The sequence below is a fragment of the Salinibacter sp. 10B genome (genome assembly GCF_002954405.1).
Classification (GTDB): Bacteria; Bacteroidota; Rhodothermia; order Rhodothermales; family Salinibacteraceae; genus Salinibacter.
In genome coordinates, this window is sequence record NZ_MQWC01000004.1 from 3603828 (window position 1) to 3661498 (window position 57671).

The following is a 57671-nucleotide window of genomic DNA, read 5'->3' on the forward strand; positions in this document are numbered from 1 at the left end:
GAGGTGGCCGCCGAGTTTACCGGGGCCAAGCCCGAGCACGCCATTCGCACGTGGCTGGACGAGAACATGCCGAGCGAGGAGAAGGCGCGCATTGAGAAGGCCAAGGAGGCGCTCGACGACGGGGATCGGGAAGAAGCCGAGCAGCAGTTGTGGCCTGTTCTTGAGGAGAATCCCGATCATAACGAGGCACAGGTGCTCATGGCGCGGGCGCTGGCGTTCAAGGATCCCACTCGAGCACAGGCCCTCGCCGAGGCTTCAGATGTAGCCGATCCGACGCTCCGACAGGTGCGCGATGCTGTGCAGACGCTTGCGCGCCTTCTGGAACTCGCGGACGAATCCGACGGGCTTCCGGACGGGGACGGACACGACGAGTACGCTGCCGCTATCGAGGCCCTGGCCGACCATGATTACGACGCAGCGCTCGATCACTTCATCGACGTTGTACGGGTCAATCGCGACTACGACGACGACGGTGCTCGGAAAGCCTGCATCGCGCTCTTTACGCTTCTCGGGGAGCAGCATCCGGTCACGCAAGAGCATCGCCGCACGTTCGACATGGCGCTCTACTAACACGACGGTGCTATTGAAAATGTCTCTATGCGACGGAGAAAGACACGTTCGTCGCTCTGAGCTTGACTCAGAGCCCATCTATTGATTGTGGAGACCTCTACTTTTCGGCTGAATGGGCTCCAAATCAAGTTTGGACATCTAGATGTCCAGGAGCGACGATGGAGCTCACTTCTCACGTTTGGAGAATGGTTCCACGCCAATTCAATAGCACCACCCGTACGAACTGCGAAGTTCGGAGTGCGGAATTTGGAATGAGAAACGTGAAGAATTGACCCGCCCACCTCCCCACGCACTCACATCGGCACCCATGTCAGCAAAACCGGATGACCTTCCCGACGCCGCCCAGCACGTTCACACTGCCACCGTCCCTGTGCGCTGGGGGGATCTCGACGCAGCGGGACACGTCAACAACAGTTGCTTCTTTACCTACTTCGAGGAGGCGCGGGTGAACTGGCTCGGGACGGTGCTCGACGGGCCGCTCTTTACGGAGTCGGGGCCGGTGCTTGCCAATGCGACCTGCGATTTCAAGCAGCCCCTGACCCATCCGGCCACGCTCATCATTGAGGTGTACGCGACTCCGCCGGGGCGTTCGAGCATGAAGACTGCCTACAAGGCAATGCTCGAGTCGTCCGGGACAGTGGTGGCGACGGGTACGGCTGTGCTCGTGTGGGTCAGCGTGGCGACGGGCGAACCGGTGCCGGTGCCCGATCTGGGACTGCGGTAGCACGGGCAGACGCCAGGTACTCCGACTGAATTCCAGGTTGCGTGGTCGGACTGTGGATCTGCGGGAGTGTCTGAGAGTCGAGAGGGATGTCCACGTAGCGCCGTTGGAGTCCAACGGCACTACGCGAGCGACCCTGTTCATTTGATTTCATTCATCCCAGGAGCGGCGGCCCAGCAAGCGCTCCCCCAGATCGGTCAGCTCCGCGCGATCATAATGTTTCTTTTCCCATTCGCGCGGGTCTCCGGGAAACGCGACGCCCTTCGGGTGCTCCTGGTTTTTCCACGAGTGAATCCGACGCTCACGGGCCTCTTCATTCCCTTCGGCCGCGGGGTACATCGATACGTACTGCGCCATGCGGATCTTCTCGTCGGAGGTGTTGGGTCGGATGCCGTGGGGGAGGAGCGAGTTGAAGATCACGAGGTCGCCCGCTTCCATTGGCACATGCGTGGGCTCTAAGTCGCCCAGGTCCGGGTGGAACGGATCCCGGTTCTCCGGTTGTGAGTCGATCCAGTCGTCGAGGTTGTGGAAGATCTCCGGCACGCACTGAAAGCCGCCGACCTCGGGACCGGCGTCGGTGAGTGCAAGGACGCCCTGGACGTTGATGGGGAGCGGATCATCTGACGTGTCGACGTCCCAGTGGATAAAGCCGTCGGATGGGTCGGCTTCCGGGTCTGGCGTGTTGAGGTTGGCCCGGTCGATCGACACCCAGAGCTCTTCCCGGTCCCAGATGTCGACGAAGGCGTTGTAAATGCGGGGCGTCTGTCGGGTGTCCCAGAGATACTGGTGATTGTAGATCTCGACCATTCCGTTTCCGGAGAGCTCTTCCATCTCGTGCGCTCTGCGGTCCCCGATATTCCACGTCGAGGGATCGTCCGGGTCCATGTCCTGAAACTCCCAGAGAAGGGCCTTCAGCCGTTCGACGTGGGCGGCCGGAATGGCATTGGGGATGACCACGTAGCCCCAGTTCGTCCACTGCTTCCAATCTTCCGCCGAGAGCACGCGGCGTGGAAGGGTTTTCTCGATGTCCCTCAGTTGCGTGTCGAGGACCTCGGACTGATTGCCCTCGTGGTCGGGGGTTGCGTTATTCTCCTCTTGCTCAGCGGTTGCGGCGGTATTTTTCATGGTCTCAGGCCTCTGTTGGTGATTCGAGGGGATCAACGTGCTCCCAACATAACATTCCGCCGACCGCCAGAATTTGCGTATTATGCTCATTGATAATACTATTCTGCTGTTTCAAAAGGTGAAATGGCCACACTGGGACCATGAAACCCCTTTTTGAGAATGTCACCGTTCCTCAGGAGTCGTCCTGGGCGCTGCTCAATCGGAAGCTTCCTGAGGGCATTCCCTTCGAGTGGCATTATCACCCGGAGTTTGAGCTGACGCTCACGATGAACAGTCGGGGGCAGCGGTTTATCGGGGATCACATTGGGGACTACAAGGATGGCGATCTGGTGCTCGTCGGCCCCAACCTTCCGCACACGTGGGAGTCGCAGGAGCAGGACGATCCCACGGAGCCCCACGTGGCCATCGTGATGTGGTTTTCGCGCGAGTGGGTGTCCACGATGAGCCAGTCGTTTCCTGAACTCAGACCAGTGGCCCGCCTCCTTCGCTCGGCTGGGCGAGGGCTTTCCTTTGGAGAGGACACCGCAGCCGAGATCCGGCCGCGGGCGACGTCGCTTCCGGAGCTTGATCGGATGGAGCGCCTTCCGGTCTTCCTTTCCATTCTCGTACAGCTTACCCAGGCCGCGAACCCCGAGCCGCTGGCCTCGGTCGCGCCGACGGAGGAGATGCATCACCCCGATCAGGAGCGGGTGCGGCATGTGCTCGATCACATCCATGAGCACTACACGGAGGAGATTCCAATCGCCCGGCTTGCGGAGATTGCCTGCCTCAGCCGGTCGGCGTTCTCGCGCATGTTCAAGCGGACCCTGGGCGTCACGGTCACCGAGTACATTAAGAAGCTCCGGATCGGCCGCGCCTGCGCCCTGCTCATCAAGGATCAGCGACTGATTTCGGAAATTGCGGGAGCGGTCGGGTACAACAACCTCTCGAACTTTAACCGGCAATTTCAGGACGTGAAGGACGAGACGCCGAGCAGTTTTCGAGAGACGTATCGGGAGCGATTCCAGCCGGATCAATGATTCCCTGTCGGGAGAGAGTCTATGCGGAGTTCGAAAGCATTCGGTGAGCGAAGCGTGCGCGCCGCTTTGGAAAGGGCCTCCTGCACCGCTGGGTGGCCCGGGGGGAGACCAGCGTAAACGTAGCCGTCCTGAAACGGCCCTACGGCCCGCACCAGAATTTCGGCACCAAAGTGAACGGCGGCATCTCGCTTTTCCTGGTCCGTCCAAAGCGTCGAGTCCGCCTCCCCGAGTGCATCGCGGTACGCTGTGAGAAAAGCATCCCACAGGGACGCCATGGCGTCGGCGACGGCCGCGGAGGGGGCCTGATGGGCCTGCATCCAGAGGTGCGCGCGCAAGTGCGCTACGTCCTGCAGGGGGCGGCCGTAGTGGGCCAGCTCCCAGTCAATCAGACGCAGTCCTTTTTCCTGTACGAGGACGGACGAGGGCCACAGGTCGCCCATCGTGAGGCACTCTCCGGTCTCCAGCAAGGCGTCGCCCAGGGCCTCTGCTCGTGCACCAAGAGCCTCCGCATCGTCCACGCCGCCCATTTTTAGCATTTCCGCAACGCCCCGGTACTGTACCGCGAGGCGTGTCTCTTGCATGGGGCGGTTATCGAAGGTCTCCGCATATTCGGGGCAATTGTGCGTTGTGGCATGGAGGCGGCCAATGAAGGTGCCGAGGTGCTGTCCAAGAATCGGGGCCGTCGCTTCCACTGAACACGCGTCACTGCCTCGAAGCCAGCGGTCCAGCGTGGGGAGGTCTCCGAGGTCCTCCATGAGGATCACGTGCGGGTCCTGCGTGGCGGCGAGGAGGCGGGGTGTACGCACGTGGGCAGACGTGAGAGTGGCAAGTTGGCCGCTGTCCAACGCGTTCAAGCACCGGGCCTCGATGTCGAGCCGAGACGGATCGAGCGGAGTATCTGGATCTGCGGCGATGTAGGGGGGGGCGTATTTCACGATCACGGGCCGATCGGTTCCCGGCACGCGCCAGACGATGTTGAGGTTGCCGTCCGGCAGTTGCGCCGGATCTCCTGTCGGCGTAAAGTCCGGCAGGTGCGCCTGAAGGTAGGGCAGTACGTCGTCGTCAGTCACGGGCAGACAAGAAAAAGTGGATCTGGACGAAGAAAACCACAACCGGCTCACGCACCACGAACTACGCAATACGGAATCCGCAACGCTCACGCATCACGAATCACTCATCATCCCCGAACCGGTAGATCGTGTTCGGAAACTCGACGGGCTCTCCCTCCTGCAGAAACGCCGTTACGATGCGCTCTTGCTCCTCGCGGGATCGGTCGAGGGTTGTTGACAAGGCGTCTTGCTCGGGCGGGGCCCGATCCGGAATCGAGTACTTGTGCCCCACCACGAGTCCCGCACAAGGAATCTCCAGTTCATTTGCCAGCACGACCTCTGGCCCTAGGGTCATGGAGTTGACCTGTGCGCCGAGCGGCGGCAACATGCGATTTTCGGCTGCCGTCTTGGAGCGCGGTCCCTGCACGTACGCGAACACGACGTCGTTGGCCACCGACGCGCGCACCTGGGCAGCCCAATCGCGCACCTGTTCGGTGAGGTCGGTTGCGAATAGGCTGTCGTTGATGACGAGGTGGCCGTGGTCATCCGACGGTTCGGTGAACATGGTGCAGGCGCTGCCGTCCGGGAGGCGGTTCTCGGGCATGAGGAGATCCTCGACCAGCAGCGGGCGGTAGAGGGGGACGTCGGCATCCAGTACGCCCACCGAGCTGGTGACGAGCAGCGCCTTGCAGTCTACGGCATGGAGGGCCGCCGCCTGTGCTCGGTAGTTGATCTGATTGGGAAGAAGGCGATGCGGCACCTCGTGGCGGAAGAGCACGTACGCAGGCCGCTCCGTATCTAGTACCCGGTACAGCGTCTGCGAGCCCCAGTCGGTCTCAATTTGTTCGGGCTTCAGGTCGAGCTCGTCTGGGAGTGAGTCGGAAAAGGCACTCCCCAGAATGGCGGCAACTGCACTCATGTCTTAGTATGTAAGTGGGAAAGGATCTAGGGATGAAGGTAGAGCAATCCCCCCCACACATGCACACGTCCATCCCTTCACACTTAGAATTCGTACCGCAGCCCGAACTGAAATTGCCGCGGCGGTCCAGCGTTCTTTTCTCGAATGTTTGAGCCGGGCGGGCCCACCTGAATCTGGTTGCTCTGCGTGGCGTTATTGGCGTAGCCGCTCAGGTTTTTCGTGTTGAGCACGTTGAACACGTCGGCCCGAGCCACGACCCGACCGCCGCGCGTCGGCCACACGTATTGCAGGCTAAGATCGAACCGATACGACCACGGCAGGCGTCCACTGTTGCGCGAGGCCCCCGGCCAACGGTCGCTGTTGCCCACGTAGGCCGCGCCGTACTCGCGCCCGTCCCCGTTCAGGTCGCGCGTACCGAAGACGTCGGCGTCCGGCACCCAGTTGATGGGCTGGCCGCTTTGGAGCAGGCTCGCAAGCGTGACCCGCAGCCGGTCGTATGGGTACACCGTCCCATTGGCGGTAATCACGTGTCGCCGGTCGTTTACGGAGGGGCCCCATTCGTCCTCGTACTGATTGGCGGTTTCGGCCTGAAAGTTAATGTCGTCGGTGTTGTTGCGGAGGCGGGAGAGTGTGTAGCTGAGACGGCCGGAGTACCAGTCGTCGCCTCGGTCCTTTACGAGGTTGAGATTGGCTGCCCAGTAGCGGGCTTCGCCTTTCGTTTCCGTCATGGTAATGCTTCGACCTCCCGGAATCGGGCGCGTCGCGTCGGCCTCCGCGGGCGTTCGCACGAGGTCCGCCGGATTGCGATCCGGATCCTGACGGGCCGCCGCCAGTTCCTCCGCAGAGATGTCATAGGGCGTCGGGGCATTGAGCTCTCGAATGCGGAAGAGATCGTAGGAGCGCGTGTGAATGAGGTCCACGTAGGCGAGCCATTCCCCGCCGAACTGTCGCTGCACGCCCACGGAGAACTGATGCGTCTGCGGGTTCTCGTAGCCGTTTGGGTTGAGAATTCGGCGACTCCCACTGGTTGGGCGTACGTCGGAGGGCTGCCGCAGGTATTCCGTCGTATCGCGCTGGGCCGTCTGTGTGCCGTTGAAGGTGACCTCTCCCACGTCCGTATCGCCCGGCAGAACGCCGTCGTTCACGAGGGCCCGAACCTCTTGTCGAAAGGCGAGAGCGTCGGAATTGCGCTCCAGGGCATCGCTGACAACCGAGTACACAATCTTGTCGTAGAAGATGCCGTAGCCGCCGCGCAGCGTCGTGCGCTCGTCAATCGCATAGTTGAGGCTCAGGCGCGGGGCGAGGTTGTTATAATCGGCTTCGTCGCTGCCTCCACCTCCCTTCGAGAGGCTGTCGTAATCGTAGCGGAGGCCCGCCGTCACCGTGAGGTCGGAAAGCGGCGAGAACTGGTCTTCCACATAGAGCCCGACCAAGTCCTGCCGCCGACCAAACGTCGAGGGTCGGAGCTCCACCGCGTAGTTTTCTACACTGAACTGGTCCTCAATGGGCCGGAGATCGGTCGGCATGAGGTTGGGCCCGAAGCCGTTGAGGCTCTGAAAGGCGCTGACGGCCGCATCGTTCGTAAGCCGCACGGTGTAATTTCCGTTCGGGTTTCCTCCCCCCGCAAGGGTGTGGTCGGACGAGAGAAGATCGAGCCCCGCCTTCAGGGTATGGCTGCCGAGCTGGTACGTAAGCTTCTGTTGGAACTGCAACGTGTTTTCGACACTGTCGAATTGATAGCCCGGGTGGCCCAGAATGGCGATGCTCGTGCCCGACGGATCCTGCACAACTACTTGCGGCGTGTTCGGATTGGCTGGATTGGCGTAGTCCCAGTTGAACCAGCTGTACTGCAGGTTGCTCTCGTAGACGAGGCCGTCGGCCGCGTAGGTCGTCTGCACCGCCGCATGGATGCCGTCCCGCCGCTGCGTATTGGCCGCACTGGCAAACTGAATGCCGCCGGTGAGGCCACCGCCCTGCCGGTCGATGCGCACGCGGTTGGCGTTGAGGCGCACTGTCGATCGCCACTGGTCAGTCCAGCGGTGATCGAGCCGAGCGGACAGGTAGGTGAGCTGATTCTGGCCCTGGATCGTTTCGTCGACATTCAGGTCTCCAACGCGCAGGACGTTGTCTTTCCAGTCGGTCGTGTGCTCCAGGTTGACGAAGAAGAAGGTTTGGTCTTGCACGACCGGGCCGCCCAGAGCGAAGCCGGCCTGGTGGCGCTGGAAGCCGCTTTTCACCGAATTGCCCGAGAGGTCGCGTTGCGTGGGCGTCTCCTCCCCGAATTTGCCGTCGATGGAGGGGCCGGGCCGTGTGAGGTAAAAGCCCTCGCCGGTCCACTCGTTGCTTCCGGACTTCGTGGTGACGTTGAAAATCCCGTTCCCGGTGCGCCCGTACTCCGCAGAGTAGGTGCTGGTGAGGACCGTCACGTCCTTCACCATGCCGGTGGGGACTTCAAACTGCGGCCCGCCCAGGAACTGCTCGTTATTGTCCATCCCGTCGATCAGGTAGTTCGTGTAGAGGCCGTTGGCGCCGTTGATGCTCACGTTGGGGGCCTCGGCGAAGAAGCCGGTCGCGGGCGTCACGTTGGGCAGGCGGTAGAGCGACTGCGTGAAGTTGCGACCTTCAACGGGGAGGTCTTCGAGAGACTGGCCCGAGAGGCTCGACGACACCTCGGCATTCACACGGTTGACCTCGGCGATGCCCTGATTGCCCTCGACCACCACCTCCTGCATTCGAACCTCGGCGATCGGGGTGAGCAGCAGGGTCACGCTTCGTGTAAAGTTGGAGCGGAGTTCCAGCCCGGAGACCCGAGCGGCATAGAAGCGGTCACTTTCCTCGACGAAGACGGCGTAGCTGCCGGACGTGGAGAGCCCTCGCCACTCGACGCGACCCCGCGCATCGGTTCGTTTTTGGGCCGTGAGGCCGATGCCCTCGTTCACGAGGTGGACGGTGGCGTTGGGGACGGCCTGGTTGGCCTCGACGTTCACGACGTGGATGTCGAGAGCGGCTTGGCCGTAGGCGGTCGGGGAGAGGCCCCCGGTTGCGACGCTTAGAAAAAAGAACGCAAGAAGAGAGAAAACGCGAAAAGGGGGGGCGGGAAGTACATCCTTCATAGTGGACGGGGGTTGGGCATCCCGGAGAACGGTACGCACGCACGGATCCCATATCGGTCGGGGATGAGGGCCTCAGACGGGGCCGTCATTGCGTGCGAGGACCCACGGGAGTGAGACAGAGGGAACGTTCGGGGAACCGATTGTTCATGGAGCCGGACGGAGGGCAACACGGAGGAGGCCTCACGTCCGCGACAATCGCTCCACAGAAGCGACCAGGTCCCGTGGGGGAGCCCGAGAGCGACGGCACGATACCCGTCGTGCCGCCGTGGCTTCTTCGAGATGCCGTCCGCGCCCATTTCTGCCCAGTACGCGACGGAGTTGGGCGGCGAGAATGGGGGGCAGCGGTGTAGAGCCGCGCAGGAGGGAGAGAAGCTCCTGATGTCCGTTTACGTCGTTCCGGGCGGAGAGCCTGGCCGGCGGTGTGCCTGCACGTTCGGTCAAATGTTGGGTGAGGTCCGAAAGCAGGGTGGACGACTGCCACGGCAGCGTCTCGAAGGACTCCTGGTCGAAGTGCTCGCGCCGCAGTCCGATCAGATAGGTCCCTTCATCGTCGGCCGTCGGACCCAGAACGGGTGTCCCCGTGGCCAGTTGTTCGGCTACGGCTGTCCAGTGTACTTCGTGGAGGGTAGGGCAGTCGCTTCCCACCACAATGACCTGCTCGTATCCCTCTTCGAACGCGTCGGCGACAGCATTCGAGAGACGAGAACCGAAATCCTCTCCCCGCTGATGAGCGTCAGTGGCCTCCAAGACGGGGAGGTCGCTGCTCATCACGGCGCGCCGCGCGTGCTGGTAGAACGTCGTTGCCACTTCCCGGTGCTTCGCGAGGTCCTGCCGCACGAACCGTTTGTTCTGCCACTCGCGCTCGGGGCGGTGGCTGAAGAACAGGAGGGCGGTATGAGCGGGAGGAGATTCGATGGTGCGCGGTGGGGTAGGCAAAGAATACTGCGCAGGAACAACACGAGTTAGAGGCATCACTGCCCGGAACGTTACGACCAAAGTTTGAGCATCGCGTTAACCCTGCATCCATGTAGGGCTCATGGGTCTGTTGGGAGGGGGTTCTCTGTCGATCGAAACACAATGTCGCCGTAATACGCCGTCGCTTTTCCGTTCGTGTTGTCGGTGTCCGTCATGATGGCGACGCCGTTGACCGGCGGTGGGTCGCCGCCGAACGCGGCTCGGTAGTCCTCCAGTACGTTGCGGCGCTCGGTTTGCCACTCTCCGGCGTGCTCGTTGCCGCTCTGTACGGGGACCATCATCACCCAGTCGGTGAACGCATTCGCAAGCATTGTGTCGCGGGGGATGCGATTGGCCCAGACGTAGTTGAGGGCGCGCGTTGGGAGCTGGTCGTACCCCAGCGCGCGAAGGGCCGTGAGCTTCACCCGGTCCGTAAAGCCGAGGTCCTTGTAATCGAACGTCACGTAGAGACGGGCCGCATAGTCGTCGCCGTCTTTCGTACGGGCGTTGCCGTCCTTGACGATACTGTTTACCTTCCAGCGCCACTCCAGCACCGGATATTCAGTGAGGTCAACGTGCTGCTCTGTGGCAAGGCCTGCGGCCCCCCCGTTGCTTCGGGCGCGAACGACCGTCCCACGGTCGGTCTTCACGAGGTCGTACTGCGTCTTCGCGTCGATCTTTGCGAAGGAGATGGGCTGCCAATCGTCCGGTCGCGACTGCGATGGATCCTGCTCCGAAAAGGAGCCTACTTCCAGGATGTCGGGAGTCCCCGTTGCGGCAATTTCGAGGACGGCGAGGACGAGGAGACCGGACAGCCAGGCAGTGGGACACTGCGGCATGTCAACCTCCATTCTTTTGAGAAGAGAGTGTGCAGGCCTCCTTACGAGATTTTCCCCGATTGGACTCCTTTGTTGGTAGGCCTCTCCAGATTGTTACACCAGGGGGCAATGCACGGCAATCGCCCCGTGCCTCAGGGACGAGCCTCTATCCTCGTTCTATGCACACTGCCGACTCGCAAACGCCCTCACATTCGAGATGGAAAGAAGAGACATGCGGCAGGCGGGCCGCCGTTATTCGAATCAAAAGGGGAGGGGCGATCGCTTGTCAGTGCACGATATTTCGGCTACGGAGAACCCGGGTCACAGGGTGAATGAGGAGAGGGCGGATGCGGTATCGGGTTTCGTACTCGATCGAGGCAAACTGAAAGACACCCGGGCCCTCCACCCGCTCGGCGGGAGCAATGACGAGTGCATTGCCCAACGTTTCAAGGAGGGAGCGTCCGGTGGCGGGCGAGACGCCGAGCACGCTGGACAATTCCTCGACTGTAAGCGTGCCGTGCTCCAGCAGGGCCTTGAGGGCGAAGGCGTGAGGAAGAGGAAGCGTGTCGAGCACATCGAACGATACAGGCTGCAGGGGGCGCACACGGAGAGTGGCGGCGTCCACGTCCAGCGTCACAGATCGAAACCAGTAGAAAAGGGCGAGCATGACGTTTTGCCCACAGACATCGTGCAGGCGGTCAAAGAACTCGGTTCGCAGGAGGGCTTGGCGGCGGTCCTGATCGTCGATGGCGCGCAGGCGACGGCTCAGAATGGGGGAGTTTGTCTCGTCCGGCATCTCGAAGGAGAGGCCGAGCCCGCTACGCTGGTGGCGCGTCATGATAAGTTCTTCCAGTTCCGTCCGGTCCAGCGGGTCGAGGCGGTGGCGAGCCACGAGGCGAGCCGCGGCCGGTTCACTTGCCTCGATGAATTGCCACGCTGCGTCCGTGGTGGTGGCAATCCAGAGCACTCGTGTGTCCGTCTGCGAGAGAAAATCGAGAATGCGGGTGCCAAGTGCCGTACCACCCACCTTGCGATGAAAGACGTGCTCGAACTGCTCAATGAAGCACACGCGCAAACGGTCGGGGACGGGTTGGGACTGGAGGTGGTTGGCTACGGCCTCGAGGGTGAAGTCTGAATCGAAGGAGAGGCCCAGTGCCCGCACGACAGCCTCAGCAAAGTGGGCCTCACTCGTCACCCGTTCCGTGAGCTCGATCGTGTGGCGCTGTGCCGTGCGGAAGGTGGTCTTGCGCAGAACATTGAGAAGGCTGGTGCGGCCGCTGCCCGCCGGTCCCGTGAGGACGAGGGCATTCGTGAGGCCCCGTTTCCAATGCTCTACGTGTTGCTCCACGGCGGCACGGTCGGTCGCACGGGCGACGAGCAGGGTTGGGTCTTGGATGGGCCGGAAAGAGAAGAGGCGTCGGTACACGAGCGGAAGATCCGCTAGCACCGCGTCCACCGTCGAGAGAGCATCTACGGTTTGACGCAGGGCAGCCTCGTCCACCGGCTGCGTACCAACGGCCGCATGACCGAGACGGACGAGGCGCTGGGTCTGTCGCTGGGCGCGGTGAAGAACGCGTTGTAGCTGAGTGGTGGTCGCCCGAACGTGTCGTGTGGTTTCTGTTGCCAACCAGCGCGCGCCCCGTACCAACTGGCCTTGGAGGTGGAGCACGTGCGCCCGGGCCTGTCCGGCCGCACGCATCCGATCGTGTAGGTCTGTCCAGGTGTCTGTGGTGGCCCGCCACGTATCGTGTACGACAGTTCCCGCAGCCGGCCCGGTGGTCGCGTCGTTGGTTTCAAGAAGCGAAATCGCCCGGTCGAGTCCATCGAGCGCAAGCTCCCGCGCATGCTCGACGTACGCGTCGTCCGGCTGGTCGTGGCGGCGGGCCTCCCGGAGGTCCTGCAATTCCTGCAGGGCGGCTCCGAGGTGGAACTGCACGACAGCCTGCACCTCCGTGGCGCGCTCCGTAGTGGTCTCGACCGCGTCGAGTACGGGGACGAGGGCCGAACGCCACGCATCGAAGAGAACCTCGTCGAGGACTGCCCGGCACCCCTCCTGCCACGCCAGCGAGTAGGCCTCCGTTGGCTCGACGGTCGTCGTATCGGGAGGGGAAAGCGAATGGATGACGAAGCCTTCCGGTTGTTCGTCGAGCAGGGCGGCGATGGCCGACCGGTGCGACTCGACAACCGCCTGGGTGGTCCGGCGGGGTGTGCACTCGCGAAGGGGATGGAGAAGCTCCCGATCGAGAACGTCAAATCCGGTCTCGGCCTGATGGTCAAAGGCTTGCAAGAGATCCAACTCTTTGCCCGGATCTGGAGGGGAGAGCAGCGCATCGATGTCGTTGCGAAGGGTGCGAAGTTGCTCCACGGTGGTCTCTGCTGCGGAGCGAGCGGGGGTGAGGCCGGCTTCGAGGAGGTCTGCGACGAGGGTGTCGTGCTGATCGGTCAGGTCGTCGTGGAGCGTGGCGAGGGCATCGAGGAAGGTGAACCGATGGATGACCTCGTCGAACCAGTCGGGCCATTGGTTGAGACGATCTCGTCGTTCCGTATTTTTTCGCTTCAAAGCGCGAGGGGCACGCGACGACCGCCGGTCCGCCATGAACGAATCCGCCCGATTGGCAGCGTCCCGGAGGCGATCCAGGAAGAGCGTGACGCCCTCCGAGAGTTGTGTCTCTACGTCGTCGAGCTGAAGGGCTCGACCGTCTTGGAGGCACTGGTGGAGGGACTGAGCCCGATCGGTAATGTCGGCGTATAGGGCCGAACGGTCGGCATCCATGACCCCAGAGGTGGGATCGGGACTTGGAGGGGGCGTTGTGACCTCAGTGTCGGGGGCATGATGCTCGGGGCGGTCCAGGAGGCGCTCAATCTCCAGGAGTCGATGCGTCCAGGCGACGGCCTCGCGTTCGAGCCGGGCCGTCCACTGCACGATTCGTTGCTCGGCGGCGTCGAGGGCGTCAGCGTGCGTTTGGGAAAGCGTCCGGGCGGCATGGCGCGCCACCAGTGCCGACATTGGAACGGTCTGGGTTTGGGGAGACGTCTTTCCCCACAGAAGGCGGACACGACGCCATCCCCGCACGATCGCCTTGCGGGTTCGAGTCCATCCATCGTCCGACGGATCGTGGGTATAGAGAGAGTCCGGCTCTGGGCGGGAGATTTCCTCCGGCACGTCCGCGGCCAGTGAGGTACGTCCCTCCCGCACGGCCCGGCACTCGTCGCGGAGGAGAGTGCCGAGGTCCAGGTCGGCGAGGTGGGTACGGAGCGGACGCCACACGGCCGTCATCGTCTCCCGTCGGTATTGGCGAACCGCCTGCCAAAGGGGGCGTCGCCGGGGCGTTTCCATGTGCAGTGGTGTTCGGGCGTCGTCGTGAGCCTCAAGGACACGGTCGAGCATGGCCTGCAGCGGGACGAGGCCGTCCGTCCGGAGCGAACTGAGGTAGGTGGCGTGATGCGTACGGAGCGTCGCGGCGACACCGTCGAGTACGGTTTCGACGGTGGGCGACGAGGCGGACGAGGAGGGAGGGCAAGACATGACGCAGGGACGAGAGGCCGGCAGGCAAGGACGAGACGCTCAGCAGAGGAGACGGCGTGCTACGACGCCGGAGGCGGTCCGGTAGGGGTAGGCGACGAGGGAGAAGAGCCGAAGTGTGAGTGCGACATAGGGGGAAGAAGATCTTCCGCCCGGTATGCGCGGCGTGCCCGCTCGGTAATGTCGCTTGCCAGCAGCGCCTCGTACCGCGTGTCGATGACGTATGCCTTTACCTTCAGGTGGACGAGGTGACCTTCGTCGTACTCATCCTTTACCAGCACGACCACCGGTTTTTCGAGGTAAACGTAGGGGGAACTCACTGCGGACTGGTAGGCGATGTCCTTGGCACGCCCCTCGTCCACCCATCCTGGTAGATAGAGGTCTGTGCCTACCTGGCAATTCAGCTCTCCCGCATTGGCGTTCGAGACCTGCCCGTCGGCCACCTGTGCGTTTGGAACCGTCACGAGGTTGTCGTCCGGGGTCACGATGCGAGTGGAGCGGAGGCCGATGGACGTGACTTCCCCGTAGGTTCCCCCTACCAGAATTTTGTCGCCTACCTGGAACGATTGATCGAAGAGGATGACGAGGCCGCCGAAGATATTTTTGAGGAGGTCCTGCGCCGCAAAGCCGATGGCGACACCAATGGCCGCGGCCGCCGCGAAGAGCCCCTGCGCGTCGACGTCGAAGATGCCGCGGAGCACGACGTAGAGGGCGATGCCCCACAGAAGGACGCGGAAGATGGGGACGAGGCGTTTGTAGAGGAGGCGCCGCTCGGCGTTGCGCTCAGCCAGCGTCTCCAGGATGAACGCCACTCCGTTGATCACGAAGAACGTGAGCACGAGCACGAGCACGGCGCCCAGGGCTCGGAGGCCGAAGCTTCGGGCCGTCTCGCCGACTTCGCGCAGGGTGGGATCCTGCGCACCGAGAGGAGCGGCGGTGGTGGTCGCCGTGTCTGAGGAGGCGGCGTCCAGGGTTGCGGCGTTCGGGGACGGCTGCTGGGGGCTTGGAGGCTGTTCCTGTGCAGAGGCGGGGCCAACAAGTAGAAGCCCGGCCAGGAGGCCCGAGTATAGAAGTCGTGCTAGAACCATTCGTTGAGCTCGATCGCCGTGCGGTGCATGAGCGTTCTAGAAGGTAGGGAAGCGAGACGGGGCCTGCAATACGAGTCGGGTTCGCAGGGAGGGACTGCGGATCGGAGGGCCTTGAGGCCCCTGATTCGGAGTTGGGGAGCGCCCCGAGTGCCTGTCTGGACGGAGCGTCACGACGCCCGGGGGGCGTGCAGCACCAGCACGGCGCCGATCGCCACGAGCAGAGCGATCCCTGCGGCAGCATAGAAGAGCGCACTGAGGCCGCCAAGGGCCAGCATGCTTCCGAGCAGCAGCGGGCCCACCGCCTGGCCGAGTCGCAAGACCATGCCGTTCAGCGACAGGATGATGCCGCGGGACGCATCGGAGGCCAGTTCGGTAAGGCGCGTCTGGAGGGCCGGTTGGTTGAGGCCCTGGGCCACGCCCGAGAGGAGGGACGCTGCCCCCACGCCCCATGGGGCTGGGGCCCACGGCATGAGGACGAGGGCCACCGCATTGATGAGGAGCGATCCTTGGATCAGGCGTTCTTTCGGAATGGTCATGCTGAGGCGGCCGAGCTGGGTGGCCACAAGGCCACTGGACACCGAGGCGAGGGCCAGGATGAGGCCGGCCACGATGGGCGGAGAGCCAAACCGTGCGTCCAGGAACTCCGGCACGTACGTGAGGAAGGCGCCGAAGAGAAGCACGTACACCCCAAAGTTGATCGCGAGGACGCCCAGAATCTGTGGGTCGGTGAGCCGGGCGCGAGCCACCGAAACGTATTTCGACAAGGACTGTGCGCGATCGACAGGTGGGGGCTCTAACTTCCACGCCACGGCCGCCCCCACGGGCAGGGCCAGCAGGGGCAGTGCAAACGGCCAAAACCACGCTATTGCCGCGAGGGTGCCGCCAAGCGCCGGGTAAATGGCCGTGCCCACGTTCAGGGCCGAGGCGTTGTACCCGATGGCTGCAGTGCGGGCCGTGCCCTGGTAGCGGTCGCCGATGAGTGTGACGGCGAGGCCCACAAGGGGAGCAGCGGCCATGCCCTGCAGGGCGCGCAGTGTGAGAAGCACTGGAAACGAGCGGGCCAAGGCACAGGCCCCGCCTGCAAGGCCGAATACGAAGAGCGTCGGGACGAGCACCCGCTTGCGCCCCAGCCGGTCGGCCATTGCGCCGGCGAGCGGCGCGCTTACAATGCCCGGCAGCGAGTAGGCCGTCACGATCCATCCCACCTGCACCCGTGAGATGTCGAATACGTCGACGACCGTTGGGAAGGCAGGGGCGACACTCGACACATTGCCCACGGCCACCAGCGTTACACAAAAGAGCAGCCACAGCTCCGAGTCGCGGTACGGGGGGCTCGATACGGAGGAGGGATCGGCCGGAGCGGCGGCGTCAGCGGGCGAACCGTCGGGAGGCATGAGAGCCGAGAGTTCAGGGAAGAAGCGGAGGGGCGAAGCGACACCGGCCCGGGTTGAGTAGACTGGACTGGAGGGTCAAGGGATACTCATTTTTATGATGAGTGGACCCGCTAAATAAAGTGGAGAGGAAAAATCCAATGATCATGTCTCGACGTATCCGTTCGTTCAACTATTCGCCGCGTCGAATCAGTCGCTCCTCAGTCAACACGAGACGCCGTACAGAACGATATTCGAGAGTTTTCGAGTCCCGCGTCCGATCGGGGACTGCAATTGGATCGTGGGCCAGAATCGTTCACGCCGGTTGATATGCCGAGGCTTCACGACACGATCTCTTTTGCTACCGCCGAAACCGAATGTCCTGCACGCGCCGTCCGATCGCGACCACGAAGCCGACAGTCATCACGATAATCCCGATCCAGAGCAGGCTGATGAGCGGTTTGGTGTAGGCCTGTACCACCACCCAGTTTTCCGGCATCACGTCCACGCCTTCCACGGCGAACGTTGCCTTGCCGTTATTTGCGTTCATCTCCGTAAATGCCATCCGCAGATCCCAGTCCCCAACGCGATTTTCGATGTACTGCTGACTGTTGTCGTTCATCACCAGGTAGATTGGCATCAGCGACCGGGTCTCCTGCGTTTCGAAATTCGTTACCCGGAGGTTTGCTCCCACGGCCATTTGGGCATCGTCCGGCACCCGTTCCGGAATGGACACGTCTGATTCCGCCATGCCCTGCGGGCCCTTCAGCACCGTGAACCCGTCGAATGCTACGGCAAACTGCCGGTCGCCCAGCGTCGTCGAGTCACCACGGGACAGCTGGAACTCCCCGCCCGGCTTGCCCTCCTTCGACCCCATGCCGGTCGCCTCCTTCGGGGTCACGGACAGGAAAATGTCCTTTTCGAGGAAGGCCTTTACGTCCGGGTGCATGAACCACTGGTCGCCGCTTCCCTGATAGGCGACCGGTTTCATGGTATAGGAGCGGCCCTTCGGGTCCGTTACGTCAATGATGTACTGCCCGCGCCCCCGCTCCGTGGTGGACTTACCGGTGTAGGTAACCCGGTATCCGTTGACGAGGCGCGTTTGTCCCTTGGCCACCACGAAGTTTTCGCGCGGCATCTGGTCTTCATTGGCCGAGGGCGTCGTGCCGAGACGCGGCAGGGCACGATCAAAGCCACTCGACGCGATAATGCCGAGAATCGTAATTGCCAATCCGACGTGGGCAATTGCGCCACCCGCCATGCGCGGGTTGCCGCGCAGCACGCGCCAGAGCACCATGCCGTTGCCGAAGAGAGCGAAGAAGCCCACAAACAAGAGCATCAGCATCTGAAGCGCCTGGCCGTACATCGCCCAGAACTGGGAGAGGCCGCTAAAGAGCCCGGCGGATGCCGTTTGAGACGGTCCCACGGAGCCAGCGGGGAGGAGAACCGTCTGTTCGGCAAACGGGGTGAAGATGAGAATCGCGATTGTGCAGGTCGTTGCGAATGCCACCGGCTTCAAGAGCACGCGGTTCAGGCTTTCCACGTCCATCTTGTTCCACCAGAAGAGCTGTCCCAGTCCCGCAAGAAAGACAAAGCCCAGCGCCAGCGGGAGCGTCCATTCGTTGTAGAACTCGGTGGGCACGGCCGAGGGATTGTCGCGGAAGATGCGACCGAAGATGGGGGCGCTGGTGCCGAGGATAATCACGGCCGCGGTGGTGCAAAGGAGCACAGCGCCAGAGAGGATCATGAACTCGCGCGAGAGAATGCGCGGCTCCTTATCGGGCGTCGGCAGTTCGCGGTAGCGGTACACGAAGAGCCCGATGCCGACCGTGCCGATCATGGCGATCCAAATCAAGAGCTGGTTGTAGAGGCCGAGGTCGACGAACGAGTGTACGGAGACGTCTCCCAGGATGCCGCTACGGGTGAGAAACGTGGAGTAGATGACCAGCACGTAGGCCGCGATCGAAAGGAGAAGGGAGGCCTTCTGCCCTGTCCCGCTCTTCTTCTGCACGAGCATAGTGTGGAAGGCCGCCACCCCTACAATCCAGGGCACGAGCGATGAGTTTTCGACGGGATCCCATGCCCAGTAGCCGCCGAAGGAAAGCGTCACGTACGCCCAGTATCCGCCCATCGTGATGGCCACGCCCAGGATGGCGACGGCGAAGAGTGTCCACGGCAGGGCCGGGCGCACCCACTGCGTGTACTTCTTGCGCCAGAGCGCCGCAATCGCAAACGCGAAGGGTACCACCATCGACGAGAAGCCGATGAAGAGGAACGGCGGGTGAATCGTCATCCACGGGTTCTGGAGAAGGTCATTCAATCCCTGCCCGTCCGCCGGGACGAAGTTCGGGTTCTGTTGGAAGATGGGGGCGTCAGTGAACTTCTCCGCGAGTGTCATGAACGGAGACGCCCCGATTTCGAGCGGGCCGAATTGCAGGCCCACGACCATCGACAGCAGGAAGAACTGGCAGAAAGCCACCACCGCCATTACGTGCCGCTCGTAGTCGCGCTGCACGTAGGCGATGAGGGCTGCACCCACTCCACACATCATGAGAATCCAGAACAGGAATGATCCTTCCTGCCCCGCCCAGAAGGTGGAAAACAGGTAGTGTCCGGGGAGGTCGTTCGAGGAATTCTGGTAGACGTAGGCGTACTGGTACTGGTGGTTGAGGATCAGATACCAGAGCACGACGGAGGTCGAAACGACGGCCGCACTCATTACGCCCCAGGCCCAGCGCCCGGCCCGTTTCCAGGAGCGGGCCTGTGCGGAGGCATCGTCCGATTGGGCGGACCAGAAGAACGCTATGGCCGATCCGCCGCACGCGATAAACGCGACGAGCAGAAGGACTTCGCCGATGGTGCCGAGCATGAAGCAGCAGGGAGGCAGTCTGGAAGATGGTGGGAGTGGATGGTAATCGAAGCCCGTTTCCCAGTTCCGGGTCCCGATTCGAAGGGGCGCCTGGATTCACGGGGAATTGGGGGCGTTCGTACCGAGCAGGGGCCCGCCGAGTCAGGAGTTCGGGGCTTGCCGCTCCAGTAGGTCGCGCTGCAGCCGCACGGCGGTGGCCAGCAGATAGGCGGAGTACACGCCCAGTGCCACCCAGCCGTAGCGGGCCAGCCAGATCGGCTCAATGCTCGGGTGCAGCCACGCTGCGTATTGTTGGGGCGGCAGGTACCAGGCCTGACACACCGGGGTCACATCCGACCACACGCAAGGCAGGAGAGGGAGCATGTAGGCCAGGCCGACGAGGTTGTAGGGGATGGCCGCCGCGCGCCAGTACCGGAAGACTGTGGCCCGCCAGTCGGGCGATGTGGGGATCGGCTGGTCCCGGAGCACCGTTAGGGCATCCCCGCGCCACAGCGCCAGGGGAATGAGGGCCCGTGCGGCAAAGCCCGTCGCAAAGCCCATGGGCGTTTCCCCAATCCACAGATACACCGTGATGCCGAGCAACGCCGACGTGCGCCAGTAGACCAGCAGCCGCTTGCGTACGGACGGCAGCGTGACCGACACCCCCAGCAAGCACAGGGGCACCACTACCAACAGCACCACGGCGAGGATAAAGTCGACGTAGACGAGCGTATCGTATAGATTCATGGACGAGAGGAACTAAGGGGAGAGCCGTCGACGGAGAAAATGCACTTTTTAGGCATCTTTTAGGACGAACGGGCGTTCACATACCGTTGTACAATTGTTGTCATCGTTCCGGTTCTTCACTTCCACTCTCGTATGTCTCGTTCCCGTTCCCCAAAGAAGGTTCGCCTTTTCCGCCACCGTCCACTGTGCTTTGCGCTCGTAGGCCTCGGCTTTTTCGCCATGATCACGGCCTGTATGGCCAGTGGGCAGTCGCACAGTCATCTTCTTGACGATCCGCGGGGAGAGGCCAGCTATTACGGACACCGATTTGCCGGGGAGACCACGGCCAATGGAGAAACCTTCGACCCCGATGACATGACGGCCGCCCATCCGAGCCTGCCATTCAACACCGTCGTGCGCGTTACCCGGGTTGGGGGGGAGCAGCGGCGAGCGGTCACCGTCCGCGTCAACGATCGGGGACCGTATGCCGGCGATCGTATTATCGATCTTTCGAGAGCCGCGGCTGAAGAGATCGGTATGATCGAGGAGGGGGTCGTTGACGTGCGCATTGAGGTCTTGGAATTGCCGGGAGACACGCAGACGGCATCGAGCCGATCCAGCACAGGGGGGTGGTGACGGTTAATACCAGTGGGGGGCCAGGATCTCCAAAACCTGCGTGCTGGTTTGTTGATTTTTTTCCCGGACATCGGGGCGGCGCGAAAGGTTGAAGGACGGTTCCGGGTCGTGAAGGGTGGAGGTGAGGGACGCGTCCAGTTGATCCTGCCATTGCGTGCGCCAGTCGGCGGGAATCGTGTCGGGCAGGTCGAGGTCCTGCATAAGAAGAGCAAGCAGCGTCCACACGCGCACCACGGCATCGAGGTGGTAGCCCCCACCGAATGTGCAGAGTATTCGTCCGTTCGTGTGTTCGTCGGCGAGGGAAAGGAGGTCTCGGAACAGATCCTCGTACGTTTGAGAAGTCAGGAGGAGGTCGGCCAGCGGGTCTTGGAAGTGAGCATCGGCCCCACACTGCGCGACGATTACGTCCGGGGCGAACTTGTCGAGAGCGTACGGCACCACTCGTTCAAACGCGTCGCGATAGCTCTCAGGCTCGGTGTGTGGCATCAGGGGAACGTTGACCGCGGAGCCCTCGCCGGCCTCTTCGCCAATTTCGTCCACGCCTCCACTACCGGGAAAAAGATACTGTCCCGACTCGTGTAGGCTAATTGTGAGCACACCGGGGTCGTCGTAGTGCAGAAACTGGACACCATCGCCATGGTGCACGTCAATGTCGACGTACGCGACGCGCAGGTTCTGCTCGCGTAGCGTGTTGATGGCAACCGAAAGATCGTTGTAGACGCAGAAGCCGGAGGCCCGGTCGCGATGGGCATGGTGCAACCCGCCGCCCATCTGCAGGACGCGGGACGCTTTCTCCTCCGCAATTAGACGGGCTCCGTGTAGGGTCCCGCCGACGAGGCCACGGGTGGCTGCGTCCATATTTTCGAAGACCGGTACGTCGCCAGTGTTAATGCCGTAGTCCCACGCTTCGGGGGGCGGACGCCCGTCGGAGGCCGCCTCCACCTTTTTCACAAGCGACTCGCTGTGGACCCGACGCACTTCCGCGCGGGAAGCCACCGGGGGAGATATCGGGTCGATTGGTTGCCCGAGCGCGTCGAGCAGGCTCACCACCATCTCCTGCCGAATGGGGCTGAACGGGTGGTCGGGGCCAAAGTCGTAGTCGAGGTAGCGGTCGTCGAAAAGGAGGGTAGCCACGGATCGGAGACCGGTCCTGCGAGGGGGGCGAGGGACAAAAGGAGTCTTCATAAAAGGTAAGCGTCCACGCACCGATCCGCCAACGGAAATTTGGGAAAAGAACAGAGAGGGAGGACGGGGGAGAGGGGATTGGTCGGATACAATTCCCAAAATCTGCTAAACCAAACCAACTCGTTCCACTCAAGACGCCGTCACACTCGCTCGTTTCCTCTCTCTTTAGCCAAAATCATCGTGCCATTGTAGACGTAGACGTTCGTGGCCACGACGGATTCGAAGAGCTTTCCTCTTGTTGACAATCAATTCGAAATCCAGCGCCCGTTTGTTGATCTGAACGACACGCAAGAGCAGAACCTCGGTGGGGACGCCGGTTACACCGAGGGCGACGATGTCTTTGGGTATACGGCCTGCGTCTCGCACCGCACGATTGACGGAGGTCAGGCCCCGATCGTGAGCAACAATGTTGTGCGGGCCGACGGCGCCGACGATCAGGACAGCACCGCGTTTCGGACGCACGGGCTTTTGGGGAGCACAACGGCTCAGGTGCCTCCACGGTCCAGTGGGTAGGATACGTCGAGGGACACGCCCCCCCACCGCTACTGCTTCGAAGTTGAGGAGATGCCCGTGCGCGAGCGACCGTCTCCGAGACGACGATTCGCAAGGTCGGACTACAGACCCCCCCCCTCGTGAAGTCCGTGATTCCCAATCCCGTCTGGCACCGGGGCACGCTGGAATTCGCCGTAACGGAGGCGACGTCCGTGACGGTTCCGCTGTACAATACGCTCGGGCGGCGAGGGCAAATGCTGTATCAGGGAACGCCCGCCCCGAATACGTTCACCGCGGTGCCGATGTGGACGGTGGACTTGGCGAATGGGGGGACTTTGTTCGGGGGCGGGGAGACGACTTCGTCGAAACGAGGCGCCAGTCGGTCGTAGAGTGAAGAGTCGACAGAGGCCGTCAGTCTGCAAAGGCCAGTTCGAAGGCGTCGGTTACGGCGTCAGGGGCGGGGATGGGCCGCCGCCGCTCTGCGTTCATGAAGCAGAGTGTGGTGTGTCCAGTGGCCAATACATCGTCCTCGTCTTCTGGGTGTACCGAGTAGTCAATCGGCACGCGCACCGAGGGCGGCTCTGCAAAGGTCACGTTCACCACAATCACGTCGTCGTAGTGGGCAGGACGCTTATACTGGACGTCGGCTTCGACAACCGGCATGATAATGCCATCGGCTTCGAGGTCCCGGTAGCGGACCCCAAGGTCACGCAGGGCCTCCGTGCGGGCAGCCTCGAAGTAGTCGAGGTAGTGGGTATGATAGACCACGCCCATCGGGTCGCACTCGCGGTAGCGGACACGGTGGCGGTGAGAGTATACGTACGACACGAATCGGAGGGAAGAGGGGAGAGACTATCGATGGGCAGCGGGGGCCATCGGTTCGCCCGTTTCGTAGGCCCCGAGGGCGTCGAACTTCTCCAGCCGTCGGTCGAGAAGCGTAGACGTGTCGATGTCCTCTAGGGACTGAAGGGCATTTCCAATGGCTTGTCCAACTGTAGCATACGTCGTGTCGGGATCGCGGTGTGCACCTCCCACCGGCTCAGACACAATCTCATCGATGACGTCGACCTCCACCAGATCCGGTGCTGTAAGCTTCAGGGCACGGGCAGCGTCCTCTTTGTGGTCCCAGGAGCGCCATAGGATTTGCGAACAACTCTCAGGCGCAATGACAGAGTACCACGAATTTTCGAGCATGAGAATGCGGTCGCCGAGGCCGATGCCGATGGCGCCGCCGGAGGCCCCTTCTCCGATCACAACCACCACAATGGGGACCGGCAGGCGTGCCATCTCGAACAGGTTGCGCGCAATGGCTTCTGCTTGGCCCCGCTCCTCGGCCCCCATTCCTGGATAGGCTCCGGGGGTGTCAAGCAGTGTAACGATCGGTTTATTGAACTTCGCCGCCATCTTCATGAGGCGCTCAGCTTTGCGATAGCCTTCCGGATTGGGCATCCCGAAGCGACGGTACTTGCGCTCCTTCGTATCGCGGCCTTTCTGGTGGCCGAGCACCATAACGGTACGGTCGCGGTAGCCATAGCGCTCCCCGTTAAATTCAGCGAGCCCTCCCACGATCGACCGGTCGTCACTAAAGCGACGGTCGCCGTGCAGCTCCACAAAATCGTCGGTTAGGGCCTCGATGTAGTCGAGCGTGTAGGGCCGCTGTGGGTGGCGCGCAATCTGGACCCGTTGCCAGCGCGTAAGGTTGCGGTAGATCGAGGTCCGCAGCTTCTCGACCCGCTCTTCCAACGCATTAATTTCGTTGGAGAGGTCATCCTGCGTTTCTTCGTTGAGTTCCCGCATTTCCGCAAGCTTTTCCTCCAGCTCCACGAGCGGTTTTTCGAAGTCCAGCAAATGCTGATTGCTGTCGTCGGCCATGGCCAAAAGACAAGTGAGGCAGTACGCGATACGAACGCAAAACTCGGACCGGTAGGGGTACACACCGGCTGGCCGGGCGTCCACTGTGCCGCTGAGGCGCGCGGACGCACGGCAAGAGAGTAACGGTTCCACCCGTACAGTATGTGTCCTAACGAGGGCAATGGCAATTCTGTGGGCACCAGCGCTCAGCATTCATTTTGCCTGGACACGCGAGAAGGGGCGACTGGCGGATGGCCCGTGTCTTGACGAAGGCCTAAGATAACCCTTATCCTAAGGGCATCCGTCGTGGAACGAGCGGAGAACACCACTCGACTTGGGGATGTCCGGAGGCGGGAGGGGCGTCTCGGTTCGATGAGAGAAGCCGATTGTTCAGTCGGCGGAGCCACGTGATCGTCTCGTGCCATTGGGGGAAGAAGGGAGCACGGCGGGGCCGCGCTTTCTTTCGAGACCTGCTATGCGACATGTCACAGGCGCAGCGCGGCTTTCACCATTCGGGTCCATCGTATTCACACCGCAGTCCCTCACGTTTTATGCCGATAAAGCTGCAAGTTGTTAAGGAGGACGCCGCCGGGGAGCCGGCCGACTATCTGTTCGAGCAAGACCGGATTACGATTGGACGCGGAAGCGGCAATGATCTCACTCTGCCGGATCAGAAGGTAAGTACCGAGCATGCCGAGATTCGGAGCAAGGATGGGGATTATCTTCTCATTGATCGGGATAGCAAGAACAAGACGTATGTGGATGGGCAACGCGTGGGGGAGACGCAGCCCTACCGGCTCAACAGTGGGGATGTCTTTCGAGTGGGCGACTTCAACATCGAGTTTGCGCCCCTCTTCATGCCATCGTCCGAGCAGACTGCTTTCGCGGAGGAGGATGAGGCGGCCAATCCATTCGAGAAGCACGCGAAGCAGCTGGCATCTGCCCTTGAGGGACTAGCCGAGACCTACAAGTTTGCCCCGGCCGAGGACCGAGAGGAAAATTTTGCGGCCGCCGTGCAGGACCACCTCGACGCGGAGATCGCCGACGACGAGGCGGTGCAACGCGTCCTGTCGCAACTGGGAGCAGACGCATCGTCCACCGAAGCAGCGGAGAACGATACGTTTTCTCAACAACCAACGGCGGACGACGAGGCGGTCGATGAGGTGCTTGGCACATTGCTGGAAGGGGTGGCCCGAATGATTAGTATTCCGAACCACTTCTGGCGGGAGTTTACCGGCGAAACGCTCGAGCACCCGGAGGAAAAAGACTTTCTGTACGGAGCGGACCTTGACGACCTTCGGGCCCGCCTTCTTGACGACTCGTTGTCCGAAGAGCAACGAGAGGAACGCCTTCAGCACTTGAGTGATGCCGTCGACAGTCTCGTGGCGCATAACATGGCCATGCTCGCTGGCTACAAGAAGTCGGTGATGGCGGGAAGTAAAGAACTATTGCAACGGGTGAACCCGGTCGATGCAATCGAGGAGGCGGAGGAGGGCGGCATGATGGACAGCTTCTTTGGGGGCGGGAGCCAATCGGAGCTCGAGCGGCTTCACGAAGAGTGGCGGGACCTCTTCCACGGCGAGTGGGGGGCACTGGAAAGCGAACTCTTCCGGCCCACCTACGTGGATGCGTACGTGGACCGAATGGCCCAGACCTGGGACATGGACCGGGCCGAGATTATGACGAAGGAGGACGCGTAAGATAGGCGTCGAAGAAACAGCCTGACAGGAGCAGCGATACGCGTGATTCGTTCCCGTACTGACGATTGACCCCGAGGGACCAACTCCATGAACGACGCCGTCATCGGAAAGGAAGTGGATGGATACCGCATCCAGGCCGTACTCGGGCGCGGCGGCATGGGGACGGTGTACAAGGCGGAAGACGTGAACCTGTCGCGGACGGTGGCGATCAAGCGCATCAATCCGGGACAACAGGAGCGGGAGTCTTTTATTCACCGATTCCGCTCCGAGGCGCAGGCCCTGGCTCGCATCGACAGCCCGAATATCGTCGGGGTCTATGCGCTTCGCGAGACCGACATCGGTCTCCTGATCGTCATGGAGTATGTGGAAGGGGGAACGCTAAAGGATCCAATCGAGCGTCAGGGAGCAATGGTGCCAGCGCAGGCCCTCCCCATTCTCGAGCAAACCATGCAGGCGTTTCACGATGCCCACAGCGCCGGGGTCATCCACCGCGATATCAAGCCGGAAAACGTCATGCTGACGACGGATGGCATGGTGAAGGTGACCGACTTTGGCATTGCGAAGCTCCGACAACCGGACTCTGGAGAGACCGTCACGCAGGGGGGGCAGGGCGGCACACTGAAGTACATGTCGCCCGAGCAGATCTCAAACATCAGTGAGGTCGATGCGCGAAGTGATCTCTATTCCCTGGGCATGACCGCCTACGAAATCCTTGCGGGGGACCTGCCGTTCGAGGATACTGATACCGACTTTGATATTATGCGGAAGGTGGTGGAGGGACAGATTCCTCCGCCTGACGAGCTCAACTCCGAGATCCCTTCGGGGCTTGCTCAGTGGATCATGGGGGCCATTGAGAAACGGCAGGACGATCGATATCAGAGTGCCGAGGAGATGCTAGAGGCCCTTCGGAAGGCCGATCGGCAGAGTACGGGCAAGACGATCACACAGCCCGACTGGGAGGTTGACGACGGCAGTGCGGACGTTGACGAGACACGGACGATTGTGCCGGAGGAGACGGATCCGGGGCAGACGGCGGGGCCGGACGAGGGGTACGCCGATCAGACGGAAACCGTCGTGCCGGAAGAGGGCGATGGCTCTGAAAAAACAGGGGGAGAGACCGTGATGGCCCCCGAGGGGACGACTCAACCGTCCGTGCCGGAAGCCGAGACGGACCCTGCTTCTGCTACAGAGTCCGGAGCTGACGACGACGATGCGGAGGACGAGATGAGTTGGGCCGTTGTGGGGGGCGGGATTGTTGCCGCACTGATCCTCATTGCTGGAGGGGCTTTGGCATACACCCAACTGGGTGGGGGCGGCGGGGCCGCGACGGCGACCCTGGCGCTCGATACGGCCCCGGCTGGCGCTACCGTTCTCGTGAATGGGGACACTGCCGGAACGACCCCCATCAAGGGCCACGCCGTTGAGGCGGGAACCGTTCAGTTGCTGGTTCGAAAGGAGGGCTATTCCAGATGGGACACGACCCTAACGGAAGTGAAGGGCGGAAGACGGGTTGCTCTCCAAGATGTGACGTTGGTTGAGCTAAGAACGGACGAGTCGGCTGCGATGAGTGCCGACAACGCCGGGGGAGCGTCGTCGGATGGAGGGGGAGAGTCGGAACAAGTAGCGAACACGACTGAGCAAGCGTCCGCTGACGCTTCCGGCGCGACGTCCACGACAGAAAATCAGGATACACCCCCCGATCCCTCTGCGAGCGGCGCAGCCGACGTTGAGACGGGCGGGGCCGAGACGACCACCGGCACCGTTGAGGTTACGCCCGAGCCATCTGGAACCGTTTGGGTGGATGGGCAGCAGCAACGCGGAGGGGCGATTCCCCTTGAAGTAGGACAACACACCATTACGTGCCGCCATCAGGACTACGGCAGTGTTGATACGACCCTCACCGTCTCCGAGGGACAAACCCAGACGCTGTCCTGTCATTTTCAGCAACAGGTAACTGTGAATACGGCAGGGGGCACCTACGGTCAGATCTGGCTGAATGGAGAAGTGACAAATGAAAGTACGCCCAGTACGCTCACCCTCTCGCCGGGGACATACCGGATTGAGGTACGGCGAAAGACGTTGGAAGGCTTTCAAGTAGAGGGAGGCATCACCAAGACGGAGCGGGGAGGATCCTCTACGACCGAACGATTTTCGGGGGCGGGCTACCGGATACGAGTCGAGCCCACCTTTACGAGGGTGGAGCACGCCGTCGTCTTCAATGTGAGTCGAGAGTAAGAACCTGTTCTCATGTACGCCCGTCTCCACATCCGATGCCGATGGGGGCGTAGACCGAACGCACATCGGAGCGGATGTGCCTGCATCCCCGGCGGGGAGGAACGGGGTCCGCAGTCGGTGCGTCCTGCCGAACGCACAGCGTATGAAAGGAAAACAGCTTCTTAGAGACTGTTTTGATTTCCCACGATGACAGTTCAGGCAGGGCGCGACGACTGCAGATCGTCGGGATCCAACAGGGGCTCCTTCTGAGCAACGGACGGCCCTCCAATTCCTGCGAAATACCTCGTCGATTCTCAAACCCGATCAAAAATCAAAACAGTCTCTAAGGGCCGAGAACGGCGCTGCTGTACGGAGCAGGAAGGGCAGAAGCACCTGACAGGTGCTGGTCAGGGCCGTGCTAGGAGACCCTGAGCCCCGTGCTGAATGTGGGCGCGTTGGTTGAAATCCTCCGTCGGGCGGAGCAGTCAGCCGCTGTGGCACCTCAAACGCTCAAGTCAAGCGTAGCGCCACGAATCGAATCCACTTCTGCGGCTGCCGACGATTGCTCGTGCCGCTCACGCGTGTTGGGACGCTCACCCCTTTTTCTGTAACGAAGAGGGAAGCCGACACGGAGTGGGCATTTCTACTGCTTCGTCTGTTTCTTATTGTACAGAACTGCCACACAAGAATTGATTACAGGGTTCATGGAAATTGCATTTCCGGTTTTTACATGCCCTCTCGTTATAGAAGGGCGGATAGGTGTCGCACGAATGCTCCCGTCGGGGAGGAAAATTTGTCTTTGGTAAAGTCCTTGCACGCCGAAGGCATAGCAGCGCACGAGCCACATTCTTTTAAGACCGAGAGGTGACTCAGCATGCTTACGTCACGAACGTTTACCGGCCCATCTTTTTTCTTCCTCTCCGTTCGGTGGGGAAGCGCTCTTCTGCTCGGAGCCGTTCTTGTTAGCAGCCTTGGAGGGGTGCAGCGCGCCGCGGCGCAGCAGTCTGCTTTTGAGCAAGCAAAGCAGAAGTACCAGTTTGCCGAGTATGAGACGGCGACCTCGCTTTTTCAGAAGGTTGCCGATAACCAGCAGGCCGATATGGCGTTGCGCCGGGATGCGCTACGATACTTGGCGCGCACGTACATCGCTCGGGGACAGAAGGGGAATGCCCGGTCGGCCATTCAGGAACTCGTGGGCACGAACCCGCCAACCGATTACCTGAACCCGGACGTAGAGCCGCCAGCCGTGATGGACATTTACTATCGGGTCCGGAAGGAGCAACGCGGGGACTACAGCGTGCAGGAACAGCAGGGACTGCAAACCCTCGCCGTTATGGACTTTTCGAACAACTCAATTACCCGCCGGGAAGACTATCAGGGATTGAGCAAGGGGCTTCCGTCCATCATGATCAATCATTTGACAGGGGGGACGGATCTGCAGGTGATTGAGCGAGAGCGGATTGAATGGCTTCTGAACGAACTCAAGCTGCAGAAGCAGGGAGACAAGGTTGATCAATCGACCGCGGTGCGTACCGGGAAGCTTCTCGGAGCGAATGCGGTTGTGTTTGGGAGTTTCATCGCGACGGAGAACCAAATGAATGTTTCGGCGCGCGTTGTGAAGGTAGAAACGGGCGAGGTGTTGTTCGGGGACCAGGTGCGCGGAAAGCCGGATGAGTTCTTCAGTCTCATCAAGGAACTCAGCCAGAAGGTGACGAAGAGCATTAACGTCGAGATGGAGGAAACGAAACTTGGCTCCGAACAGACAAAATCGCTGGATGCAATGATGGCATATTCCGACGGACTGAGTCTGCTTGAGGCGGGGAAGTACCGAGAGGCACAGGGCAAATTCAAGCAGGCCCTGGAATACGACGATAGTTTTGCGAAGGCTCGAAAGAAGATGAAGAGCTTGAAGCCAATGGTCGCCAGTCTGGGTGCCGAAAACGAAAATGCTTCATCGTCAAGCATGGAATGACAGGAGCGATCGGCTGCCCGGAATTTCGGAGAAGGACCGTTGAGAGAAGAGATTTGTGTGCTGAGGGAGCCAGTGCAGAGTGAAGAGTTCCACAGGACACGCTCATTGGAAGAGGCATCCTCGTGTACCTAGTCAGATCTCGCTTGAGCTCATGATCGACGACGAACGCGGCCCGGGCGCATTGGTCCGATGGGGGCGCGCAGTTGGGATCGTATATTTCCCCGACTCGCTTGGCCGTTTCCTGGTGCTGCTCTGCCTTGTCGTAGGAGTGGGCGGGTGTGGCGGACCTTCGGTCACGATGGATCAGGATCCGGACGCGTTCGAAGAGCAGGAGGATCAGCTTCAGGAGCGGCTCTCGGACCATCCGGACGACGGGGAGGCGCTTCGGGACCTTGGCTCCATCTATCTTCGGACGGATCGGCCGTCCCAGGCGTACGATGCGCTCAAGAAGGCCTTTTCGCAGCGCCCGAATGACCCGAAGGTCCTTTTCTATTTAGGGTTGGCCAGTGAGCAGGTGGGGCGCCGGGAAGGGGCCCTCAAGCTCTTTGGGCGCTTCGACGAGGTGCCGAAGGAATCGAAGTATCACTCCCTGATGGAGGGACGCTACGAATGGCTTGCCCGGAAGCAAGCCCAGCGACAGGCCCGCGAGATGATCGCGCAGGAGCAGGCTCAGCCGGCGGATGTGCGCACTGACGTCTCGTCGGAGGTGGTGGCGGTCGTGCCGATGCAGTACCAGGGGAGTGAGGAGCAGTATGCGCCGTTGGGGCGCGGATTGGCGGAGATGTTTACGACCGACCTTGCGAATGTAGGACGTCTTCAGGTCGTGGAGCGGGTACGGCTCCAGGCCATTTTGGACGAGCTAAAACTCGGGCAGAGTGAGTACGTTGACCAGTCCACAGCGCCGCGTGTGGGGCGTCTCGTGGGGGCGGGGCGTCTCGTTGGGGGATCCTACCTGGTCACCGACGACGAAGAGGTGCGTCTGCAGGTGACCCTCGCCAATGTCGGGACGGGAGAACGCATTCCACAGCTCGACAATCAGCGTGCTCGTCTCTCCAACCTCTTCGACCTTCAAACCAAGGTTACCTTCTCGATTGTGGACCATCTCGGGGTGGAGTTGACGCCGCAAGAGCGGGCGGCCATCCAGGAAGTGCCGACCCAAAGCATTCAGGCGTTCCTGGCGTATAGTCGGGGGTTGATGGAAGAGGATCGGGGCAATTACGGCACGGCAGCCCAATACTACCAACAGGCCCAGCAGATTGACCCGAACTTCGAAGCCGCGGCTCAGCGAAGGGAGAGAGCGCGTAGCGTCGAGGCTGGGGGCGGAAGCCAACAGGATGCTCTCGCTAACGCTGAAAAGGGCAACTCGGGAGAGAATACGGCTCCGAGTGAATCGATCAATCTTGTAAACCAGCGCCTTCAGAACATGGGGGTTATTCCTGCGGGAGGCCCCGGCGATGACGAACGTGACGTTGCCCAGGAAGCGGAAACGGCTGAGGAGAGTCGCGAGCTGGACGATCCGCCGGATCCGCCGTCCGGAAGTGGAGGGCAGTAAGGGCCTGTTCCGGGGGCGTGGTCGACTGCGCGGGCTGTTCAGCGCAGACCTCCCGAACTGGCACGGCTAAATGCTTCCGGAGGCGGGTTTCAGGGGCGTCTCGGCAAAGGGAGGTGGGAAGAAAGACGTACGGGAGATGGGCGAAGAGATCAAGCCTCGGATGCGGAGGACAGATCAGACGACGAGTTCGGGGTCCGGAGAGACGACGCCAGCCTGAGCGGCATGTGTTTTGTCCCAGGAAATCTCAGTCGGAGGGGACGGAATCTGAAGAAATATATTACGTTGCTGCATGACCCATTTCTACTGCTCGTATCGCCGCCATTTTTGGATGGGCGAAACCCCATTGGAGGAGCGCTCTCAGCCTGAGAAGCCATGGGGGCTCTATGCCTTCGTTTTGGTCGCGGTGCTTCTCTTTAATCCGGCCTCGCTGGTGCAGGCCCAGACCGTGACCGACGTGCGTCCGGAGAGTGGCATTCCGGGCCAGACGGTGCAAATACACGGCAAGCAGCTGGGGGGAATCTCGACCGTTACCATTGGAGGGACCACGGCTCTTATCTTGAGTCAGTCCAGCACGAGGCTTGAAGTGGAGGTTCCAAGTGGAGTGCAGGGACCGACGGCCATCCAGGTGGGCACCACAACGGCGGCCGAGCGGTTTACCGTTCTCACGGGCGGATCCACGACCTTTGCATCCGCCAGTACGCTTGCTCCTACTCGCAACGGAGAAGTCACCCGCGGCGACTTCGATGGGGACAATGATCTTGATCTCCTTGTAACTGGAACCAACGAGAGTGGAAGTGTCACCACAACCCTCTACTACAATGACGGCACGGGACAATTTTCGGAGGCTAGTGACGTGAGTTCGTCCCTCGCGAATGTACGCAACGGAACGGCGGACTTTGCGGATGTGAACGGGGATGGTCGGCTCGACATTCTTCTGACAGGGACGAATGGCAGCGGAACCCCAATTACTCGGTTATACACCAATGATGGAGGGTCACTCGATGATGGAAGCCTTACGATTACAGAACAGGTGGAGGCCGCACCGGCAAGCGGGTTCGAGAATAGTGCGGTGGCGCTAGGGGATCTTGATGCAGACGGCGATCTCGATCTCATTGCGGCGGGAGACACCACCGGGAGTAATGATCGGGCCACCGTACTTTACGAAAACGACGGAAGCGGAAACTTTACGGCGGCGCCAACACCGAGCAGTGCTTTCGTCGACGTTGAGAATGGGACCGTCGATTTTGGAGACGTAAATGGGGATGACACCCTCGATGTGGTGGTAACGGGCGTCGATGGAGGCGGAAGCCCCACCACCACTGTGTACGAATACGATAACGGGACGTATGTGTCCACCAGCTTGTCGCCCGGCGTTACGAACAGCGCGGTGGATTTGGGCGATGCGACGGGCAATGGCGTGCCCGATCTCGTGGTGACTGGAAGCGACGGCAGCTTCGGACAGGTGGCTGAGTTCTTCACGAATGGGGGGGAGGGAAGCTTCACCAGTGAGCAGGTGTTGTCTCCGGCGGTGGAGAACGGAACGGCGGACTTCGTCGACGTCGACGGGGACGGAGATCTCGATCTGGTGACGACGGGGAATGACGGGGACATGATTCCATATGCGACAGTGTACGAGTATGATGCGACCGACTCTCCGCCCTACTCGATAGTGGGGACGAGGCAGGTCACCCCCACCACGAGCAGTGCCTCCGCCGTCGGCGACTATGACGGCGACGGGCGGGTCAACTTGTTCTTTACGGGAGAGACCAGTTCTTCTGCACGCTCGGCGATTCTCTACCGTCCGGCTCTTCGAATTACAAACACATATCCCTCTCCGTACGCGCCGAGTTTCTCAACCAGCAGCGACATGGAGTTTACCTTCAGTGCGCCGGTGGCCGAGAGCTCCGGGTTGGCTGATAGTATTGTCGTTCGGGGAAGTCAGCATGGGGGGATTGGCGATGACGGCTCCCTGACCGGGGGGACTGAGACACTTCAGTATGGACCGACGCCTTCTTTTGCCCCTGGGGAACGGGTGCAGGTGCTTTTTCGGAACGGGCTGGAGAGCACAGGCGGCCTGTTTTTGCCGCGTCCGTTGAATTTTGGCTTTCGGGCAGCTGCATCGAAGGGACCAGCAGACTTTCCCGTCAGCCGTCCTGTCTCGACCAGTGAGACGGGAGCCCGGTCCGTCGCGTCGGGATACCTGACTGGAAATGGGAATCTTGATCTCGTTGTGGCGGCTGCTGGAGACGATGAGGTAACGCTCTACGAAGGAAACGGCGACGGAACCTTCAGTTCTGGGTCGGTGCTCGGGTCGGGGATCACCTATGCTCGGGCCCTCACGCTCGCCGACCTGAACGGCGATGGGCGTCTGGACGTAGTGGTGGGATCCGGCGAAAACGAGTCCAGCGATCCGAATGACATCATTCGGTACTACCTCAACGAAGGGGCAGGGTCTTTTGGAGAAGGACAGGACATTACCAATGGAGGGAATGCCGACGATGTGCGAGATCTAGAGGCCGAGGATTTCGACGGCGATGGCAGCGTGGATCTCGTGGCGGTCACGTCGGACAACAGTTCGATCTACGTCTATCAAAATAATAGTGGCAGCGAGGAGGACGGGGCTCCGACGTTCACCGAGGTTGCAGTGAATGGCGGAAATGCAGACGATCCACGAGCCGTTCACGTGGCGGATGTGGATGGAAATGGCACTCCCGACCTCGTCGTTGGGAGTGTGTCGGACGATAATATCTCGTGGTACCCCAACAACGGAGGGAGTTTTGGAAGTGAGAAGGACGCCGGGTTCCTTTCGAATACGGTAAACCCCCGCGATCTGGATGCCGCTAATCTGGACGAAGATCAGAGGGTCGAGATTGTCGGAGTCGAGCGGGGGAACGATTCAAATGCGGGGGATGGGGCGATAGCCGTCTATGCTCCCACCACCAGCATTGAGGGATCCATTCAGTGGAGTCGGACCGAGGTGGCCCGTACCGACAGCGCGCTAACGGCCACGACCGCAGATGTCAATGCCGATGGGCATATCGACATCGTGGCGGGCTCTGTTGGAGGCGACTCGCTGGTGTGGTACGAAAACATCAGTGGGGGCGGCTTCGGACCCGGAAAGACAATGGACGTAGGGATCCATAACGTGCAGGATGTTATTGCCGTCGACGTAGATGGAGACGGAAGCCTCGACCCGGTGATTGCCGCTCCTACGGAAGATCTCGTGTCCCTTTATCCGAACATCCCCGCGCCACGTGTTTCGAGTACGACACCTGCGCAGAATACGGTGGGAGTGGATACCTCCCTCTCGCGGATTTCGTTCAGCTTCACTAAGGAGCTCGACCCGAACAGCATAGGATTGAATAGTGTCACGCTTGCTGGGTCTCAGTCCGGACAAATTTCGCCAAGCGGTGTGGACCTCTCCAGCTCGAGTGAAGAACTTGAAGTGGAGCTAGGGAGCGAGGTGACCTTCCACCCCGGAGAGAAAATCACAGCATCTGTGTTGGCGGACAGCGTGCTTGCCTCTGATGGATCGGCCCTCGATACGACGTACACCCTGTCCTTTAGAGCGGCGACGGCGTCCGGATCGGGAAACTTCGTGGATGCAGGCATTCCGCTTACGGGAGTGAGGGGAGGAGATGCGGATTGGGGAGATTATGATGATGACGGAGATCTTGATCTCATCCTTGCGGGAGACTCAAATGGCAAAAATACGACGGGCGGAGAGGTCCTTCGCCTCTACGAGAACAATGGGGATGGGACGTTTACAGAGTATGATGTGCCGTCGGATCTTGCGGCCGATGCTGGAGTGATCGGGGTGCAGGATGGGGCTTCGGTTGAGTGGGGGGACTACGACCATGACGGGAATTTGGATCTGGCTGTATCCGGATACAACGGAAGTAGCAGTCCATACGACAAGACGAGAGTCTACCGGCAACGGGACGATGGGCAGTTTGAAACGGTGGCAACGGAGACGGGGGTGTTTGCGGGGGCGAAGGGGAGCTCGCTTTCCTGGGCTGACTACGACGGCGACGGCGATTTGGACTTGGTCGTGACCGGGCCAAGCAGTGATGAGGGGGGGACGGCCTACCTTTACCGATACGACGAAAGCACGAACAGCTTTGTGGAAGCCAACGTGCTTACTCCGGTCAATACGATCAGTGGGTCCGACTGGGGGGACGTGGATAATGATGGAGACCTGGACCTGGTCGTTACGGGGGCCACCAGTAGTGGGAGCAACACCAACATCTACCGAAATGATGGCGACCCCGATGCGGATGGGGCCGTCGAGTTTGGGCGCTTGGGGATGTCCAACATCGTCTCTGGTAGCGATGTCGACATTGTTGGGGCCTCCGCCGAGTTTGGAGACGTAAATGGCGATGGGGCCCTTGATCTCCTCGTGACGGGAGAGGACGAGAGCACGGGCGATCCGAAAACGCGGATGTACGTGAACGAGAATGCTGGGACGATCGCGTTTAGCACTCTTACCACGCCGGTTCGCCAGGACAGCACAAAGGACGGAGAAGCGGCGTTCGGCGATTTTTCCGGCGATGGGCGTTTAGATGTTGCGTCCGTTGGCGACAGCACTACATTTGACGATCCCAACGAGAGTCAGTCAGCCATTTTTCGCAACGAGGGAGGGAGTCCGCCTTCATTCACGAAGAGCAATGTCGCCATCACGCCCGTTGATTCGGCCTCGGTGGCGTGGGGGGACTACAATGGGGATGGCACCCTCGACCTAATCGTAACCGGGGACGACGAGACAGATACCCCAACGGCCACGCTGTACAAGCAATCCCCAGCCTTACAGGTCACCAGCACTGCCCCGGCCCGACACACGGTGGGGGTTGACACTGCGCGGGGAAGCATCTCGGCTACCTTCAACAAGGAGATTGACTTCACAACGTCGAGCGATCGCGTAGCGGTATTTGGGGACCAGTCGGGGCGCGTTCCGCTGAGTGGGGTACAGCAGGGAGCGACGTCTCGTGAGCTCGAAATTGTAGTAAGCTCCACGTTCGACTTTCAGCCCGGGGAGCGAGTACGCGTATCGGTGTTTGCTGACAGTACTGTTGCTACGGACGGAACCACCCTCGCGTCGACCTTCACGTTCCAGTTTACTGCCGCTGCCCAATCCGTGACGCCGTCGTTTCCGGTCGATCGTGTGCTCTCGGACACCGTGGACGTCGTCACGAGCGTAGAAGCCGCGACGGTGAATAATTCGTACGACACCCCGGACGCGCTGGTCGCGATTGATGGAGGCGACGACAAAGTTGGATGGTTCCGCAACACGGACGGGCAGGGGGGCTTTTCCGGATTGCGGGACATCGAAACTGGGTTTTTCTCCCCCTACGATGTCGTTCCGGGCGACCTTGACGGAGACGGAACGGTGGGGGTGATTGGGGTTTGGGCCAGCTCGAATGTAATACAGTGGTACCCGAACGATGGAGCAGCTCCCCCTTCCTTTTCGACTTCACAAGAGGTGACACTCAATGGAGGGGCGCCCCAGGATGCGACCGCTGCGGATCTTGATGGGGATGGAGACCTGGATCCCGTCGCGGCTCTCGCGGCCGACGATGCCGTGGTCTGGTACGAAAATCGCGTCGATCAGGGAAACGGGTTCGCGGCTGCGGATACGATTGCGCGCGTTCCCCACCCCGACAAGGTTGCGATTGCCGACGTGGACGGGAACGGCACACTGGATGTGATCTCCGCGTCGGGGGGCACCAGCGGAGATACAGACAATCGTCTTGCGTGGCACGCCAATGAGGATGGAGATGGCAGCCGATGGACGACGCTGAATATCAGTACGGCGGTGAGCGGGAATAACAGCGGGCAAAACATCGGCCTTGGGGTGGGCGATGTCGATGGAGACGGGGCCGTGGATGTGATCACGAGTTCGTACCTTGACGGCACCGTGTCGTGGTTCGACAACACGACGGGAGACGGGAGCGATTGGACGAGATCCTTCATTACGCAAGACGCGTCCGGGCCCACAGACGTAGCCCCATTCGATCTCGATGGGGACGGCGACCTGGACGTCCTCTATTCGGACTATCTGGAGTCCCGCGTTGCGTGGGTTGAGAATACGGACGGAAATGGAAGCTTCTCTAGCCAGCACCGGCTCGTGACCGACGATACCCCGCAACCGTTGAGCGTCACGGTGGCGGACCTGAATGGCGATGGACAACTGGACGTGTTGGCGTCGGGGAGTTCAACAGTGGCCTGGCATCCGAACACAACGATCGCGCCGCAGGTCGTAACGAGGCCGCCGAGTGATTCGTCTTCGAACGGGTTTACTGCTGAGGCACTGGTGAACCCGGGAGGGGCGTCTACGGATGTTGTCTTCGAGTACGGAAAGGATCTCTCGTTCGGGGCCGACTCCACGTTTGCAGCCTCGTCCAGTCCCATTGCTGGAGACGACACGGTGAATGTGGGGGCGACAGTCGACACGCTGAAGGCGGCGACCAAATACTATTATCGGGTGGTGGCAACGAACAGCGTTGGGACCAACACTGGAGAAATCGATTCGGTAACGACCAAGGTGGCCGATCCCCCAACCGTCACGGCCGACTCTGTAAGGAGCGTGACGGATACGAGTGCCGTTCTGTACGGGACCGTCAATCCTGGAGGAGACACGTCTCGGGTGTATCTCGCGTTTGGGTTAGCGACGGCAGATGCGCCGACGGTACATCCGATTGACACGCTTCGGACCGCCCTTTCGAGCGATCAAGTCGTGAGTCAGGTGGTGGATACCCTCCAGCCGAGCACCGAATATCGGTATGGGTTCAGGGCTGTCAATATAGCAGATTCAACGAGCGGCGGTCCTCAGACCTTCACCACCTCTAACGTTCCCCCCTCCGCGGTGAACGACACGACGACAATCGATGAGGATCAAGCGGTGACAATCCCCGTCCTGGCGAACGACACCGATCGAGGAGGACGGCTCGATACCTCCACCGTTGCGGTTGTGGACTCCCCGTCTGTTGGGACTGCGGAGGTAGAAGGGGAAACGGGCAAGATTACCTACACGCCGACACCGGACTCCAATGGGACAGATCGCTTTGCCTACGCAGTATCCGATGACTCCAGCGCCGTGGACACGGCGGAGGTGATTATCACAATCGAAGCGATCAACGACCTCCCGCTCACCCGTGCCGACACTGTTTCGGTACAAGAGGGCAGTGCCGCGGTCGTGCCGGTTCTTGAGAATGACACTGATGTTGAGGGACCGTTAGACACGACCTCGGTGGCCATCGAACGCGGTCCGTCGAAGGGGGCCGCGTCCGTCACGACGGAGGGACAAATTCGGTACGAGCCGGACCCGAATTACAGCGGGCCGGACAGCCTGCGGTACACGGTGGCAGATACATCGGGAGCCCGGTCCCAGCCGACGCCGGTCCGGTTTGATGTCGGGGCACTTACACTGGCTTTGCCGGACACAGTAGAGGCGGGGATTGCTTCCGTGGGACACCCGCGCTCTTTGGCTGTCACAGTGAAAAATGAAGGGGAGATCCTACTCACTGGCCTGTCGGCGTCCGTTGAGGCAGGGGACAGTTCTGATTATGCATTGCGGGAGAGCAGTCTTGAGGACACTCTTGCCGTGGGGGAGAGCGGGATGGTGCCACTCCGGTTTGAACCGTCAACGCCAGGAGGACGAGAGGCTCGTCTGATAGTGACGGCAGCGGAAGGGACGGCCGACACTGCCACGGTGCGGGGGCGGGGCGTGGGCGTGACGGTCGATGCTCCACCGCCGTCGCGCGGGACATCCGCCAATATTGGGTTCACCTTGGAGGGGGGGATCGACGCAATCACTGACGCGGATGCGGGGAATGGCTCAACCTTGTATGTCCGCAAGGGAGGAGCGAGAACCTACCGCGCTCGTTCCCTCTCAAAAGCGGGACAGGATCCCCTTCAATTGCAGGCACAGGTCCCCGATACCCTTGTCTCCGCGCGCGGAATCGACTACTTCGCCGTCGTTGTGGGGAAAGACCCGGTCGGAAAGCAAGATACGCTGACGATTCCGGCAGGCGGCTCCCGTCGCGCCCGGCGTACGCCGCGTCACCTGCCGGTGCAGTTCGACTTACTCCGCCCACCGTCGCAAGCAGAGTTTCCGGCGGAGAGTTATCGAATGGTGTCGGTGCCGGCAGTGCCGGAGCAGGGGGTGAAGGAGGCCCTCAAGAACCACTACGGTTCGTACGACCGAGGGAAGTGGCGAGTGCTCCGATGGGCCGCTGAGGCAGAGGAGTATCAAGAGTTCCCCTCCATCGATTCTCTGGAGGTCGGAGAGGGATTCTGGCTGGTTACGTCAGAGGGAACGCCGCCCCGGATTGAGAGCGGGCAGACGCCGGACGCTGATCAGGCACGAATGCTGACGCTGGAGCCGGGTTGGAACCAGGTGGGGAGTCCATTCGGATACTCTGTCCCGTGGGATACGGTGCAGGCAGCCTCGGGCCTGAGCGGGAAAGAAATCGACGGGCCAATCGCCTATCGGGACAGTGCTTATTGGTCAGGACAGTCTCGGTTGATGCCGTGGGAGGCGTACTTTGTGTTCAATGCGCAATCAGAACCGGATACGTTGGTGGTACCGCCGGTCGGGAGTGAAGGCGCTGCGGGGAATGGCGGAAAGAATAGTCTCCTTGCGAGTGGACAGCAGGGAACCGATCCCACCACTCGACGGTCGGCGACTCCACAGGAGGGGGCGAAGACAAGCAATCCCCCGGTTAACAAAAGGTCTCCCCGAAAGGCCGCCCCCGGACAGGCGTCTGCGTCGAAGGCCCCGTCCAGCCCAACGTCCCCCGATAAGTCCGCCTTAGAATCTGCCTCGTCGAAGGAAGGGTCCTATACGCTTCATTTAAGAGCTCGACCGGACGGAAAGGTGCAGGGCGGACGTCCCGCGACGGTCACGCTTGGCCTGCGCACGGCAGCCAAGACGGGACGAGACCGATTTGATCAGGCACAAGCACCGCCGATTGGGCAGAATGTGCGACTTGGGGTGCTCCAGAAAACCGGGGGACGGTCGGTCCCACATGCTGAAAGCTTTAAGCCTTCTGAGGGGGGCGGACAGGCCTGGCGGGTCCGGCTCACCAACCGACTGGATGAGACGATTCCGGTTCGGCTTGGGCTGACAGAGGCCGGCCCGTTGCCTTCAGACTATCAGCGGTACATATTGGACCTGAAGTCTGGACGACGGCGAGCTCCGGGAGCCCGCCTTGAGCTAGATGCAGGCGCAGTGCGAGTGCTGAAAGTCATTGTTGGAACTGAAGCCTACGCCGAAGCGGAAAGTGAAGGGGTGGATCTCGATACCTTCACGGACGCCCTTCGGGGAAATTACCCGAATCCATTTGAGGACGAGACGACGATCGCGTACACGCTGAAAACTAGGCGAGAGGCGGTCACTGTCGCCATCTACGACGTGCTGGGGCGACGTATCAACACCTTGACGGAGGGAGCGAAACGATCTGCTGGTCTTCACCGGGTGCAGTGGGACGGGACGAACCAGCAGGGACGACCGGTTGGGAGCGGCGTCTACTTTTACCGGGTTAAGGCAGAAGGCTTTCAGAAGACCCGGAAGATGGTGCTAGTTCGATAAGAGAACTGGGGGGCTACCGTGGGGGCGTTAGCATCTGCATTCCTTTTTTGTTCAGAACGAGAGCCCAAAGGGCATCCCCGAGAAAGAAGTTCTTATATACGTCACTTCCTCCAAATTGACAGATGGGCCCGTGATGAAAGACTCGCCATTTTCCACACCGTCTGATGCTCGGTGGCTTCGTGCTCTTCTTCGTTCAAGTGTTTTCGTCGTTGCCGTTGGACTGTTGGTGACGTTCACCGGTCCCAAGGCTGCTTGGGCGCAGTTGGAGGGCCCGTCTCTTCGAAGTGTCCAGCGGCCAGTGTCTGTTTCTGTCGACCCGACGTATCAAGTCTACGAGACTGAAGGAGGGCGACAGTTGACTGAATTCAGCACGCGCCTGTCCATGTTCGTACCGGTGACCACGCGCCTTACAGTTCGGGCACGGGGAGAATATGCCCGAATGGACGGGACCCGCCTCACGTCCGTAGGAGGGGGGACCGACCTTTCGGGGCAGGTATCCTACGCCCAACCAGTGGCCGACGGAAGTGTGGTGTTTTCTCTTCAGGCCAATGCGCCGACTGGCAAGCAAAAGCTCTCAGACGCGGAATTGGAGACGACCCGATTCATCAGCCAGAATGTCTATGACTTCCGGGTGTCGAGCTTCAGCCGAGGATTTTCCCTGGCCCCACGAGTGACGTGGGCGGTTCCCCTTTCCGACCGGTTTGCGGTGGGCCTTGGAGCAGGGTACCAGTACCAGCGAGGATTCCGGCCGCAGGCGTCGCTGGAAGAAGATTATGTGCCGGGGGACGGCGTTGGAGCCAACGGGGGATTCGACTACAAGCTCACGGAGGCCTCGGCGTTGGGACTGGATGTGGCGTATCGGTGGTACCAGACCGATCGGGTGGGAGGCGTACCCCGGTTCGATTCCGGTAGTCGCCTGACGGGAACGGTTCGATACCTGCGGCGCTCGGGATTTACAACGATCCGGGCCGTGGTTCGATACGCAAATTGGGAAGAGAGCGAATTTGGCTTTCGACGGCAGAGCCCGAATCGCGGACAGGTGCTTCCTCCACACGGAATGGTTCTCACGTCCTATGAAACTCGGCTCGCCGAAGGAATGCGTCTTCACCTTCGAGCATCAGGGCACTGGTATGGAGAAACCATTCAGGACAGTCCAATGGGAAACCGGAAGCTCCTCGGTCGTGCGTACGTATCGCCCTCATTTGAGATTGGGGAGGTTCTGACTCTGGAGCCTCATGGAACGGCATCATTCGGAAGCTACCGCGGATATGGAGGCGGGCTGCGCATGATAGGAACCTTTTAGCATTATGCCTTCAACGCATGGGCCGTCGGCGTAGGGATCGCCAGGCGGCAGCGACGCACGATGCATTTACCGCATGAGGGAAGGAAATTCGCGCGTGACATATAAGAGAGGCCCGACCAGAATGCACCGCATCGTCGGTCGAGAGCCGCCGATGGGGTTGAGGCCCATGTTTTTATCAGTTGTTCGACGCGTACGGTTAAGGTTTGGCGGAAATCATGAGGGATTAGACGTAAAGATCTTGAAGATCTTGGGTTGCCGGTGGCTCTGTCGTATGTTCTATCTGTGGCGAGATCAAACCGGCCCTTGTTGTTCGAGGCGTCGGGGAGTTTCACCTCGTCCATGCATCGTTGGGGCCGACAGCCGTCGGCCTGGTCACTCACTGCTGACCGCTGCATCCGTATGCCGCAAATATTTCCCAAGAAGGCAAACGTCCTTCCACTGCTGTCACTCGTGGGGTCACTCATCGGGGGCGTAGCACTGATCGGACTGGTCTGGTATTATTTCTCTCCGGAGTTTACGACCGTTGGGTATAAGCCGGACCAGCCCGTTCCGTACAGTCACGAGCTTCACGCCGGCCAACTTGGCATCGACTGCCAGTACTGCCACACCAACGTCGAGAACTCGAAGCACGCGAACGTGCCCCCGACGCAGACCTGCATGAACTGCCACAATCAGATTCGGACCAACTCGCCGAATCTGTTGCGAGTGCGGCAGAGCTGGGCCAACGACGAGCCGATCCAGTGGACGAAAGTGCACCACCTGCCCGATTACGCCCACTTCAGTCACGCGTCCCACGTGAATAAGGGCGTAGGGTGTGAGACCTGTCACGGGCGCATCGACAAGATGGAGGTTGTGTACCAAGCGGAGCCCCTCTCAATGGGCTGGTGTTTGGAATGTCACCGTCAGCCGGAGCTTTACCTGCGCCCCAATGATAAGATTACGGCGATGGGGTATACGCAACCCGCGAATTTCGTGGAGCGCAACCTGGAGCGGATTCGAGACGAGGGAATTCAACCGCCCACCAACTGCTCCGCCTGCCACTACTAATTCATTTTCGAATGACGAATGGCGGGGGATGGGTGTGCGCTACACCATTCGCTGTTCGAGATTCGCAAGTCGAGACTGTAATGATAGAACTTGACGTACTCGATCCCGACGACGCCCAGGACCACGGGGACACCGACTCGGGAGGTCCCACGTTTTGGCGGCATCCGGCTGATCTCGACGACGATGCGTCGTCGGATGAGGATGACCTCATGGAATTCAGCCCGGGGGACAGTGAGCCGCCAAGCGGGGCGTCCCGCCGCCAGTTCCTTCAACTCATGGGGGCAGCCATGGCCATGGCGGGCCTCAGTGGTTGTCGTCGTCCCGAGCAAAAAATACTTCCTTATTCCCGGAAGCCCGAGGAGGTCATTCCTGGGATTCCCCAGCACTACGCGACGGGGATGCCCTTTCGGGACGTGCTGCGGCCCGTGCTGGTCGAGAGCCACGAGGGACGCCCGACGAAGATTGAGGGCAATGGGGAGCACCCAGTGGGGCAGACGGGCACGAGTGGGTTTGAGCAGGCCTCTGTGCTGAACCTCTATGACCCGGACCGGTCGCGGTCGGTGCGACGGGAGGGGAGCGAGGTGGCCTGGAAGGAGTTTGTCAGCTTTTGTCGGCAGCTCGGGGAGCAGGCCGCGCAGCAGAACGTGGCGGTCCTGATGGAGGAGAATCCATCTCCGACCGTACAGGCGATGCGCCAGCGCATGTCCGACCGGTTTCCGAATCTACAGTGGGTCACGTACTCGTCCACCGGTGATAATCCGGTGCGCCTCGGCATGCAGCAGGCGTTTGGGCGCCCGCTCCGGCCCCGGTACAACCTGGGCGAGGCGGAAGTCATCCTGAGCCTCGACTCTGACTTTTTGGACGGTCGTCACCGCGACTATCTCCACAACACTCAGTCTTTTGCCGAGGGGCGTCGGTTGGAAGAGGCGGACGATGACATGAGTCGCCTCTACGCGGTCGAGAGCCAGTTCTCCACGACGGGCGGCTCGGCGGACCATCGGCTCCGGATGCAGGCTCGACGCATTAAGGCCTTCGCGGCGACTATCGCGGCGGAGTTTGGCGTAGGCACGGCCCCGGACGTAAGCTGGGGGCAGAAGGAGCAGGTACACGCCCGAGAGATTGCACGGGATCTGCGAGAAGCCGGAGCGCAGGGGGTTGTGTTGGCGGGCGAGTCGCAGCCAGCTGAAGTGCATGCTCTGGCGATGGCGATCAACCAGCAACTGGGCAGTATTGGGTCCACCGTTACGCTATTCGACACGGGCAGCAGTCAGGCGGCCTCTCAAGACGAGGCCCTCGCTGATCTCGTGGACGCAATGAAGGGCGATCAAATCGACTCGCTCTTCATGGTGGGGGTGAATCCGGTTTATGATGCCCCGGCGGAGCTTGGCTTCGAAGAGGCGCTGTCGAACGTACAGAATACGGTACATTGTGGGCTCCTCCGAAACGAGACGGCCCGAGCCAGCCGCTGGCACGTGCCCCGCACCCATTACCTGGAGCGCTGGGGCGACGGGCGGGCCTACGACGGCACCCTTTCGCTCATCCAGCCCCTGATTCGGCCCCTCTACGACGACGCCCACTCTGACATTGAGGTGCTCAACCTCCTCGCGACAGGGGTCGATGCCGCCGGATACGATCTGGTGCGCGAGCAGTGGCGGGAGCGTCTGTCCGGCAATTTTGAGGAGCAGTGGCGACAGGTGCTCCATGATGGCTATCTCGAAGACACGCAGTTCAGTACGGCATCGGTGGGGCAGGCGAATGTCCCCAGTATTTCGACACCGGCGGAGGAGGGACTGGAGGTGGTCTTCCGGCGCGATCCGAAGCTGTTGGATGGACGTTTCTCTAACAATGCCTGGATGCAAGAGCTCCCGGATCCCATAACGAAGATTGTCTGGGACAACGTGGCGACCATGAGTCCCGCCACCGCAGAGGAACTGGGGCTCCAGGTCAATTATAGCGAGGATAACTTTTACGTTGACCGGGTAGAGCTTTCGGTAAACGGGGCGACCGTGGAGCTGCCAGTCTGGATTCAGCCGGGACACCCGGACGGGTCGATTGGAGTCAATCTGGGCTATGGACGGCAGATTTCCACGACGCGTGAAGGGTACGACACGCCCTTCTGGGACGTTACCGACGACCAGGATGTGTACAATGATGCTCCCATTGCCGGTGGGCTCGATTCGGACGGAAATCCGGTGGACGTAGTGGGGAGCAACGTCGCTCCGCTTCGGCCCTCCGGAGATCGGGTGGCCGAGGGAGCAGAGGTGACGAAGGTGGGGAGCGGGTATTTGATCGCAACCACGCAGGAGGCGGGGTCGATGCACGGTCGTCCGATTGTTCGCTGGGCGACGCTTGACGAGTTTCGAGAGGATCCCTACTTCGTGGATGACAATCAGCCGCCGGTGCCGGAGTTCGGGCACGGAGGGGATGGGCACGCCGGAGGAGAGGCCGTCCACAGTGAGGACGGCTACGGCCTTGCGGCGGGCACGGGCACCGATGCGCATACGCTTGAAGACGTGCCGGACAATCCGCAGACCGGTTCTCACGCCGATACAACAAGTCATGGGGACGGGGCCCCGACGGATACGTCTGGGCATGGGCAGTCCTCCGGGCATGGCGATGGGCACGCGGAGCAAGGGGCGGAGAATGTAGAAGGGTACCAGGAGTACCCCATGATCTGGCAGGAGGACCATCCGAAGGACCAGCCAGCCTCGAAAGACAATCCCTACTATCAGAATCAGTGGGGGATGTCCATTGACCTCAACACCTGCACTGGATGCAATGCTTGCGTCGTGGCGTGCACGAGCGAGAACAACGTGCAGGTGGTGGGGAAAGAAGAGGTCAGCAATGGTCGGCACATGTACTGGATTCGGAATGACCGGTACTATGTTACCGAGGAGGATGGAGACCCAGAGGATCCGGAGATGCTGATGCAGCCGGTCATGTGCCAGCACTGCGAAAACGCGCCGTGCGAGTCGGTCTGTCCGGTGGCGGCGACGGTCCACTCGCCCGATGGCACCAACCAGATGATTTATAATCGCTGCATCGGGACGCGGTACTGCGCCAACAACTGCCCCTACAAGGTGCGTCGGTTCAACTTCTTCAATTGGACGAAGACATTGCCGACCGAGGTGCAGATGGCCCAGAATCCGGACGTGAGCGTCCGGTCGCGCGGAGTGATGGAGAAGTGCTCCTGGTGCGTTCAGCGCATCCGGCAGAGCCAGCAGCAGGCGGACAACGAGGACCGGGACCTGCGTCCAAACGAGGTGGAAACCGCCTGCCAGCAGGCCTGTCCGACCGATGCCATCACCTTCGGGGACCTCAACAATCCGGAGAGCGACGTGGTGAAGGAGAAGCAGAATCCGCGCCGGTACGAGCTGTTGTCGTACCTCAACACGAAGCCGCGCCTCTCCTACCTGGGCCGCGTGCGAAACACCAATCCGCGGATCGAAGAGGCCCTGTCCTCGGACGAGGAGGCGTCGGACGAAGCAGAAGCCGCGCCAGCGGAGGCATAGCCCGCCTTTCGTTCCTACCGCAACATCGTAGAACCGAACGTAGAACGTCGTGGCGAATACTGAGGAAACCAAATCGATTCCGGCCGATCCGTCGACGGACGGGCATACGGGCGAGGAACGCGACCCGCTCGTACGCGGAGATCTGTCGTTCCACGACATCACCGAGTTGGTGTCGCGGCATACCGAAAAGAAGGCGCCGCCCGCGTGGTATGCCGCCTTTGCGGTGGCCCTCTCCGGGACCGTACTGCTTCTGGCCCTCTTTGCGTACGTGTCGTGGAATGGCATCGGCACGTGGGGCAACAATCAGCCGGTCGGATGGGGATGGCCCATCGTCAACTTCGTGTTCTGGGTTGGGATCGGGCACGCCGGAACGCTGATCTCGGCGATTCTCTTCCTGTTCCGCCAGCAATGGCGAACGGCGATTAACCGATCGGCGGAGGCGATGACGCTCTTCGCGGTGATGTGTGCTCTGATCTGGCCCACCTTCCACGTGGGGCGCGTCTGGGTCATTTACTGGACGCTTCCCATCCCGAACCAGATGGAGATGTGGCCCCAGTTCAAGAGTCCACTTCTGTGGGACGTCTTCGCGGTCTCAAGCTATTTCCTCGTATCGCTGGTCTTCTGGTACGTGGGGCTTGTGCCGGACCTGGCGACGCTCCGCGACCGAGCCAAAAATTTCTGGCGCAAGCAGATTCTCGGGTTCTTTTCGCTGGGCTGGACGGGGTCCAATCGGCACTGGCGGAATTACGAAAAGGCGTACCTACTGCTCGCCGGGCTCGCCACGCCGCTCGTGCTCTCGGTCCACTCGGTGGTGTCGTTTGACTTCGCCGTGTCGGTCCTGCCGGGATGGCACACCACAATCTTTCCCCCTTACTTTGTGGCCGGGGCCATCTTTTCCGGGTTTGCCATGGTGGTGACCCTCATGGTGATTACGCGAGAGATCTACGGCTTGAAGAACCTGATTACGATTGATCACCTGGAGAAGATGAACATCATCATTCTGGTGACGGGCACGATCGTAGGGTTTGCCTACATCACAGAGTTCTTCATGGCGTGGTACTCCGGGGTGCAGTATGAGCAGTACGCCTTCCTGAACCGGGCATTTGGGCCATATGCGTGGGCGTACTGGATTATGATGACCTGTAACCTCATCACCCCACAGCTCTTCTGGTCGAAGAAGCTACGCCGATCCATCCCGGTGATGTTCGTTCTGTCGATCTTCGTAAATATCGGGATGTGGTTTGAGCGCTTCGTGATTACGATTACGTCCCTCCACCGAGACTTCCTGCCGAGTTCGTGGGGCTATTTCGAGCCGACCTGGGTGGACATTGGCACGCTCGTCGGATCGTTCGGGCTCTTCTTTACGCTCTTCCTGCTGTTCCTTCGCTTTGTCCCGATGGTGGCGATGGCGGAGGTGAAAGGCGTGATGCCCGAGGCCGATCCGCACCACTACGACATCGGCAACGGCCATGCGGGTGACGGGGAGCCCTACATTGAGCCGGCAACCATTACCGCCGTGGAGCGGCCGGACCGCTCGTAACCACCCTGCTGACTGCATTCCTTTTGCGCACCGACTGACGTGTCATGCTGAACAATCTGATTCGTGAGGCCAAGGCGACGATGGGGATATACGAGAGCGACGCCGACCAGGTCTACGGCCTGCTGGCGGAGTTCCCGAATCCCGGAGCCCTGCTCCATGCCGCTGAGGCGGTACGAGAGGAGGGCTATCGTCACTTCGATACGCACAGCCCCTTTCCCATCCACGGGATGGACGACGCGATGGGGTTGGGCAACTCAAAGGTTGGGTACTTCTCGTTCCTTGGGGGCGTCACGGGCTTCGTGGGGGCATATCTCCTGCAGTGGTGGACCGCCGCGGTGGACTACCCGATCAACATCAGCGGGAAGCCCTTCTTCGCTGTGGAGCCGTCGGTGCCCATCATGTTTGAGCTCACGGTGCTGTTCGCGGCGTTCGGGGCCGTGGCGGGCATGTTGGCCCTCAACGGACTGCCGCGCCCGTACAACCCGTTGTTCTACTCCGACCGGTTCGAGGGGGCGTCCGACGACCGGTTCTTCCTCCACATTGCCGCGAGCGACGAGCAATTCGATTCGGAGGAGACCGCAGCGATGCTGCGCCGGATTGGGGCTCGTCACATTGAGCTCGTGCAAGACGACGGTGTGTCCGATCCGTAACCTGTGCCTATGCTGCCGACGACGTTTTTCTCTGAGACCCTGTACTTCAATGCGACGCCTCCTCGTTCTTGGACTTTTCGCGACGATTCTTCTGGTCGGATGTCGGGGGCGCCAATCTGAGGCGCCGCCCATCCATCCGCACCTGTCGATGGACTTTCAGGAGAAGTTTGGCCCGCAGGAGTACAACCCGTTCTTCGAGGACGGGGCGGCCATGCGGAAGCCGCCCAGCGGCACTGTGCCGCGGGGCTACCTTCGGGCAAACAGTGAGCTGCACGAAGGTCGGCTCTCCAATGGGGAATACGTAGAGCAGATTCCGGTTGCGGTGAACCGGGAGGTGCTGGAGCGGGGGCAGAGCCAGTACAACGTGTACTGCGCACCGTGCCACGGAAAGTCGGGCGACGGAAACGGAATTATCATGCGTGGCGACTACGGATACACCCCGGCGACCAGCTATCACGTGGATCGGCTTCGGCAGGTGACGGACGGATACCTGTACGACGTGATTACGAACGGCGTGCGCAATATGCCGCCCTACGCCCAGCAGATCCCCGTCCGTGATCGCTGGGCCATTGTCGCGTACATCCGTGCTCTGCAGCGAAGCCAATACGCACGTCCCGACAATCTGCCGGAGAGCGTCGTGACGCGCTTGGAGGAAGAAACCGGCGTGACGGTTCGAAGCGTCGGCGACACGACGGCAACGGCGCCTGTCACTGGGGCCGACTAGAGTTCTTTCCACACCCTCGCACAATCTCCATGGTCCGAGGGCCCAGCGCATTGTGGGTCCCGAAGAGCATTCCACGTCATGGCCGACTCTGTATCCTCAAACACGTCCTTGTCCTGGCTGATCGATCCGCTTGAGTCGACGCGCGACGCGGCGGAGGGCGCCTATCAGTTTGCCGGGGACCGGCGGGCCTGGCTCGTGCCCCTCATTCTGGGCTTTGCGCTCATTACGATTAGTGCGATGGGCGGATGGCAAAACCCGGACGACTTCTTCTTTGCGTACCTGGCGGGCTGGTCCTTCCTGCTGACAACGGCACTTGGGGGGCTGCTCTTTTTGATCTTTCATCACCTCACGAGGGCCTCTTGGAGCGTGGTGGTGAATCGGATCAACGAAACGCTGGTCTGGGCCTTTCCGCTATTGTTCGTGCTGGGACTGCCGTTACTGTTTGGCATGCACGACCTATATCACTGGACGCATCCGGAGCTTTATGATCCCAGCAGTTCCCACTACGACGAAATTCTGGCGGGCAAACGCGCATACCTAAACTTCCCGTTCTGGTGTGCACGGATGGTGGTGTACTTCCTGGCCTGGACGATTGTCTCTTATCGCCTCTATACCTTTTCCGTGCGCCAGGACGTGGATCCCGATCCCTCCATTCCGGCCAAGCTGCGGAGCACCAGTGCATGGGGGCTGCCCCTGACGGCAGTCACTCTCGCTTTTGCGAGCTACGACATCCTGATGTCGCTTGACCCGCACTGGTTTTCCACAATCTTTGGGGTATACTTCTTCTCGGGAGGAATTTTGAGCGCTGTCGCCGTGATTACCCTGGTGGCGCTGCTGCTGCAAAATTTGGGTGGGCAGCTGCAAAATACCATCACCCGCGAGCATTACCAGGACCTCGGCAAGTACATGTTTGGGTTCGTGGTCTTCTGGGCGTACATCGCCTTCAGCCAGTATATGCTCTACTGGTACGGCGGCATTCCGGAAGAGACCGTGTGGTTCCAGCATCGTTTGCAGAATGGATGGGGATGGCATAGCGCCTTCCTGCTTGGCTTCCACTTTGTGGTGCCGTTCCTGGTTCTGCTTCCCCGCGCCCCGAAGCGGAGCCACATGATCCTGTCGTTCATGTCCGTGTGGGTGCTCGTCATGCACTGGTTCGACATGCATTGGGTTGTGCTTCCGGTGCTCCGAGAGAGCGGCGGCTTTCACTGGCTCGACATTACCTGCTGGTTAGGACTGGCTGGGATCTTCGGGGGCATTCTCATGTATCGATTAAGTCGCCATCCACTAGTGCCGCAGAACCATCCGTTCCTTTCCGAGTCGCTCCATTTTGAGAATGCGTAGTTGGGGACTCTCCCGCAAGGATCTTTTTGCGCGAGGTTCGAGGCACAGGACTCAAAAATGGAACGATTCCGGTGATTTTCACCGCGTTTGACAACTCCCGTTGCCGTCTGCGCGTACGTTCTAACTGAATTTGACACAACGCGACTTTCCATGGCTGATGCAACTGCCCATAGCGATCCTCCGGCTCCGCCCGAGATCGTTGCGCCAACGGACGCAATAGCCGTAAACGGCCAAAAGGTGACGTTTGCCTGGGAGTCGTCCCGGGAGGCGGATCGGTATCGTCTTCAGATTGCCGAGACGGCCACGTTCGAGGAGTTGGTGCTTGACGAAGAAGTAGGGAACGAAACGGCCGTGACGGTGGGAAACCAGTTGCCGACGGACGGACAAACGTTCTTCTGGCGGGTCGTTGCCGGGTCCTATGCGGGATGGGGAGAGCCCTCGTCTATTGAAAGCTTTACTGCCTCGACCGAGGAAGAGGCCGAGCAGGATTTGTTGGCATCGTCGGACGCGGGTCCGGTAACGAAGCTCGCCCGGGCGGCCAAGCGGGAAGTGACACGACGGGTCTTTGAGTTTGAGGACCGCTTCGAGGAAGAAAAGGAGCGAGGGGTGGCGTACGAGGGAATTGCGGCGAGCCAGATTATGGCTATTGCACTGTCGATTCTCGTCGTCATCCTCGTCGCCGTCGTGGTGATCTTTGGCTGGTACGGACAAGTAGCACAGGAGACGAGGGCCGACGCGACCAGCACAGAGAACTACGAATTGCTTCAAGAGACCCGAACACAGCAGGAGGAGGTGCTCACGCAGTACGGCGTCGTGGACGAGGAGGAAGGAGTGTACCGCATTCCGATCGACCGGGCAATGGATGTCGTGGCAACAGAGGAGTACCAGCGATCGCAGGCTGAGAGCGGCGAGGTGGAGCCGATCTCCGAGGGCAGTGAGTAGCGGTGGGAGCTCCCATTCCATCCACCCGTAGTATGATGCATTCGACACGACATTGGAGCTGGGCCGCCCTACTCCTCGGCGTTGTTTTGGCGCTGGGGAGCATGGAGGTCCAGGCACAGCGCAGCAATCAGGAGCGTGACCAACTGAAGGGCGTGGGCATTGAGCGCCAGTTGGGCGACTCTGTGCCGACGGATCTCACGTTCCGCAATGAGTCAGGAGAGACGGTGACGCTGGGCCAGTACCTGGATGGCAAAACGCCGGTGATTCTCAATCTGGTCTACCATGATTGCCCGATGCTGTGTGGGCTCATGCTCGATGGCTTTACAAGCTCGTTGAAGTCGCTAGAGTGGACCCCGGGCGAAGAGTTTCGGGTGCTCACGGTGAGCTTCAATCATCGAGAGGGATCCGAGATGGCTCGCCAGAAGAAGGAAACGTACGTTGAGCGACTCGGTCGTCCCGACGCTGCCGAGGGATGGCATTTTCTTACGGGTGACAAGCAGACCATTCAGAAGCTCACGGACGCCGTTGGGTTCAACTTCCGATGGGTTGAGAAGAAGCAGGAGTACGCGCACCCGACCACTCAGATCTTTCTGAGCGGACGCGGCGTAGTGACGCGGTATATCTATGGAATTGAGGTTCCCGGAGGCGACGTGCGAAAGGCGCTCGTCGAAGCGTCGAACGGGGAGGTGGGGAATGCGATCGATCAGGCAGCAATGTACTGCTTCCAGTTCGATCCTGAGAAAAACACCTACACTGCCGACGCCTTCAATCTTATGAAGATCGGCAGTGTGTTTACGGTCCTCCTACTCGGTGGGCTTCTCTTTGTCTTTTGGCGTCGAGAGCATGAGGAGCTCGAACAGTGGGAAGAACCGACAGCGGCGTGATCTGAACCCCCGTTGGGGTTCTAACCGCTTCTTTTTTGCGCACTTTGAGACCACATTGATCCGACATGGGTGACTTTTGGCTACCAGAAGCCGCATCGTCTATCGCCCCGGAGGTGGATAGTCTATTCATCTTCGTGACGGTGGTAAGCCTGATCTTCCTGGTGGGAGTGACCGGGGCGATGCTGTATTTTGTGTACCGCTACCGTCGACAGCATCCGGGGGAGCGCCCCGCACCGGTTGAGGAAAGCCGGGCGCTGGAGATTTCCTGGATCGTCATCCCGACGATTCTAGTGCTTCTCGTCTTTAATTGGGGGTTTAAGAGCTACGTGAAGATGAACGTGACGCCCTCCGGCGCCTACGAAATTCAAGCGCGGGCCCAGCAGTGGAATTTCCTGTTTGAGTACCCGAATGGCGTGACCACCGACACGCTGGTAATCCCACGGGGGAAGGAGGTGAAAATGAAAATGAGTAGCACCGACGTCCTCCACGGGTTTTACATCCCTGCTTTTCGGGTGAAGTATGACATCCTGCCAAATCGGTACACGTCCGTCTGGTTTAAGGCAACGGAGCGGGGAGAGTATGACCTCTTCTGTACCGAATATTGTGGGCGGGACCACTCCGAGATGAACAAGGTCGTCCGGGTGGTGTCGCAGAAGGACTTTCAGGAGTGGCTGAAGAAGGCCGGGACGCCGAAAGACATCCCGCTGCCCAAACTGGGAGAACAGCTATATACCCAACGAGGATGTCAGTCCTGCCATAGCCTGGACGGCTCGCAGAAAGTGGGTCCCTCTTTCCAAGGACTCTACGGAACGGAGAACCATCAAATGACTGATGGATCAACGGTTACTGTTGATGAGAATTATCTCCGGGAGTCGATTCTGAAACCGGAGGCAAAAGTCGTGCAGGGATATAACAATCTGATGCCGGGGTCCTACTCCGGTCTTTCCGAGCGGCAGCTGTCGGGTCTGATCGAGTTTATCAAGGAGCAGAGTGATAAGGATCCCCCGTCGAGTGATGCCCAGCAAAGTGCGTCCGCCGCTGCGGACTGACGACGGGAAGGGCGCCTCCCCGTAAGGATTGCAGAGCATTAAACACCACTTTCCTCACATACGACACTGAGGAGCTATGAGCACAGACACCCACACCGCTACAGCGACCGAGGAGCATTCGGATGAGGACGTCAACTACCTGAATCATGAAACCGGTCTGTGGTCGTGGCTCTCGACGAAGGACCACAAGCGGATCGGTATTCTGTACTGCATCTCGCTTGCGGCCGTGTTTCTCGTCGCGGGAGTCCTTGCGATTCTCATGCGACTGGAACTCAGCGGGCCCGACGCCACCATCATGGAGAATGACACCTATAACCAGGTGTTTACGATGCACGGCATTATGATGGTGTTCTTGTTCCTAGTGCCATCGATTCCGGCCATTCTGGGCAACTTCGTCTTACCGATGCAGATCGGGGCGAAAGATGTGGCCTTCCCGAAACTGAACCTTGCCTCGTGGTACGTTTACATGGCGGGGGCCATCCTGACCGTAGCGGCAGTGTACTTTGGTGGGGTGGATACCGGATGGACGTTCTACACACCGTACTCGAAGGCCACGGGCGGGGGCGTCATGTGGATGACGTCGGCCATATTTGTGGCGGGCTTTGCGTCGATCTTTACGGGCATTAACTTCATCGTCACGATCCATAAGATGCGGGCACCGGGCATGACGTGGAATCGTCTGCCGCTCTTCGTGTGGGGGCTCTACGCCACCAGTATCGTACAGGTGCTCGCCACGCCGGTGATCGGCATCACGATGTTGCTGCTCATTCTGGAGCAGACGCTGCAGATCGGCATCTTTGATCCGGCCCTCGGGGGCGATCCGGTGCTCTTCCAGCACTTCTTCTGGTTCTACAGCCACCCGGCAGTGTACATCATGATTCTTCCGGCGTTTGGAATCATGTCCGAGCTCATTACGACGTTCTCGCGCTCACGGATCTTTGGCTACCGGGCCATTGCGCTTTCGTCGGTTGCGATCGCGATGCTCGGCTTCCTGGTGTGGGGCCACCACATGTTCGTGAGCGGTCAGTCGGTCGTGTCCTCGATTGTTTTCTCGCTCATCACGTACTTGATCGGTATCCCCTCGGGCATTAAGGTCTTCAACTGGGTCGCGACCCTGTACAAGGGATCGATCTGGCTACAGACGCCGATGCTCTACGCCCTGAGCTTCCTCTTCTTGTTCTCGATTGGTGGCTTTACGGGCATCATGGTCGGCGTGCTGGCCGTGGACGTGCACCTGCACGATACCTACTACATCGTGTCGCACTTCCACTACGTCATGATGGGGGGGTCGGTTGTGGCGCTCCTGGGCGGCATGCACTACTGGTGGCCGAAGATTACGGGGCGGCTCTACAACGAGACGCTCGGAAAGATCGCCGCTGGTCTCGTGTTTGTGGGCTTCAATCTCACGTTCTTTCCGCAGCTTGTGCTCGGGTCGCGGGGCATGCCTCGCCGCTACGCTACGTATCTGGAGCGGTTTACCGACCTGCATCAACTGTCCACCGTGGGATCCTGGGTGCTGGGCGCGGGGCTCTTCCTCGTTCTCGGGTACGCGCTCTGGTCCCTGGCCTACGGGGAGAAGGCTCCACAGAACCCCTGGGGTGCCGCAACGCTAGAATGGACCAACGTGGCGGCCATTCCTGATCCACACAACTTTAAGCGCACGCCGCTTATTACCCGCGGGCCGTACGACTTTCATCTGGCCGACGAGGTGTTCGGGGGCGGCGACGGTGAAGTGGACGGGCATGACATCCGGGTTCCCGAAGCGGTGCCGTCGGCCCCAGCCTCTGAAGAGCCGACTGCGTAATTTCCTGTTCTCGTGTCCTTTGAATTTCCTCTGCCGCTTGGGCCCGACGCACGAGCACGCGCGCTGGGCCTCCGGTAGACTCACGCGAGCCCTATTTGCTCATGGCTACTGAAACTGAGACGGCGCCGGCGCCTGCCACGACAGACGTCGACCACGATCACGACCATCCCGATCATTTGGAGCACCACTTCGTCTCGTCGGAGCAACAGTTCGACTCGGCGAAGTTGGGCATGTGGCTCTTTCTGATCACGGAGGTGCTGCTGTTTAGCGGCATGTTTGTGGCCTATGCCGTGTACCGGCAGTGGCACCCCGAGGCATTCGTGGAGGCCAGTTCCACGCTCAATGTCACCCTTGGAACCATCAACACGGTGGTTCTGCTCACCTCCTCCTTGACAGTTGCTCTGTCAATCCACTACATCCAGCTGGACAAGGTTAAAAAGTCCATTTACAGTCTCGTGGCGACCATTGGGCTGGCTGGGGGATTCATGGTGATCAAGTACTTCGAGTACATGTCCAAGTTTGAGCACGGGGCGTTTCCCGGGGGGCTCTTCGACCCGCACGGCGGTCACTACGAACATCTTGCCCAGGTGCCTTACGCACCTCAGTTCTTCAGCATCTACTTCGTGATGACAGGGATTCACGGCCTCCACGTTGTGATTGGGATGGCCGTGATCGGCTGGGTAGCGTTCCGGGCATGGCAGGGAGCGTTCAGCAGTGAGTACTACACGCCCATTGAGCTTACGGGGCTGTACTGGCACCTGGTAGATATCGTCTGGATTTTCCTCTTCCCGATGCTGTACCTCATCTAGTCGTAGGGCACTCAACCGCAGCAGTCGTCGTTGGGGATTTCCCAGGCCGGCATCACTCCGTTTTCCGAATTTCGACTTTCCGACGCTCCATGTCCGACGATCACCACGTACTTCCGAAAGACACGCTGTTCAAGGTCTTTGGCGGATTGATCGTCCTGACCGCCCTCACCGTTGGGGTTGCCTACGTGCCCCTCGGGCCGCTTGGCGTACCAGTTGCGATTGGCATTGCAGCGGCGAAGGCGACCCTGGTGGTGCTCTTCTTCATGGCTTTGAAGTACGATAATCCGGTCAATGCCCTAACATTCACCATCGGCATCATCATGGTGGTGGTCTTTATTACGTTCACGATGTTTGATACGGCCTTTCGGGGCGACTTGGGCAACGTGACGCCACAGACGGTACAAGAAATCGAGCGCGAGCAGGAAGCGGCCCAGCAGGAAATGGACCAGATAAATCCGGAGAATCTGCGCGTGGCACCGGCCGACTATCCCGACCAGCAGGGCGCAGGGGGCAATTCCGCCGAAGGTGGAGGGGACGAGAGCCAGTAGGCGCACCTATGAGAAGAGAGTCGTCCCTATTCTTTCACAGTCTTCCGGGTACGGTCCGAACAATGAAGGTTTTGTGTGGTTGATACACAAAACCGCTTCCACTTATCACAACAGTAACGAGCAGGGTCCATGTCTCCTCTCTTCTTCGTCATCATCGGGCCGGTGCTGGTGTTTCTGCTCGTCTGGGCCGCCGCGACCGCGTACCGCCTCTATTTTCCGGAACACCCCCTTCCCTTTGAGTTCGATCCCGTTGTGAAGCGGGAAGAAGCAACCTCGAACGGGAGGAGTGTCCCTGTAGGCGTCCGTGAAATTCGAGCCGACCAGCGTCGAGAACGACGGCAGGAAGACGTGACCATCTACAATTACGCATGGGGCGCCTCGGGGGGAGTGCCAGACTCCTGGCGGGAAGATCTTTGGAAACGGCGGAATTAGGTTCCAGTCTTCCGCTACGTTGTACCACCGGCGTCATTCTGTTGGGAGGTCT

General features: G+C 60.6%; 40 protein-coding genes (2 of these 40 cut by a window edge). 25 read left to right on the top strand and 15 right to left on the bottom strand.

Features of this window, described 5'->3' with window-relative positions; genetic code table 11:
* On the top strand, positions 1 to 570 hold the 3' portion of the coding sequence (trxA, locus tag BSZ35_RS14710; RefSeq protein WP_105013148.1) for a thioredoxin. 243 nt of this gene lie to the left of the window's left edge; only the last 570 of its 813 coding nucleotides appear in the window; its start codon lies off the left edge, out of view; the stop codon is at positions 568 to 570.
* Between the two features lie 307 nt (positions 571 to 877).
* Positions 878 to 1294, top strand: a complete 417-nt coding sequence (locus BSZ35_RS14715; protein ID WP_105013149.1) for a thioesterase family protein — start codon at positions 878 to 880, stop codon at positions 1292 to 1294.
* Positions 1295 to 1441: 147 nt separating this feature from the next.
* Here the strand turns inward: BSZ35_RS14715 and BSZ35_RS14720 are convergent, their stop codons facing one another.
* A complete protein-coding gene (locus BSZ35_RS14720) occupies positions 1442 to 2416 on the bottom strand; it encodes a phytanoyl-CoA dioxygenase family protein (protein WP_105013150.1) in 975 nt (324 codons plus the stop codon).
* A 140-nt stretch (positions 2417 to 2556) separates the two neighbouring features.
* Between BSZ35_RS14720 and BSZ35_RS14725 the strand changes: the two genes are divergently transcribed.
* On the top strand, positions 2557 to 3435 hold the full coding sequence (locus BSZ35_RS14725; RefSeq protein WP_105013151.1) for an AraC family transcriptional regulator: 879 nt from the start codon (positions 2557 to 2559) through the stop codon (positions 3433 to 3435).
* On the opposite strand, the gene BSZ35_RS14730 is transcribed toward BSZ35_RS14725, so the two are convergent.
* The 10 genes from BSZ35_RS14730 to BSZ35_RS14775 all read right to left on the bottom strand — a co-directional run bounded on the left by BSZ35_RS14730 (position 3429) and on the right by BSZ35_RS14775 (position 19864).
* Complete coding sequence (locus tag BSZ35_RS14730; RefSeq protein ID WP_258096619.1) at positions 3429 to 4505, bottom strand: phosphotransferase; 1077 nt, start codon at positions 4503 to 4505, stop codon at positions 3429 to 3431. The two genes, BSZ35_RS14725 and BSZ35_RS14730, sit on opposite strands and share 7 nt — an antisense overlap.
* Positions 4506 to 4605: 100 nt before the next feature.
* On the bottom strand, positions 4606 to 5403 hold the full coding sequence (locus BSZ35_RS14735) for a 5'-methylthioadenosine phosphorylase (protein WP_105013153.1): 798 nt from the start codon (positions 5401 to 5403) through the stop codon (positions 4606 to 4608).
* A gap of 83 nt (positions 5404 to 5486) precedes the next feature.
* Positions 5487 to 8516, bottom strand: a complete 3030-nt coding sequence (locus BSZ35_RS14740) for a TonB-dependent receptor (RefSeq protein WP_105013154.1) — start codon at positions 8514 to 8516, stop codon at positions 5487 to 5489.
* A 180-nt stretch (positions 8517 to 8696) separates the two neighbouring features.
* Complete coding sequence (locus tag BSZ35_RS14745) at positions 8697 to 9452, bottom strand: DUF2064 domain-containing protein (protein WP_181149360.1); 756 nt, start codon at positions 9450 to 9452, stop codon at positions 8697 to 8699.
* 98 nt (positions 9453 to 9550) lie between these two features.
* A complete protein-coding gene (locus BSZ35_RS14750) occupies positions 9551 to 10321 on the bottom strand; it encodes a DUF3047 domain-containing protein (protein ID WP_105013156.1) in 771 nt (256 codons plus the stop codon).
* A 253-nt stretch (positions 10322 to 10574) separates the two neighbouring features.
* A complete protein-coding gene (locus BSZ35_RS14755; protein ID WP_105013157.1) occupies positions 10575 to 13814 on the bottom strand; it encodes a hypothetical protein in 3240 nt (1079 codons plus the stop codon).
* Positions 13815 to 13873: 59 nt separating this feature from the next.
* Positions 13874 to 14899, bottom strand: a complete 1026-nt coding sequence (locus BSZ35_RS14760; protein ID WP_105013158.1) for a mechanosensitive ion channel domain-containing protein — start codon at positions 14897 to 14899, stop codon at positions 13874 to 13876.
* A gap of 167 nt (positions 14900 to 15066) precedes the next feature.
* Positions 15067 to 16293: an MFS transporter gene (locus tag BSZ35_RS14765; RefSeq protein ID WP_105013159.1), complete on the bottom strand. Its 1227-nt coding sequence runs from the start codon at positions 16291 to 16293 to the stop codon at positions 15067 to 15069.
* Positions 16294 to 16630: 337 nt separating this feature from the next.
* Complete coding sequence (gene ccsA, locus BSZ35_RS14770) at positions 16631 to 19138, bottom strand: cytochrome c biogenesis protein CcsA (protein ID WP_105013160.1); 2508 nt, start codon at positions 19136 to 19138, stop codon at positions 16631 to 16633.
* Positions 19139 to 19279: 141 nt separating this feature from the next.
* On the bottom strand, positions 19280 to 19864 hold the full coding sequence (locus tag BSZ35_RS14775) for a DUF3177 family protein (RefSeq protein WP_105013161.1): 585 nt from the start codon (positions 19862 to 19864) through the stop codon (positions 19280 to 19282).
* A 234-nt stretch (positions 19865 to 20098) separates the two neighbouring features.
* On the opposite strand from BSZ35_RS14775, the gene BSZ35_RS14780 reads away from it, so the two are divergent.
* Positions 20099 to 20479 carry a septal ring lytic transglycosylase RlpA family protein gene (locus BSZ35_RS14780; protein ID WP_272483063.1) on the top strand — a complete coding sequence of 127 codons (381 nt, stop codon included), beginning with the start codon at positions 20099 to 20101 and terminating at the stop codon, positions 20477 to 20479.
* 3 nt (positions 20480 to 20482) lie between these two features.
* Here the strand turns inward: BSZ35_RS14780 and BSZ35_RS14785 are convergent, their stop codons facing one another.
* Entirely contained in the window at positions 20483 to 21613 is a 1131-nt protein-coding gene (locus BSZ35_RS14785; RefSeq protein WP_105013162.1) for an acetoin utilization protein AcuC, read from the bottom strand.
* A gap of 255 nt (positions 21614 to 21868) precedes the next feature.
* Between BSZ35_RS14785 and BSZ35_RS14790 the strand changes: the two genes are divergently transcribed.
* Both BSZ35_RS14790 and BSZ35_RS14795 read left to right on the top strand, forming a co-directional pair.
* Positions 21869 to 22177 (top strand): hypothetical protein, encoded by a 309-nt coding sequence (locus BSZ35_RS14790; RefSeq protein ID WP_105013163.1) that lies wholly within the window; start codon positions 21869 to 21871, stop codon positions 22175 to 22177.
* Between the two features lie 119 nt (positions 22178 to 22296).
* The gene (locus tag BSZ35_RS14795) at positions 22297 to 22545 is read left to right on the top strand and encodes a hypothetical protein (RefSeq protein ID WP_105013164.1); all 249 of its coding nucleotides are present in this window, start codon (positions 22297 to 22299) and stop codon (positions 22543 to 22545) included.
* 22 nt (positions 22546 to 22567) lie between these two features.
* On the opposite strand, the gene BSZ35_RS14800 is transcribed toward BSZ35_RS14795, so the two are convergent.
* Positions 22568 to 22984: a thioesterase family protein gene (locus tag BSZ35_RS14800; RefSeq protein ID WP_105013165.1), complete on the bottom strand. Its 417-nt coding sequence runs from the start codon at positions 22982 to 22984 to the stop codon at positions 22568 to 22570.
* A 24-nt stretch (positions 22985 to 23008) separates the two neighbouring features.
* Entirely contained in the window at positions 23009 to 24028 is a 1020-nt protein-coding gene (locus tag BSZ35_RS14805) for an acetyl-CoA carboxylase carboxyltransferase subunit alpha (protein ID WP_105013166.1), read from the bottom strand.
* Positions 24029 to 24558: 530 nt separating this feature from the next.
* Between BSZ35_RS14805 and BSZ35_RS14810 the strand changes: the two genes are divergently transcribed.
* The 19 genes from BSZ35_RS14810 to BSZ35_RS14900 all read left to right on the top strand — a co-directional run bounded on the left by BSZ35_RS14810 (position 24559) and on the right by BSZ35_RS14900 (position 57619).
* Positions 24559 to 25707: an FHA domain-containing protein gene (locus tag BSZ35_RS14810; protein ID WP_181149362.1), complete on the top strand. Its 1149-nt coding sequence runs from the start codon at positions 24559 to 24561 to the stop codon at positions 25705 to 25707.
* 87 nt (positions 25708 to 25794) lie between these two features.
* A complete protein-coding gene (locus BSZ35_RS14815; protein WP_105013168.1) occupies positions 25795 to 27942 on the top strand; it encodes a serine/threonine-protein kinase in 2148 nt (715 codons plus the stop codon).
* An 853-nt stretch (positions 27943 to 28795) separates the two neighbouring features.
* On the top strand, positions 28796 to 29893 hold the full coding sequence (locus BSZ35_RS14820) for a CsgG/HfaB family protein (protein ID WP_105013169.1): 1098 nt from the start codon (positions 28796 to 28798) through the stop codon (positions 29891 to 29893).
* A 151-nt stretch (positions 29894 to 30044) separates the two neighbouring features.
* Complete coding sequence (locus BSZ35_RS14825; protein WP_105013170.1) at positions 30045 to 31445, top strand: CsgG/HfaB family protein; 1401 nt, start codon at positions 30045 to 30047, stop codon at positions 31443 to 31445.
* 289 nt (positions 31446 to 31734) lie between these two features.
* A complete protein-coding gene (locus BSZ35_RS14830; protein ID WP_105013171.1) occupies positions 31735 to 41034 on the top strand; it encodes an FG-GAP-like repeat-containing protein in 9300 nt (3099 codons plus the stop codon).
* Positions 41035 to 41332: 298 nt separating this feature from the next.
* Positions 41333 to 42337: a hypothetical protein gene (locus BSZ35_RS14835; RefSeq protein WP_146110124.1), complete on the top strand. Its 1005-nt coding sequence runs from the start codon at positions 41333 to 41335 to the stop codon at positions 42335 to 42337.
* Positions 42338 to 42736: 399 nt separating this feature from the next.
* Entirely contained in the window at positions 42737 to 43384 is a 648-nt protein-coding gene (locus BSZ35_RS14840) for a cytochrome c3 family protein (RefSeq protein ID WP_105013173.1), read from the top strand.
* Between the two features lie 80 nt (positions 43385 to 43464).
* The gene (locus BSZ35_RS14845; protein WP_105013174.1) at positions 43465 to 46896 is read left to right on the top strand and encodes a 4Fe-4S dicluster domain-containing protein; all 3432 of its coding nucleotides are present in this window, start codon (positions 43465 to 43467) and stop codon (positions 46894 to 46896) included.
* 76 nt (positions 46897 to 46972) lie between these two features.
* Positions 46973 to 48436 (top strand): NrfD/PsrC family molybdoenzyme membrane anchor subunit, encoded by a 1464-nt coding sequence (gene nrfD / locus BSZ35_RS14850; protein ID WP_105013871.1) that lies wholly within the window; start codon positions 46973 to 46975, stop codon positions 48434 to 48436.
* Between the two features lie 44 nt (positions 48437 to 48480).
* Positions 48481 to 49086, top strand: a complete 606-nt coding sequence (locus BSZ35_RS14855; RefSeq protein WP_181149363.1) for a DUF3341 domain-containing protein — start codon at positions 48481 to 48483, stop codon at positions 49084 to 49086.
* 49 nt (positions 49087 to 49135) lie between these two features.
* A complete protein-coding gene (locus BSZ35_RS14860) occupies positions 49136 to 49810 on the top strand; it encodes a cytochrome c (RefSeq protein ID WP_181149364.1) in 675 nt (224 codons plus the stop codon).
* A 78-nt stretch (positions 49811 to 49888) separates the two neighbouring features.
* Positions 49889 to 51151 carry a hypothetical protein gene (locus BSZ35_RS14865; protein WP_105013175.1) on the top strand — a complete coding sequence of 421 codons (1263 nt, stop codon included), beginning with the start codon at positions 49889 to 49891 and terminating at the stop codon, positions 51149 to 51151.
* A 150-nt stretch (positions 51152 to 51301) separates the two neighbouring features.
* Entirely contained in the window at positions 51302 to 52093 is a 792-nt protein-coding gene (locus BSZ35_RS14870; RefSeq protein ID WP_105013176.1) for a fibronectin type III domain-containing protein, read from the top strand.
* A 32-nt stretch (positions 52094 to 52125) separates the two neighbouring features.
* Positions 52126 to 52977 (top strand): SCO family protein, encoded by an 852-nt coding sequence (locus BSZ35_RS14875; RefSeq protein ID WP_146110125.1) that lies wholly within the window; start codon positions 52126 to 52128, stop codon positions 52975 to 52977.
* A 65-nt stretch (positions 52978 to 53042) separates the two neighbouring features.
* Positions 53043 to 54026, top strand: a complete 984-nt coding sequence (gene coxB / locus BSZ35_RS14880; RefSeq protein ID WP_105013178.1) for a cytochrome c oxidase subunit II — start codon at positions 53043 to 53045, stop codon at positions 54024 to 54026.
* A gap of 76 nt (positions 54027 to 54102) precedes the next feature.
* The gene (gene ctaD / locus BSZ35_RS14885; protein WP_105013179.1) at positions 54103 to 55830 is read left to right on the top strand and encodes a cytochrome c oxidase subunit I; all 1728 of its coding nucleotides are present in this window, start codon (positions 54103 to 54105) and stop codon (positions 55828 to 55830) included.
* 101 nt (positions 55831 to 55931) lie between these two features.
* Positions 55932 to 56639 carry a cytochrome c oxidase subunit 3 family protein gene (locus BSZ35_RS14890; protein ID WP_105013180.1) on the top strand — a complete coding sequence of 236 codons (708 nt, stop codon included), beginning with the start codon at positions 55932 to 55934 and terminating at the stop codon, positions 56637 to 56639.
* Between the two features lie 89 nt (positions 56640 to 56728).
* The gene (locus BSZ35_RS14895; protein WP_105013181.1) at positions 56729 to 57187 is read left to right on the top strand and encodes a cytochrome C oxidase subunit IV family protein; all 459 of its coding nucleotides are present in this window, start codon (positions 56729 to 56731) and stop codon (positions 57185 to 57187) included.
* A 129-nt stretch (positions 57188 to 57316) separates the two neighbouring features.
* Positions 57317 to 57619: a hypothetical protein gene (locus tag BSZ35_RS14900; protein WP_105013182.1), complete on the top strand. Its 303-nt coding sequence runs from the start codon at positions 57317 to 57319 to the stop codon at positions 57617 to 57619.
* Between the two features lie 33 nt (positions 57620 to 57652).
* Here the strand turns inward: BSZ35_RS14900 and BSZ35_RS14905 are convergent, their stop codons facing one another.
* Positions 57653 to 57671, bottom strand: the final stretch of a protein-coding gene (locus BSZ35_RS14905) for a 5'-methylthioadenosine nucleosidase (RefSeq protein WP_105013183.1). The gene runs 590 nt beyond the window's last position; 19 of the gene's 609 nt are visible here — the last part of the coding sequence; the start codon falls outside the window, past its right edge; it ends in the stop codon at positions 57653 to 57655.

Excerpts from the sequence above, each read along its gene's own strand:
- BSZ35_RS14815 (WP_105013168.1), top strand. The coding sequence starts at position 25,795 with ATGAACGACGCCGTCATCGGAAAGGAAGTGGATGGATACCGCATCCAG.
- BSZ35_RS14725 (WP_105013151.1), top strand. The coding sequence starts at position 2,557 with ATGAAACCCCTTTTTGAGAATGTCACCGTTCCTCAGGAGTCGTCCTGG.
- BSZ35_RS14870 (WP_105013176.1), top strand. The coding sequence starts at position 51,302 with ATGGCTGATGCAACTGCCCATAGCGATCCTCCGGCTCCGCCCGAGATC.
- BSZ35_RS14805 (WP_105013166.1), bottom strand. The coding sequence starts at position 24,028 with ATGGCCGACGACAGCAATCAGCATTTGCTGGACTTCGAAAAACCGCTC.
- BSZ35_RS14760 (WP_105013158.1), bottom strand. The coding sequence starts at position 14,899 with ATGGTTCTAGCACGACTTCTATACTCGGGCCTCCTGGCCGGGCTTCTA.
- BSZ35_RS14820 (WP_105013169.1), top strand. The coding sequence starts at position 28,796 with ATGCTTACGTCACGAACGTTTACCGGCCCATCTTTTTTCTTCCTCTCC.
- BSZ35_RS14900 (WP_105013182.1), top strand. The coding sequence starts at position 57,317 with ATGTCTCCTCTCTTCTTCGTCATCATCGGGCCGGTGCTGGTGTTTCTG.
- BSZ35_RS14860 (WP_181149364.1), top strand. The coding sequence starts at position 49,136 with ATGCGACGCCTCCTCGTTCTTGGACTTTTCGCGACGATTCTTCTGGTC.
- BSZ35_RS14775 (WP_105013161.1), bottom strand. The coding sequence starts at position 19,864 with ATGAATCTATACGATACGCTCGTCTACGTCGACTTTATCCTCGCCGTG.
- BSZ35_RS14715 (WP_105013149.1), top strand. The coding sequence starts at position 878 with ATGTCAGCAAAACCGGATGACCTTCCCGACGCCGCCCAGCACGTTCAC.
- BSZ35_RS14755 (WP_105013157.1), bottom strand. The coding sequence starts at position 13,814 with ATGTCTTGCCCTCCCTCCTCGTCCGCCTCGTCGCCCACCGTCGAAACC.
- BSZ35_RS14810 (WP_181149362.1), top strand. The coding sequence starts at position 24,559 with ATGCCGATAAAGCTGCAAGTTGTTAAGGAGGACGCCGCCGGGGAGCCG.
- BSZ35_RS14780 (WP_272483063.1), top strand. The coding sequence starts at position 20,099 with ATGGCCAGTGGGCAGTCGCACAGTCATCTTCTTGACGATCCGCGGGGA.
- BSZ35_RS14825 (WP_105013170.1), top strand. The coding sequence starts at position 30,045 with ATGATCGACGACGAACGCGGCCCGGGCGCATTGGTCCGATGGGGGCGC.
- BSZ35_RS14740 (WP_105013154.1), bottom strand. The coding sequence starts at position 8,516 with ATGAAGGATGTACTTCCCGCCCCCCCTTTTCGCGTTTTCTCTCTTCTT.
- BSZ35_RS14840 (WP_105013173.1), top strand. The coding sequence starts at position 42,737 with ATGCCGCAAATATTTCCCAAGAAGGCAAACGTCCTTCCACTGCTGTCA.
- BSZ35_RS14875 (WP_146110125.1), top strand. The coding sequence starts at position 52,126 with ATGATGCATTCGACACGACATTGGAGCTGGGCCGCCCTACTCCTCGGC.
- BSZ35_RS14720 (WP_105013150.1), bottom strand. The coding sequence starts at position 2,416 with ATGAAAAATACCGCCGCAACCGCTGAGCAAGAGGAGAATAACGCAACC.
- BSZ35_RS14765 (WP_105013159.1), bottom strand. The coding sequence starts at position 16,293 with ATGCCTCCCGACGGTTCGCCCGCTGACGCCGCCGCTCCGGCCGATCCC.
- BSZ35_RS14890 (WP_105013180.1), top strand. The coding sequence starts at position 55,932 with ATGGCTACTGAAACTGAGACGGCGCCGGCGCCTGCCACGACAGACGTC.
- BSZ35_RS14865 (WP_105013175.1), top strand. The coding sequence starts at position 49,889 with ATGGCCGACTCTGTATCCTCAAACACGTCCTTGTCCTGGCTGATCGAT.
- BSZ35_RS14895 (WP_105013181.1), top strand. The coding sequence starts at position 56,729 with ATGTCCGACGATCACCACGTACTTCCGAAAGACACGCTGTTCAAGGTC.
- ccsA (WP_105013160.1), bottom strand. The coding sequence starts at position 19,138 with ATGCTCGGCACCATCGGCGAAGTCCTTCTGCTCGTCGCGTTTATCGCG.
- BSZ35_RS14855 (WP_181149363.1), top strand. The coding sequence starts at position 48,481 with ATGCTGAACAATCTGATTCGTGAGGCCAAGGCGACGATGGGGATATAC.
- coxB (WP_105013178.1), top strand. The coding sequence starts at position 53,043 with ATGGGTGACTTTTGGCTACCAGAAGCCGCATCGTCTATCGCCCCGGAG.
- BSZ35_RS14750 (WP_105013156.1), bottom strand. The coding sequence starts at position 10,321 with ATGGAGGTTGACATGCCGCAGTGTCCCACTGCCTGGCTGTCCGGTCTC.
- BSZ35_RS14830 (WP_105013171.1), top strand. The coding sequence starts at position 31,735 with ATGACCCATTTCTACTGCTCGTATCGCCGCCATTTTTGGATGGGCGAA.
- BSZ35_RS14845 (WP_105013174.1), top strand. The coding sequence starts at position 43,465 with ATGATAGAACTTGACGTACTCGATCCCGACGACGCCCAGGACCACGGG.
- ctaD (WP_105013179.1), top strand. The coding sequence starts at position 54,103 with ATGAGCACAGACACCCACACCGCTACAGCGACCGAGGAGCATTCGGAT.
- BSZ35_RS14735 (WP_105013153.1), bottom strand. The coding sequence starts at position 5,403 with ATGAGTGCAGTTGCCGCCATTCTGGGGAGTGCCTTTTCCGACTCACTC.